Annotated in this window: 48 protein-coding genes, 2 pseudogenes and 1 riboswitch (1 of these 51 cut by a window edge); of the genes and pseudogenes, 24 read left to right on the top strand and 26 right to left on the bottom strand. The window is 71.0% G+C overall.

What is annotated here, in order from left to right:
- Nucleotides 1-257 precede the first annotated feature (257 nt).
- The 3 genes from ACZ60E_RS23110 to ACZ60E_RS23120 all read right to left on the bottom strand — a co-directional run bounded on the left by ACZ60E_RS23110 (nt 258) and on the right by ACZ60E_RS23120 (nt 3978).
- Entirely contained in the window at nt 258-1712 is a 1455-nt protein-coding gene (locus ACZ60E_RS23110) for a hypothetical protein (RefSeq protein ID WP_384814705.1), read from the bottom strand.
- A gap of 156 nt (nt 1713-1868) precedes the next feature.
- Entirely contained in the window at nt 1869-3005 is a 1137-nt protein-coding gene (locus ACZ60E_RS23115; protein WP_469442761.1) for an alpha/beta hydrolase, read from the bottom strand.
- Nucleotides 3006-3270: 265 nt separating this feature from the next.
- Complete coding sequence (locus ACZ60E_RS23120; RefSeq protein ID WP_469442764.1) at nt 3271-3978, bottom strand: class II aldolase/adducin family protein; 708 nt, start codon at nt 3976-3978, stop codon at nt 3271-3273.
- A gap of 225 nt (nt 3979-4203) precedes the next feature.
- On the opposite strand from ACZ60E_RS23120, the gene ACZ60E_RS23125 reads away from it, so the two are divergent.
- From ACZ60E_RS23125 to ACZ60E_RS23160, 8 genes are all read left to right on the top strand, one after another.
- Nucleotides 4204-4947 carry a lysozyme gene (locus tag ACZ60E_RS23125; protein WP_469442765.1) on the top strand — a complete coding sequence of 248 codons (744 nt, stop codon included), beginning with the start codon at nt 4204-4206 and terminating at the stop codon, nt 4945-4947.
- Between the two features lie 197 nt (nt 4948-5144).
- On the top strand, nt 5145-6389 hold the full coding sequence (locus ACZ60E_RS23130; protein ID WP_469442767.1) for an inorganic phosphate transporter: 1245 nt from the start codon (nt 5145-5147) through the stop codon (nt 6387-6389).
- 12 nt (nt 6390-6401) lie between these two features.
- Nucleotides 6402-6623 carry a hypothetical protein gene (locus ACZ60E_RS23135; RefSeq protein ID WP_384814717.1) on the top strand — a complete coding sequence of 74 codons (222 nt, stop codon included), beginning with the start codon at nt 6402-6404 and terminating at the stop codon, nt 6621-6623.
- A gap of 123 nt (nt 6624-6746) precedes the next feature.
- A riboswitch (cobalamin riboswitch) is annotated at nt 6747-6887 on the top strand.
- A gap of 116 nt (nt 6888-7003) precedes the next feature.
- Nucleotides 7004-7966, top strand: coding sequence for a cobalamin biosynthesis protein (locus ACZ60E_RS23140; RefSeq protein ID WP_469442769.1), 963 nt, complete (start codon nt 7004-7006; stop codon nt 7964-7966).
- Entirely contained in the window at nt 7963-9507 is a 1545-nt protein-coding gene (locus ACZ60E_RS23145; protein ID WP_384814721.1) for a cobyric acid synthase, read from the top strand. The genes ACZ60E_RS23140 and ACZ60E_RS23145 overlap by 4 nt, the downstream gene beginning before the upstream one ends.
- Before the next feature lie 70 nt (nt 9508-9577).
- Nucleotides 9578-11713, top strand: a complete 2136-nt coding sequence (locus ACZ60E_RS23150) for a putative cobaltochelatase (RefSeq protein ID WP_469442771.1) — start codon at nt 9578-9580, stop codon at nt 11711-11713.
- Nucleotides 11713-12312 carry a cob(I)yrinic acid a,c-diamide adenosyltransferase gene (cobO, locus tag ACZ60E_RS23155; RefSeq protein WP_469442773.1) on the top strand — a complete coding sequence of 200 codons (600 nt, stop codon included), beginning with the start codon at nt 11713-11715 and terminating at the stop codon, nt 12310-12312. Before ACZ60E_RS23150 ends, cobO begins: the two co-directional genes overlap by 1 nt.
- On the top strand, nt 12312-13898 hold the full coding sequence (locus tag ACZ60E_RS23160) for a cobyrinate a,c-diamide synthase (protein ID WP_469442774.1): 1587 nt from the start codon (nt 12312-12314) through the stop codon (nt 13896-13898). The genes cobO and ACZ60E_RS23160 overlap by 1 nt, the downstream gene beginning before the upstream one ends.
- A gap of 38 nt (nt 13899-13936) precedes the next feature.
- Here ACZ60E_RS23160 and ACZ60E_RS23165 read toward each other — a convergent pair whose 3' ends face one another.
- Nucleotides 13937-14665, bottom strand: coding sequence for a ZIP family metal transporter (locus tag ACZ60E_RS23165; RefSeq protein ID WP_469442776.1), 729 nt, complete (start codon nt 14663-14665; stop codon nt 13937-13939).
- Nucleotides 14666-14749: 84 nt separating this feature from the next.
- On the opposite strand from ACZ60E_RS23165, the pseudogene ACZ60E_RS23170 reads away from it, so the two are divergent.
- From ACZ60E_RS23170 to cobC, 3 genes and pseudogenes are all read left to right on the top strand, one after another.
- Nucleotides 14750-15169: pseudogene (locus tag ACZ60E_RS23170) on the top strand (cobalamin biosynthesis protein); the annotation flags it as partial.
- A gap of 273 nt (nt 15170-15442) precedes the next feature.
- A complete protein-coding gene (locus tag ACZ60E_RS23175; RefSeq protein WP_469442778.1) occupies nt 15443-16282 on the top strand; it encodes a sirohydrochlorin chelatase in 840 nt (279 codons plus the stop codon).
- A complete protein-coding gene (gene cobC, locus ACZ60E_RS23180; RefSeq protein ID WP_469442780.1) occupies nt 16272-17417 on the top strand; it encodes an Rv2231c family pyridoxal phosphate-dependent protein CobC in 1146 nt (381 codons plus the stop codon). Before ACZ60E_RS23175 ends, cobC begins: the two co-directional genes overlap by 11 nt.
- 390 nt (nt 17418-17807) lie before the next feature.
- Here cobC and ACZ60E_RS23185 read toward each other — a convergent pair whose 3' ends face one another.
- From ACZ60E_RS23185 to ACZ60E_RS23205, 5 genes are all read right to left on the bottom strand, one after another.
- Nucleotides 17808-18689 (bottom strand): SCO1860 family LAETG-anchored protein, encoded by an 882-nt coding sequence (locus tag ACZ60E_RS23185; protein ID WP_469442782.1) that lies wholly within the window; start codon nt 18687-18689, stop codon nt 17808-17810.
- A gap of 305 nt (nt 18690-18994) precedes the next feature.
- On the bottom strand, nt 18995-20095 hold the full coding sequence (locus ACZ60E_RS23190; protein ID WP_469442784.1) for an amidohydrolase family protein: 1101 nt from the start codon (nt 20093-20095) through the stop codon (nt 18995-18997).
- A 247-nt stretch (nt 20096-20342) separates the two neighbouring features.
- Nucleotides 20343-21158 carry an amino acid ABC transporter ATP-binding protein gene (locus ACZ60E_RS23195; RefSeq protein WP_469442786.1) on the bottom strand — a complete coding sequence of 272 codons (816 nt, stop codon included), beginning with the start codon at nt 21156-21158 and terminating at the stop codon, nt 20343-20345.
- On the bottom strand, nt 21155-21994 hold the full coding sequence (locus ACZ60E_RS23200; RefSeq protein ID WP_453793512.1) for an amino acid ABC transporter permease: 840 nt from the start codon (nt 21992-21994) through the stop codon (nt 21155-21157). Before ACZ60E_RS23200 ends, ACZ60E_RS23195 begins: the two co-directional genes overlap by 4 nt.
- On the bottom strand, nt 21991-22839 hold the full coding sequence (locus tag ACZ60E_RS23205; RefSeq protein WP_453793513.1) for a transporter substrate-binding domain-containing protein: 849 nt from the start codon (nt 22837-22839) through the stop codon (nt 21991-21993). The genes ACZ60E_RS23200 and ACZ60E_RS23205 overlap by 4 nt, the downstream gene beginning before the upstream one ends.
- Nucleotides 22840-23049: 210 nt before the next feature.
- On the opposite strand from ACZ60E_RS23205, the gene ACZ60E_RS23210 reads away from it, so the two are divergent.
- The 5 genes from ACZ60E_RS23210 (at nt 23050) to ACZ60E_RS23230 (ending at nt 28130) form a co-directional block, all read left to right on the top strand.
- Nucleotides 23050-24096: a pyridoxal-phosphate-dependent aminotransferase family protein gene (locus ACZ60E_RS23210; RefSeq protein WP_453793577.1), complete on the top strand. Its 1047-nt coding sequence runs from the start codon at nt 23050-23052 to the stop codon at nt 24094-24096.
- Between the two features lie 428 nt (nt 24097-24524).
- The gene (locus ACZ60E_RS23215; protein WP_469442790.1) at nt 24525-25250 is read left to right on the top strand and encodes a DsbA family oxidoreductase; all 726 of its coding nucleotides are present in this window, start codon (nt 24525-24527) and stop codon (nt 25248-25250) included.
- A 95-nt stretch (nt 25251-25345) separates the two neighbouring features.
- On the top strand, nt 25346-26395 hold the full coding sequence (locus tag ACZ60E_RS23220; protein WP_469442793.1) for an aminotransferase class V-fold PLP-dependent enzyme: 1050 nt from the start codon (nt 25346-25348) through the stop codon (nt 26393-26395).
- 54 nt (nt 26396-26449) lie between these two features.
- Complete coding sequence (locus ACZ60E_RS23225) at nt 26450-27067, top strand: RNA polymerase sigma factor (protein WP_384811955.1); 618 nt, start codon at nt 26450-26452, stop codon at nt 27065-27067.
- A gap of 25 nt (nt 27068-27092) precedes the next feature.
- Nucleotides 27093-28130, top strand: coding sequence for a maleylpyruvate isomerase family mycothiol-dependent enzyme (locus tag ACZ60E_RS23230; protein WP_469442798.1), 1038 nt, complete (start codon nt 27093-27095; stop codon nt 28128-28130).
- 8 nt (nt 28131-28138) lie between these two features.
- On the opposite strand, the gene ACZ60E_RS23235 is transcribed toward ACZ60E_RS23230, so the two are convergent.
- The gene (locus ACZ60E_RS23235) at nt 28139-28669 is read right to left on the bottom strand and encodes a MarR family winged helix-turn-helix transcriptional regulator (RefSeq protein WP_469442801.1); all 531 of its coding nucleotides are present in this window, start codon (nt 28667-28669) and stop codon (nt 28139-28141) included.
- Between the two features lie 142 nt (nt 28670-28811).
- Here ACZ60E_RS23235 and ACZ60E_RS23240 point away from each other — a divergent pair, with 142 nt between their 5' ends.
- Nucleotides 28812-29873 carry an alkene reductase gene (locus tag ACZ60E_RS23240; RefSeq protein ID WP_469442802.1) on the top strand — a complete coding sequence of 354 codons (1062 nt, stop codon included), beginning with the start codon at nt 28812-28814 and terminating at the stop codon, nt 29871-29873.
- Between the two features lie 109 nt (nt 29874-29982).
- Here the strand turns inward: ACZ60E_RS23240 and thpD are convergent, their stop codons facing one another.
- The 6 genes from thpD to ACZ60E_RS23270 form a co-directional block, all read right to left on the bottom strand.
- Nucleotides 29983-30870 (bottom strand): ectoine hydroxylase, encoded by an 888-nt coding sequence (thpD, locus tag ACZ60E_RS23245; RefSeq protein ID WP_469442804.1) that lies wholly within the window; start codon nt 30868-30870, stop codon nt 29983-29985.
- A gap of 3 nt (nt 30871-30873) precedes the next feature.
- Entirely contained in the window at nt 30874-31278 is a 405-nt protein-coding gene (locus ACZ60E_RS23250) for an ectoine synthase (RefSeq protein ID WP_107017720.1), read from the bottom strand.
- A gap of 48 nt (nt 31279-31326) precedes the next feature.
- Nucleotides 31327-32598 carry a diaminobutyrate--2-oxoglutarate transaminase gene (gene ectB / locus ACZ60E_RS23255; protein WP_384811970.1) on the bottom strand — a complete coding sequence of 424 codons (1272 nt, stop codon included), beginning with the start codon at nt 32596-32598 and terminating at the stop codon, nt 31327-31329.
- 28 nt (nt 32599-32626) lie between these two features.
- Nucleotides 32627-33166, bottom strand: a complete 540-nt coding sequence (gene ectA, locus ACZ60E_RS23260) for a diaminobutyrate acetyltransferase (protein WP_469442807.1) — start codon at nt 33164-33166, stop codon at nt 32627-32629.
- Nucleotides 33167-33502: 336 nt separating this feature from the next.
- The gene (locus ACZ60E_RS23265; protein WP_469442808.1) at nt 33503-34111 is read right to left on the bottom strand and encodes a DUF1349 domain-containing protein; all 609 of its coding nucleotides are present in this window, start codon (nt 34109-34111) and stop codon (nt 33503-33505) included.
- A gap of 287 nt (nt 34112-34398) precedes the next feature.
- The gene (locus ACZ60E_RS23270; RefSeq protein ID WP_469442809.1) at nt 34399-35928 is read right to left on the bottom strand and encodes an aldehyde dehydrogenase (NADP(+)); all 1530 of its coding nucleotides are present in this window, start codon (nt 35926-35928) and stop codon (nt 34399-34401) included.
- Nucleotides 35929-36059: 131 nt separating this feature from the next.
- Here ACZ60E_RS23270 and ACZ60E_RS23275 point away from each other — a divergent pair, with 131 nt between their 5' ends.
- From ACZ60E_RS23275 to ACZ60E_RS23285, 3 genes are all read left to right on the top strand, one after another.
- On the top strand, nt 36060-36833 hold the full coding sequence (locus ACZ60E_RS23275) for an IclR family transcriptional regulator (protein ID WP_138048348.1): 774 nt from the start codon (nt 36060-36062) through the stop codon (nt 36831-36833).
- 1 nt (nt 36834) lies between these two features.
- Nucleotides 36835-37350, top strand: coding sequence for a GNAT family N-acetyltransferase (locus ACZ60E_RS23280; protein WP_469442811.1), 516 nt, complete (start codon nt 36835-36837; stop codon nt 37348-37350).
- A gap of 166 nt (nt 37351-37516) precedes the next feature.
- A complete protein-coding gene (locus ACZ60E_RS23285; RefSeq protein ID WP_469442813.1) occupies nt 37517-38968 on the top strand; it encodes a peptidoglycan D,D-transpeptidase FtsI family protein in 1452 nt (483 codons plus the stop codon).
- A 138-nt stretch (nt 38969-39106) separates the two neighbouring features.
- Here the strand turns inward: ACZ60E_RS23285 and ACZ60E_RS23290 are convergent, their stop codons facing one another.
- Nucleotides 39107-40558 carry an NCS2 family permease gene (locus tag ACZ60E_RS23290; RefSeq protein ID WP_453793532.1) on the bottom strand — a complete coding sequence of 484 codons (1452 nt, stop codon included), beginning with the start codon at nt 40556-40558 and terminating at the stop codon, nt 39107-39109.
- A 120-nt stretch (nt 40559-40678) separates the two neighbouring features.
- On the opposite strand from ACZ60E_RS23290, the gene ACZ60E_RS23295 reads away from it, so the two are divergent.
- From ACZ60E_RS23295 to ACZ60E_RS23310, 4 genes are all read left to right on the top strand, one after another.
- Nucleotides 40679-41257 (top strand): SigE family RNA polymerase sigma factor, encoded by a 579-nt coding sequence (locus ACZ60E_RS23295; protein WP_469442815.1) that lies wholly within the window; start codon nt 40679-40681, stop codon nt 41255-41257.
- The gene (locus tag ACZ60E_RS23300; RefSeq protein ID WP_469442818.1) at nt 41254-42111 is read left to right on the top strand and encodes a hypothetical protein; all 858 of its coding nucleotides are present in this window, start codon (nt 41254-41256) and stop codon (nt 42109-42111) included. The genes ACZ60E_RS23295 and ACZ60E_RS23300 overlap by 4 nt, the downstream gene beginning before the upstream one ends.
- A 116-nt stretch (nt 42112-42227) precedes the next feature.
- On the top strand, nt 42228-43055 hold the full coding sequence (locus ACZ60E_RS23305) for a pectate lyase (RefSeq protein WP_469442820.1): 828 nt from the start codon (nt 42228-42230) through the stop codon (nt 43053-43055).
- Nucleotides 43056-43290: 235 nt separating this feature from the next.
- The gene (locus ACZ60E_RS23310) at nt 43291-45510 is read left to right on the top strand and encodes a glycoside hydrolase family 43 protein (protein ID WP_469442822.1); all 2220 of its coding nucleotides are present in this window, start codon (nt 43291-43293) and stop codon (nt 45508-45510) included.
- Nucleotides 45511-45515: 5 nt separating this feature from the next.
- On the opposite strand, the gene ACZ60E_RS23315 is transcribed toward ACZ60E_RS23310, so the two are convergent.
- From ACZ60E_RS23315 to ACZ60E_RS23355, 9 genes and pseudogenes are all read right to left on the bottom strand, one after another.
- Nucleotides 45516-46625 carry a right-handed parallel beta-helix repeat-containing protein gene (locus ACZ60E_RS23315; RefSeq protein WP_469442824.1) on the bottom strand — a complete coding sequence of 370 codons (1110 nt, stop codon included), beginning with the start codon at nt 46623-46625 and terminating at the stop codon, nt 45516-45518.
- Nucleotides 46626-46706: 81 nt separating this feature from the next.
- Nucleotides 46707-47939 carry a dienelactone hydrolase family protein gene (locus tag ACZ60E_RS23320; RefSeq protein ID WP_469442825.1) on the bottom strand — a complete coding sequence of 411 codons (1233 nt, stop codon included), beginning with the start codon at nt 47937-47939 and terminating at the stop codon, nt 46707-46709.
- Nucleotides 47923-48963: a pectinesterase family protein gene (locus tag ACZ60E_RS23325; RefSeq protein ID WP_469442826.1), complete on the bottom strand. Its 1041-nt coding sequence runs from the start codon at nt 48961-48963 to the stop codon at nt 47923-47925. Before ACZ60E_RS23325 ends, ACZ60E_RS23320 begins: the two co-directional genes overlap by 17 nt.
- 1 nt (nt 48964) lies before the next feature.
- Complete coding sequence (locus tag ACZ60E_RS23330) at nt 48965-50086, bottom strand: pectinesterase family protein (protein WP_469442827.1); 1122 nt, start codon at nt 50084-50086, stop codon at nt 48965-48967.
- Between the two features lie 2 nt (nt 50087-50088).
- Nucleotides 50089-51417: a pectate lyase family protein gene (locus ACZ60E_RS23335; protein WP_469442829.1), complete on the bottom strand. Its 1329-nt coding sequence runs from the start codon at nt 51415-51417 to the stop codon at nt 50089-50091.
- Between the two features lie 125 nt (nt 51418-51542).
- Nucleotides 51543-52343, bottom strand: a complete 801-nt coding sequence (locus ACZ60E_RS23340) for a rhamnogalacturonan acetylesterase (RefSeq protein WP_469442830.1) — start codon at nt 52341-52343, stop codon at nt 51543-51545.
- A gap of 231 nt (nt 52344-52574) precedes the next feature.
- The gene (locus ACZ60E_RS23345; RefSeq protein WP_385836773.1) at nt 52575-53942 is read right to left on the bottom strand and encodes an ABC transporter substrate-binding protein; all 1368 of its coding nucleotides are present in this window, start codon (nt 53940-53942) and stop codon (nt 52575-52577) included.
- A 53-nt stretch (nt 53943-53995) separates the two neighbouring features.
- Nucleotides 53996-55138 (bottom strand): annotated as a pseudogene (locus ACZ60E_RS23350) (pectate lyase family protein); the annotation flags it as partial.
- 42 nt (nt 55139-55180) lie between these two features.
- Nucleotides 55181-56500, bottom strand: partial view of a glycoside hydrolase family 43 protein gene (locus ACZ60E_RS23355; RefSeq protein ID WP_469442834.1) — the 3' portion only. It continues 291 nt past the right edge of the window; only the last 1320 of its 1611 coding nucleotides appear in the window; its start codon lies beyond the right edge, outside the window; the stop codon is at nt 55181-55183.

Here is a 56500-nt window from a genome sequence, read left to right on the forward strand (position 1 = left end):
TCAGGGCGAGTTGATTGCGGACCTCGCTCGGTATGCGCATACCACACCAACGACGCAGAGACCGTGAAGCAACGTGTTGATTCTTTACGAGCCCTAAGGGCTGTCCCGTAACTCCCGGTGGATCAGCGCGCGGCGTCAGATGCGGTGCATCGCAAGGCGCCGGGTCGCCCTCATACCGGGTGCATTCGGGCGATCCGGCAACGCCGCGAGGTGCCGTAGCTGTCGTCGTGCGCCCGCCGGGAGTTACGGGACAGCCCTTAGTGCTCCCCGGTGTGCACCTGGAAGGCCGCGCGGCGCACAGCCTTCGCAAGCGCGGGGTCGGGGTGCGCGGCCGCGAGCGCGACCAGGACCTGCACGGTGCGGGGGTGGCCGACCGCGCGCACCTCGTCGAGGAGCGCGGGGACGGTCGGCTGCACCGCGGACTCCAGGTGCCGTACGAGGAGCGGGGCCTCGCCGTGGTCGGCGACGGCCGCGGCGGTGTCGACCCACAGCCAGGTGGCCTCCTCGCGGGTGAGCACCAGGTGGGCGTCCTCGGGGTCGTGTCCGTCGTGCTCGGCGAGCCACAGCAGGGCGTACGGGCGCAGGGGGGTCTCGTCGGCCACCGCGCGGACGTCCGGCTCGGCGGGGGCGCCGACCACGCGCAGGGCCTCGAAGGCCAGTCCGCGCGACAGGGCGTCCTCACCGCGGGCGGCGGCGAGGAGTTCGGTGACGGCGCTGCCGACGGGGCGGGCGGCGAGCCAGGCGCGGTACTCGGCGCGGGCCGCGTTGGGTCTGAGCTGGGCGCAGCCGCGGAGCATGTCCTCGGCGCCCTGCTCGATGTTCCCGGCGGGGCTCTGCGCGGCCACGCAGATCTGCTCCAGCTTGACCCACACGGCCCAGCTGCCGAGCGGGGTGAGCGTGGCCTGGCCGTCGGCGCAGGTGAGGGCGCCGACGCCGGCGAGGGCGTGCAGCGCCCAGTCGAGAAGGGGGTCGAGCGGGGTGTCCTCGGCCGGGCTCTCCGAGCTGTCGACGGGGCCGGGCTGCGGGCCGTAGGGGATCTCGCAGCGTTCGGTGCGCAGTTCCGTGACGCGCTGCTCCAGCAGGTCGAGGAGTTGCGGGACGGGCACGGGGCCCGCGGACAGCTGGAGGAAGGAGAGGACCTGCGGCATCGCGGAGACGACCTCGGCGACGGTGGAGGGCTCGCGTCCGTCGGGGCCGGGGTGGGCGATCGACCAGGCGTCGAAGAAGGCGACCCAGCCGCGCAGTACGGCGCTGTCGTCGCGGTTCCAGGCGCGCAGGCGCCAGCCGGGGCGCGCGGTGTCGCCGTGCACCTCGATCAGGCCGGCGAGCCGTGCGATGTCCCAGTCGGCCCGTACTTGATCCGGGGTCAGGGACAGACTGGTCGCGGCCTGTTGCGCGATCGCGTCGGAAAGGGTGCCTTTCCCTCCGGAGCTGTCGTTGTCCGCGGAGCCACTGTCGGAGGCCGTGGCGTCACGGTCCCGGCGGGGACCGGGGGCCGGGCCCAGGGTGGCGTCGGCCCAGCGGGCGACCCGGGCCGCGCCGGCGAGCACGGCGCGCGCCATGCGGGCGAGTTCCGCCGGTGCCGGTGTGCCCTCCGGTGGGCGGGGGGCAGGTCGGCGGGCGGGCCTCTGGGTCATCGCTCGGGGGGCGGCGGCCAGGGTTCGCGGGCGGACGAGTCGGAGCCTGGAGTCGCGCGGGATACGGGACGTCACGGGGGCAGTCTTCCGGTTGACGGTCCGAAAACCCAAACGGAATGCCACAGGAGGCCACGGAGGCGGTCCGCGCACCGGGCCCGGCAGGGGGTGCGAGCGGATTTCGGCCACTGGTAGACGATTAAACGGAAGCTTCGCGGCCGGGCGTGGAGGGGGCTACATCAGTGGGGTGAGAAAGCGGCGGAGGGCCTCTTCGTAACCGGCCGGGTCGGCGTTCCACATGGCGCCGTGCGGGGCGTCGTGGACCGTGTGGAGGGTGACGAGGTCGGGGCGGCGGTCCGCGAGGCGGCGCGAGAGTCCCCAGGGGGCGACGGTGTCGTCGGGGCCGTGCAGAACGAGGGTGGGCACCTTGAGCCGTACGGGGTCGGCGGCGCCCTCGACGCGGCCGCTGCCGAGGCCCGTACGGCCCTGGGCGGCGCGGACGGCCAGCGGCAGCAGGGCGCCGGGGGTGCGGCGGGCCCTGGCGAGGGCACGCAGGGTGGCCTCCCAGTCGAGGACCGGCGAGTCCAGGACGAGCCCGGAGATCCGCTCGCGCAGCGCGGAGTGCTCGGCGGCGCGCAGCGCCATGGTGGCGCCGGTCGACCAGCCGTGCAGGACGACGCGTTCGGCGCCGTACCGCACGGCGAAGCGGATGGCGGCGTCCAGGTCGCGCCACTCGGTCTCGCCGAGGTGGTTCAGGCCGTCCGGCGGCCGTGGTGCGCCGGCGTCCCCGCGGTAGGCGAGGCCGAGGACGGGGAACTGCTGGCGGTGCAGGAACTCCATGAGGTTCATGGGGTGTTCGCGGGTGGCGCCGAGGCCGTGCACGGTGATCACCCAGGTGTCACGGGCGGCGGGCACGAACCAGGCGGGCAGGGTGCCCAGCTCACCGGGGATGTCCACGTCGGTGAACGGCAGGCCGAGGGCGGTGCCCGGGTCGCCGACGTGCACGCCGGGTGTGAACCGCACCTTGTCGCCGGGTTCCAGCGTGCCGTGGGTGACGCGCTCCAGACGGCGTACCACCGTGTCGGCGGAGTGCGCGGCCCCGGCCAGGAGCGGGCCGACGACGGCGTGGCTGCCGTCGCCGCCGAGGCCGTACACGCCCGGGCGCCGGGAGGCGAGGGCGCGGGTCAGGGCGATCTGGCCCGCGGCCGTGGCGTGCACGGTCAGCCGGGGTTCGGTGGGCAGTGGGCGGCCCGGCGCCGCCTTCAGGGCGGCGTCGCTGGCGAAGCGGCCGGCGGCGATACCGGCCGCGCCGGCCACGGCCACGGTGAGGGCGGTGGTGAGGGCTGCCGTCGTCGGCTTCACGGTGCGCACGGGTCCAGTCTCCTGATCGAGCCCGCTGTCGGCCAGTGGACGGGCGACACGGGTGACTCCGGCGCCCGCCGCGAGGGTGGGCCGGGTCCGCGGTCGGCGGGGCCTTCTGTTCGCAGCCGCGTACGGTCCGGCGGGCCGAGGACCGCCCCGTCCGGCCGGGCCTGCCCATGTGTCCCGTCCGGCCGGGGCCGTACGTACCGCCGTGGACGGCCGGGCACGTGCGGACGGCCGCGGACGGTCGCGGACGGTCGCGGACGGCCCGGTGTCACGGCTGGCCGTAGCCCCTCAGCCGCTCGCCCGCCTGTGCCACCTGGTCCTCGGTCAGCAGGGTGGGGGCGAGGCCCGGGACGGATGACGCGGTGAGCCACACGCGGCACATCCATTCGAGCTGGGCGGTGCGGTCGTAGGCCTGGTCGAGGGTGGCGCCGTGGGCGAGGGTGCCGTGGTTCTGCAGGAGGCAGGCCGTGCGGTCCCGCAGGGCCCGGAGCATGTTCTCGGCCAACTTGTCGGTGCCGTAGGTGGCGTACGGCGCGACGCGGACGGGCCCGCCGAGGGCGGCGGACATGTAGTGGACGAGGGGCAGCTCGGTGACGAGGGTCGAGACGGCCGTGGCGTGCACGGCGTGGGTGTGCACGACGGCGCGCGCGTCCGTGGAGCGGTAGACGGCGAGGTGCATGGGCAGTTCGCTGGTCGGAACGAGTGAACCGAGCACGCGCCGGCCGTCCAGCGACACCCCGCAGACGTCCTCGGGCGTCAGCCGGTCGTACGGGACCCCGGTCGGCGTGACCAGGACGGTGTCGCCCACGCGCACGGAGACGTTGCCCGACGTACCGACGACCAGCCCGTCGGACACCGTGCGGCGGGCCGTGGCCACGAGGTCGTCCCACGCCCGCTCCAGCGCCTCCCCCGGCCGGGACGCGCCCGTCTCCCCGAAGCCTCGTCCGTCTCCTGCGTCCCGCCGCTGCTCAGCCATGCCGCGATCCTGCCAGCCGCCCGTGCCCGCTCGGCCCGGCTCGGCCCTGCTCTCCCCTTGCTCCGTTCGGGCGAGGGCACTGTAGGGCGGAACCCGAACGTCCGAAAGGTAATACAAGGTATTAATCGACCGCCGGAGCGAATGACCGGCGCGCGACGGACCGTGAGGGATCTTCCAGTAGCCTCTGGAAGATTTTTCACTTACGTCGCCATTCCGGGGGAAAACATGGCCAGTGATCGTAAATCGTCCCGTCAGCGCGCCCGTCTCGTCGCCGCCTCCGTGGCGACGCTGGCGCTCGGCGGCACCGCACTCGTCGAGGTGCCGGCCTCGGCCGCCGGCAAGCCCAAGGGGCACGACGTGTCCTCGCACCAGAAGAACGTGAACTGGTCGAGCGCGAGGAGCAAGGGCGCGACCTTCGTCTACGTGAAGGCCACCGAGTCGCGCACGTACCGCAACCCGTACTTCGCCCAGCAGTACGACGGCGCGCGCAACGCGGGCATCATCCGCGGCGCGTACCACTTCGCGCTGCCGGACAAGTCGTCGGGCACCGAGCAGGCCGCCTACTTCGTGCGCAACGGCGGCGCCTGGCGGGCGGACGGCTGGACGCTGCCGCCCGCGCTGGACATCGAGTACAACCCGTACGACAAGAAGAAGAAGTGCTACGGGCTGAGCAAGAGCGGCATGGTCGGCTGGATCAGGGCCTTCAGCGACGAGGTGAGGCGGCAGACCGGCCGCCGGCCCGTCATCTACACCAACTACACCTGGTGGAAGACGTGCACGGGCAACAGCGCCGCGTTCGCCTCGAACCATCCGCTGTGGCTGGCCCACTACGACGCGACCTCGGGGTCGCTGCCCTCGGGCTGGAACTTCTGGACGTTCTGGCAGTACGACAACAGCGGCAGCCTGCCGGGTGACCAGAATCTCTTCAACGGGTCGCTGTCCCAGCTGAAGGCCTTCGCGAGGGGGTGAGCCGGGTAGCGGACCCCTGGGTTCCGCCTCTGTTCGAGGATTTTCCGGGACTTTCGAGAGCCGTCGCCGCCACTTCGACACAAGCGGAATGACGGCACCTCGATTGGGTCACCCCACCGCCCGACTCAGTTCATCTTCCGTTCACCCAGGTTGCTTACGTTCCCCGTGCCACTGTCGTCCAACAGAAGCCTGGGTAAATGGAACACATCACGCTCCTCCTCGGAATCGTGATCGTTACCGCTCTCGTGTTCGATTTCACGAACGGTTTCCACGACACTGCCAACGCGATGGCGACGACCATCTCGACCGGCGCTCTCAAGCCCAAGACGGCGGTGGCCATGTCCGCCGTACTGAACCTCGTCGGTGCGTTCCTCTCCGTGGAGGTCGCCAAGACGATCTCCGGCGGCCTCATCAACGAAGCGGGCATCCGCACCGAAGTGATCTTCGCGGCGCTCGTCGGCGCCATCCTGTGGAATCTGCTGACCTGGCTGCTGGGTCTGCCCTCCAGTTCGTCCCACGCCCTCTTTGGCGGCCTGATCGGCGCCGCGGTGATGTCGGCGGGCTGGTCCTCGGTGAACGGCTCGACCGTGATCACCAAGGTCCTCCTCCCCGCGATCGCCGCACCCGTGGTGGCCGGACTCGCCGCGATGCTCGCCACCCGGCTGACGTACCGGATCAGCAGGGAGGCCGGTGAGAAGGCGACCTCCAAGGGCTACCGCGCGGGTCAGATCACCTCCGCGGGCCTCGTCTCGCTGGCCCACGGCACGAACGACGCACAGAAGACCATGGGCATCATCACCCTGGCCCTGGTCACCGGCGGGGTGCTCGCGCCCGGCTCGAACCCTCCCCTGTGGGTCATCGTCTCGGCCGGTATCGCCATCGCGCTCGGCACCTACCTGGGCGGCTGGCGCATCATCCGCACCATGGGCAAGGGCCTCACCGACCTCGCGCCGCCGCAGGGCTTCGCCGCCCAGACCAGCGCCGCGACGGTCATCCTGGCCTCCTCGCACCTCGGCTTCTCCCTCTCGACCACGCAGTCCTGCTCCGGCGCCGTGATGGGTTCGGGTCTGGGCCGCAAGGGCGGTGTCGTCCGCTGGTCGACCGCGACCCGCATGTTCGTCGCCTGGGGCCTCACGCTCCCGGCCGCCGGTCTGGTCGGCGCGGGCGCCGAGTTCCTGACCAAGCAGGGCACCTGGGGCATCATCCTCACCGGCGCGCTGCTGATCGCCGGCTCCGCGGTCATCTGGACGCTCTCCCGCCGCCAGCCGGTCACCGTCGACAACGTCAACGACGACCACGAGCCGGCGGGCGTCGTGACCACCGCGATCGCCGCCGTCACCCCGCCTCCCGCGGGTCCGGTCACCCCGGCCCCGGCCGCGAGCGACCTCAAGACCACCATCCCGGGCCCGGACGCCGAGCCCGCCCGTCCGGCCACGGTGTAAGGAACGAACCGCATGAAGATCGACTGGGCAGCCCTCGGCTCCGTGTTCGGAGTCAGCCTCATCGCCACCGTCGCCCTCGTGGGCCTCTTCACCCTCGGCATCGTCGGCCTCACCAAGCGCGAGACGGCCGCGGAGCAGGGTGGCTCCGCGACCCTCGCGGTCACCGGCGCGTACGCCTGCTTCGCCGCGTGTGCGGCGGCAGTGGCGTACGGGATCTATCTGATCGTCGCCTGACCCTCGCGGCACGTCCGTTCCGTACGGGACCGCCCCGTCGACCACCTGGTCGGCGGGGCCTTCTCGTGTCCGTGTGTGGGCCTCGGCACACTCTCCCGTCGCAGGTCAACAGCAAGTTGACGGGTGTTCGCGGACCGTGGTGGACTGCCGAGGCCATGTACGTCGGCAGAAGAGGAAGCCGGTGCGAATCCGGCGCGGTCCCGCCACTGTTACCGGGGAGTCGAACCCCCGGGAGCCAGGAACTCTCGCCGTCGGTCTCGTCGAACCAGGGCGTGGACACCCTGAGTGAGGACATATCGCCATGCGCGCCCACCTGTTGTGGACCAGTGTGCCCGGGCCAGGTACCAGGCTTTCGCCTCAACCAGCGGCGGGCTGAACCGATGCGAGCCGAGCGCGTCTTCGCGTACGGTGCCGCCGCCGGCCTCCTCGGTGACCTGCTGCTCGGCGATCCCCGCCGAGGGCATCCGGTCGCCGCGTTCGGGCGGGCCGCGGGAGCCGTCGAGCGCGCCCTGTGGCGCGACCACCGGGGCTGGGGGGCGCTGCACACCGCCGTGTGCGCGGGCGGCGCCGTCTGTCTCGCCGTGGCCGCCGAGCGTTCCCTGCGCACCTCCCCCGTCGCCTCCGTCGCGCTGACCGCCGCCGCCACCTGGGCCGTCGTGGGCGGGACCTCGCTCGGCCGTGAGGCGCGGGCCGTCGGCGGGGCGCTGGCCGCCGGGGACATCGAGGTGGCCAGGGAGCGGCTGCCGCATCTGTGCGGGCGCGACCCGCAGGCGCTGGACGCCGACGGGATCGCCCGCGCGGTCGTCGAGTCGGTCGCCGAGAACACCTCCGACGCCGTCGTGGGCGCCCTGGTGTGGGGCGCGGTCGCGGGCGTGCCAGGACTGGTCGGGTTCCGGGCCGTCAACACGCTGGACGCCATGGTCGGGCACAAGTCGGCCCGTCACCGGCGGTACGGGTGGGCGTCCGCCCGGCTCGACGACGTGGTGGGGTGGCCCGGGGCCCGGCTGACCGCGGTCCTCGCCGCCGTCGCCGGGGGGAATCCGCGCGGGGCCGTCACCGCCTGGCGCGCCGACGCCGCCAGGCATCCGAGTCCCAACGCCGGGCCCGTGGAGGCCTCGTTCGCGGGGGCGCTCGGGGTACGGCTCGGCGGCACGCTCTCGTACGCGGGACGGGTCGAGCACCGGCCCGTGCTCAACGGTCCGGGGCGGGCCGTGGAGGTCGGGGACATCGAGCGGGCCGTCCGGCTCTCGCGCCGCGTGGGCCTGCTCGCGCTGGGCGCGAGTGTCGCCGGGCGGCTGCTCGCCACGTCGTTGGTGCCGAAGGCGAAGGGGCGTACGTCATGAGCGCGGGAACGGGCGGGAGAACGGGTGGCGGACCGGGTGGCGGACTGCTCGTCGCCGGGACGACCTCCGACGCGGGCAAGAGCGTCGTGACCGCCGGGATCTGCCGGTGGCTGGTGCGGCGGGGTGTGAAGGTGGCGCCCTTCAAGGCGCAGAACATGTCCTTGAACTCGTTCGTCACCCGCGAGGGCGCCGAGATCGGCCGGGCGCAGGCGATGCAGGCGCAGGCCGCCCGGGTGGAGCCCTCCGTGCTCATGAACCCCGTCCTGCTGAAGCCGGGCAGTGACCGCAGCAGCCAGGTCGTCCTGATGGGCAGGCCCGTGGGCGAGCTGAGCGCGCGCGGCTATCACGGCGGACGCCAGGAGGCGTTGCTCGGGACCGTGCTGGACTGTCTGGCCGAGTTGCGGGGCACGTATGACGCGGTGATCTGTGAGGGGGCGGGCAGTCCCGCCGAGATCAACCTGCGGCGCACCGACATCGTGAACATGGGCATCGCGCGCAACGCGCGGCTGCCCGTCCTCGTGGTGGGGGACATCGACCGCGGCGGTGTCTTCGCCTCGTTCTTCGGGACGGTGGCGCTGCTGTCGCGCGAGGACCAGGAGCTGGTCGCAGGGTTCCTCGTCAACAAGTTCCGCGGGGACGTCTCTCTGCTGGAACCCGGCGTCGACATGCTGCGCGGGCTCACCGGGCGGCACACCTACGGCATCCTGCCCTTCCGGCACGGCCTCGGCATCGACGAGGAGGACGGGCTCAGGGTGTCCCTGCGGGGGTCGGTGCGCGAGTCCGAGGTCTCCTCCCCCGTCGGCGAGGACATCCTGCGGGTCGCCGTCTGCGCGATCCCCCTGATGTCCAACTTCACGGACCTGGACGCCCTCGCCGCCGAACCGGGCGTCGTCGTGCGGTTCGTGGACCGCGCCGAGGAACTGGTCGACGCGGACCTCGTCGTCGTACCCGGCACCCGGGGCACGGTCAAGGCCCTGGAGTGGCTGCGGCGGCGCGGCCTCGCGGACGCCCTGGTGCGCAGGGCCGCCGAAGGACGCCCCGTGCTGGGCATCTGCGGCGGCTTCCAGCTGCTCGGCGAACACATCGAGGACGAGGTCGAGTCGAGGGCCGGTGCCGTCGACGGCCTCGGACTCCTCCCCGTACGGGTGCGGTTCGCGCGCGAGAAGACCCTGACCCGGCCCGTCGGCGAAGCACTCGGCGAACCCGTCCAGGGGTACGAGATCCATCACGGGATCGCCCAGGTCAATGGCGGCGAACCCTTCCTGGACGGCTGCCGGGTCGGCCAGGTCTGGGGGACGCACTGGCACGGCTCACTGGAGTCGGACGGCTTCCGGCGTGCCTTCCTGCGCGAGGTGGCGGCAGCGGCCGGGCGGCGCTTCGTACCGGCCGCGGACACCTCGTTCGAGGGGCTGCGCGAGGAGCAGCTCGACCGGCTGGGCGATCTGATCGAGGAACACGCGGACACGGACGCGCTGTGGCGGCTCATCGAGTCCGGCGCACCGGCCGGACTGCCATTCATCCCACCGGGAGCGCCCGTATGAGCCCGCTCGAAGGCCACTTGGGCCGCCTGGCACATCTGGCACATCTGGGCTATTTGGAGGACGACAACCAGTGAGTACCCCGTTTCCGTTCACGGCCGTGGTCGGTCAGGACGACCTGCGACTGGCACTGCTGCTGAACGCCGTCTCCCCCGCGGTCGGCGGTGTGCTCGTCCGCGGCGAGAAGGGCACCGCCAAGTCCACGGCCGTGCGCGCGCTGTCGGCGCTCATGCCGCAGGTCGACGTCGTCCCCGGCTGCCGTTTCTCCTGTGCGCCGGACGCTCCCGATCCGGCCTGCCCGGACGGCCCCCACGAGGTGGGCCCCGGCGTGCCGCGGCCCGCACGGATGGTCGAACTGCCCGTCGGCGCCTCCGAGGACCGTCTCGTCGGCGCGCTCGACATCGAACGGGCGCTCTCGGAGGGCGTGAAGGCCTTCGAGCCCGGCCTGCTGGCCGACGCCCACCGCGGACTCCTGTACGTGGACGAGGTCAACCTCCTCCACGACCACCTGGTCGACCTGCTGCTCGACGCGGCGGCGATGGGTGCCTCGTACGTGGAGCGCGAGGGCGTCTCCGTACGGCATGCGGCGCGGTTCCTGCTCGTGGGGACCATGAACCCCGAAGAGGGCGAGCTGCGGCCGCAGTTGCTCGACCGGTTCGGGCTGACCGTCGAGGTGGCGGCCTCGCGCGAGCCCGACCAGCGGGTGGAGGTCGTACGGCGGCGGCTCGCGTACGACGACGACCCGGAGGGGTTCGCGACGCGCTGGGCCGACGAGGAGTCCGACGTACGGGCGCGGATCGTGGCCGCGCGGGAGCTGCTGCCGTCGGTGCGGCTCGGTGACGGCGCGCTGCGGCAGATCGCGGCGACCTGCGCGGCGTTCGAGGTGGACGGTATGCGGGCCGACATCGTGATGGCCAGGACCGCCACCGCGCTGGCCGCCTGGGCGGGGCGGTCCGACGTGCTCGCCGAGGACGTACGGCAGGCCGCGCTCCTCGCGCTGCCGCACCGGCGCCGGCGCAATCCCTTCGACGCGCCCGGCCTCGACGAGGACAAGCTCGACGAGACGCTGGAGGAGTTCGCGAGCGACGAGGACGGCCTGGGGGACTCCGACGACCCCGGTAACCCCGGTGACTCCGGTGACTCCGGTGACTCCGGTGATGAGGACCCGGATCCGGACGGGCCCGGTGGCGGTGGCGGGCGGCCCCCGCAGGACGGGCCCGACGACGGCGGCGGCAGTGACAGCGGCGACGACGGCGACGGTGAGGTACCCGCGCAGGGCGAGGCCCCCGCGAACGAGTCCGAGAACGGAGGGGCGCCGTCGCCCGGCGCGGGCGAGCAGTCCCCCGTACGGGCCGCCGAGCCGTTCCGTACGAAGGTGCTGAGCGTGCCCGGTCTGGGCGAAGGGGCCGCCGGGCGGCGGTCGCGGGCCCGGACCGAGCACGGGCGCACCACCGGGGCGCGCCGGCCGCGCGGGGCGCTCACCAAGCTGCATCTGGCCGCGACCGTCCAGGCCGCGGCGCCGCATCAGCGGGCGCGCGGGCGGTCCGGGCCCGGTCTCGTCGTTCGGCGGGACGATCTGCGGCAGGCCACCCGGGAGGGCCGCGAGGGCAACCTCGTGCTGTTCGTCGTGGACGCGTCCGGGTCGATGGCGGCCCGGCAGCGGATGAGCGCCGTGAAGGGTGCGGTGCTGTCCCTGCTCCTCGACGCCTACCAGCGGCGGGACAAGGTGGGGCTCGTGACCTTCCGCGGCTCCGCGGCCGAGGTGGCGCTGCCGCCCACGTCGTCGGTCGACGCGGCAGCGGTGCGGCTGGAGTCGCTGCCCACCGGCGGGCGTACGCCGCTCGCCGCCGGGCTGCTGCGGGCCCACGACGTGCTGCGGGTGGAGCGGTTGCGGGATCCGGCCCGGCGCGCGCTGGTCGTCCTGGTGACCGACGGGCGGGCGACCGGCGGACCGGAACCGGTCGCGCTCGCCGGGCTGGCCGCCCGGCTGTTCGCCGCCGACAAGGTCGCGTCCGTCGTCGTCGACTGCGAGTCGGGCCTCGTACGGCTCGGGCTCGCGGCGCAGCTCGCGGGTGACCTCGGCGGGACGGCCGTGACGCTCGACGAGCTGCGGGCCGACTCGATCGCCGGGCTGGTCAGGGACGTACAGGGCAAGGGCCAAGACGGCAGTCGGGGCAGGAGCCAGGGCAACAGCAGGAGGGCCGCGTAATGCCTCAGGGACAGCCGAGTGTCGTACCGGACGACGGACTGACGACTCGTCAGCGACGGAACCGGGCGCTCGTCATGGTGCACACCGGGATGGGCAAGGGAAAGTCCACCGCCGCCTTCGGGCTCGCGCTGCGCGCCTGGAACCAGGGGTGGCCGATCGGGGTGTTCCAGTTCGTCAAGTCCGCGAAGTGGAAGGTCGGCGAGGAGAACGCGCTGCGCGTCCTCGGCGCCAGCGGTGAGGGCGGGTCCGTCGACTGGCACAAGATGGGCGAGGGCTGGTCGTGGGTGCAGCGCGACTCCCAGCAGGACAACGAGGAGAAGGCCCGCGAGGGCTGGGAGCAGGTCAAGCGGGACCTCGCCGCCGAGACGTACAAGCTGTACGTGCTCGACGAGTTCGCCTATCCGATGCACTGGGGCTGGGTCGACGTCGACGAGGTCGTGGAGGTGCTGCGGGGCCGGACCGGGACCCAGCACGTCGTCATCACCGGGCGCAACGCTCCTGGGAAGCTGGTCGAGTTCGCCGATCTGGTGACCGACATGTCCAAGGTGAAGCATCCGATGGACGCCGGTCAGAAGGGACAGAGGGGCATCGAGTGGTGATGTCCCTCGGTTCTGCCTCGGGAGCCTCCGGTTCCGGGTCCGGTTCCGGGTCCGGTTCTGGGTCTGGGTCCGGCTTCGGGTCCGGGTCCGGGTCGGGGTCCGTTCCTCGGCTGGTCGTCGCCGCGCCCGCCTCCGGGAGCGGCAAGACCACCGTGGCCACGGGGCTGATGGCCGCGTTCGCCTCGCGGGGGCTCGCCGTGTCCCCGCACAAGGTGGGGCCGGACTACATCGATCCCGGGTACCACTCGCTCGCCAGCGGGCGGGTCGGGCGCAATCTCGACTCCTACATGTGCGGGCCGGACCTGATCGCCCCGCTGTTCGCCCATGGCGCGCGCGGCTGCGATCTCGCCGTGGTCGAGGGGGTGATGGGGCTGTTCGACGGGGCTTCCGGGGAAGGGGAGCTGGCCTCCACCGCCCATGTGGCGAAGTTGCTGCGGGCGCCCGTCGTGCTGGTCGTGGACGCGTCCTCGCAGTCCCGGTCCGTGGCCGCGCTCGTGCACGGGTTCGCCTCCTGGGATGCCGGGGTGCGGATCGGTGGCGTGATTCTCAACAAGGTCGCGTCCGATCGGCACGAGGCGTTGTTGCGGGAGGCGATGGATCAGTCCGGGGTGCCGGTGCTGGGCGCTCTGCGGCGGGCCGAGGAAGTGGGGACGCCGTCCCGGCATCTGGGGCTGGTGCCGGTTGCCGAGCGGCGGGCCGAGGCGGTTGCCGCTGTCGCGGCGATGGGCGCGCGGGTGCGGGACGGGTGCGATCTGGAGGCGCTGTTCGCGCTGGCGCGCAGTGCGGGGGATTTGGGGGGTGGGGCTTGGGACGCGGGTGAGGTGCTGGCTTCCTCGCCCCCGCCGCCCCTTCTCGTCCCGACCCTCGGGGGCTCCGCCCCCGAACCCCCGGATCGGCCTGAACGGCCTCGTCCTCAAACGCCGGACAGGCTGAAGAACGCGCCGGTCGTCGCGGTCGCCGGGGGGTCTGCCTTCACCTTTTCCTATGCCGAGCAGGCCGAGTTGCTGGCCGCCGCCGGGGCCGAGGTCGTCACGTTCGATCCGCTGCGGGACGAGCAGTTGCCGGACGGGACCCGTGGGCTGGTCCTCGGGGGCGGGTTTCCCGAGGTGTTCGGGCCTGAGCTGTCCGCCAACGAGCCGCTGCGCAAGGCCGTCGCCGCGCTCGCCGAGAGCGGGGCGCCGATCGCGGCCGAGTGCGCGGGGCTGCTCTATCTCTCCCGTGAACTCGACGGGCTGCCGATGTGCGGGGTCATCGACGCCGAGGCCCGGATGGACGCGCGGCTGACGCTCGGGTACCGCGATGCCGTCGCGGTGTCCGACAGTTCGCTGGCCGAGGCGGGCACCCGGATGCGGGGGCACGAGTTCCACCGGACCGTCGTCGAGCCGGGGGCGGGGTCTGCCGCCGCCTGGGGGATGCGCACTCCGGTACGGCGGCTGGAGGGCTTCGTACAGCAGGGTGTGCACGCGAGTTATCTGCACACGCACTGGGCGGGCTCACCCGGGGTCGCCCGGCGGTTCGTGGACAGGTGTGCGGAGGGTTCCGGGAGTGACAGGGGTGGCGGGAGTGCCGGAGGATCCGGGGGATGAGAGCGGCGCCCGGCCTTCGGGGAGCGGTCTGCCGGGGCTCACTCCGCGATGCCGACGACCAGCCAGATGAAGGTCACTCCGGCGAGCGTGCACAGCAGGGTGGAACGGGCCGGGTGTTCGTGATGGGCCTCGGGGAGGATCTCCGCGGCGGAGAGGTAGAGGAGCGCGCCGCCGAAGAAGCCGAGGTATCCGCCGAGGAGATGCCCGGGAATGGTGAACAGCATCGTCGAGGCGGCACCGATCACCGGGGCCGCCGCGTCCGCGACGAGCATCGCGACCGCCTTGCGCCGGGCGTTCCCGTACAGGGTCGTGATCGTGTACGTGTTGAAGCCGTCCGCGAAGTCATGGGCGATCACCGCGACCGCCACGGCCGCCCCCATCCCGCCGCCCACCTGGAAGGCCGCGCCGATCGCCACGCCGTCCATGGCGCTGTGGCCGACCATCGCGGCGGCGGCGGTCAGGCCCACCTGGGGCGTCCGCCCGTCGTGTTCCCCGCCGCCGTGCGAGGCCTGGCGCACGGCCAGCAGCCGTTCCACCATGTGGGCCCCGAGGAAGCCGGCCACGAACAGCAGCAGCGCGGCCGGGACGCCGAAGATCTCCTCGCCCGCCGCGTCGAGTGCCTCCGGCAGCAGATCGAGGCCGACGACACCCAGCATCAGGCCGCCGGCCAGGCCGAGTACGAGGTGGCGGCGGTCGGTGACGCGTTGCGCCGTCCAGCCGCCGGCCAGCGTCATGAGGAACGCGCCGAGCGCGACGAACACCGCCATACGCCCTTGCTATCCGATCAACCCGCTTTCACGCACGTTCGCCGCACTCCGGATGCCGCCCGGCTTGCACGGCTTCCGGAAGGACCGCCGTCCCTCGTCGTCGGCGTGGGTGCCTCCAGGGGCGTGACGACCGGCGAAATACTCGGGCTCGTCGAGGACGCCCTGCGGGACGCCGGGCTGTCCGCGCGGTCCGTCGTCGAACTCGCGACCGTCGACACGAAGGCCGGTGAGCCGGGGATTCTCGGTGCGGCCGAGCGGCTCGGGGTGCCCGTGGTGACGTACAGCGCCGAGGAACTGGCACAGGTCGACGTGCCGAACCCCTCGGCCGCGCCGCTCGCCGCCGTCGGTACGCCCTCGGTCGCCGAGGCCGCCGCCCTCGCCGGTGGCGGCGACCTTCTCGTCCCCAAGCGCACGTCGTCCGCGCGACCGGCGAGGGCGACCTGCGCGGTCGTACGCCGGACCGGGCACGGGCGGCTCCCGGCGGCCGGGGCCGGTGCGGACGCCGGAGCCGGGACCGAGCGGCCGGGGTGCCCGAGATGAGTGGGGGCGGGACGGCGACCTGCGGGGCCTGCGGTCGTAGGGTGGCGCAGCGCGGCCACCGTCGGCAGGAGGAGCCCAAGTGAGCCACCACACCCGTCGGGCACGTCGGGCGCCCCGGGCACGTCAGGCGCCTCCGGGACGTCAGGCACTCGTCGGCCCCTGCGCCGCCCGCGGTCGGCGCCCGCCCTGTCGGCCCTCCTTCTCCCCCCACCCCGTTCCGTATCCCCAGGAGACCTCGTGACCACCCCCGCCCCCGCTCCAGCCCTGCTCCTCGCCGGCCATGGCACCCGGGACGACGCCGGAGCCGAGGCGTTCCGCGACTTCGTACGGGAGCTGGGCCGGCGCAACCCCGGCCTGCCTGTGGCGGGCGGATTCATCGGGCTCTCCCCGCCGCCGCTCGGCGACGCGGTGGCCGAGCTGGCCGCGCAGGGCGTACGCCGGTTCGCCGCGGTCCCGCTGATGCTCGTGTCCACGGGCCCCGCCGAGGGCGACCTCCCGACCGCGCTCGCCCGTGAGCAGGCACGGTTTCCGGGGACCTCGTACGCGTACGGGCGTCCGCTGGGCCCGCACCCCGCGCTGCTCGCCGTGCTGGAGCGGCGGCTCGACGAGGCACTGGGCGGGTCGGTGCGCACGCCCCAGGACCGGGCCCAGGTGACCGTGCTGCTCGTCGGCCGCGGCTCGACCGACCCGGCGGCCAACGCGGAGGTGCACAAGGCGGCGCGACTGCTGTGGGAGGGGCGCGGTTACGCGGGTGTGGAGACGGCGTTCGTGTCGCTGGCCGCGCCGGACGTGCCGTCGGGCCTCGACCGCTGTGTGAGGCTCGGCGCGCGGCGGATCGTCGTGCTCCCCTACTTCCTGTTCAACGGCACGCTCCCGGAGCGGATCCGGCAGCAGAGCGAGGGGTGGGCGACGGCTCATCCGGAGGTCGAGGTGGTCCCCGCCGACGTCATCGGGCCGGAGCCCGAACTGCTCGACCTGGTGATGCAGCGCTACCGGGAGACGCGGCCGGGCGTCGACGGCCACGGACACCACGACGGCGGCCTCCACCGCGACCACGCCTCGTCTCATGCGTACTGACAGCGACGGCAGAGGTGACTCCTCGTCCCGGGGCACAGGCGGTCAGGGCCGGGGGGACGGACACGATCTGCGGCATCACGGGGACGCCGAGGTGCGCGACGACGGCTCGGCGCTCGTCGACCTCGCCGTGAACGTCCGCGCCGGTACTCCCCCGGACTGGCTGCGCGGCCGTATCGCCGAGTCGCTCGCCGGGCTGGCCGCCTACCCGGACGGGCGGGCCGCGCGGGCCGCGGTGGCGGCGCGGCACGGACTGCCCGAGGAACGGGTGCTGCTCACGGCCGGGGCCGCCGAGGCCTTCGTGCTGCTCGCGCGTTCGCTGAAGGTCCGTCACCCTGTCGTCGTGCACCCGCAGTTCACCGAGCCGGAGGCGGCGTTGCGGGACGCGGGGCACACGGTCGACCGGGTGCTGCTCCGTCCCGAGGAGGGGTTCCGGCTCGACCCGGCGGCCGTTCCCGAGGACGCGGACCTGGTCGTGATCGGCAACCCGACGAATCCCACGTCCGTACTCCATCCGGCCGGGCTGATCGCCGAACTCGCCTGCCCTGGGCGGACGTTGGTGGTCGACGAGGCGTTCATGGACGCGGTGCCGGACGAACGGGAGGCGCTCGCGGAGCGGACGGACATACCGGGGCTCGTGGTGCTGCGCAGCCTCACGAAGACGTGGGGGCTGGCGGGGTTGCGGATCGGGTACGTGCTCGCGGCGCCCGAGACGATCTGTGAGCTCGAACGGGGGCAGCCGTTGTGGCCGGTGTCCACGCCCGCGCTGGCCGCGGCCGAGGCCTGTATGACTCCGGAGGCGCTCGCCGAGCAGGCGGAGGCGGCGCTGCGGGTGGCCACGGATCGGGCGCATCTGGTGGCGGGGCTCAAGGAGTTCGCGTCCGACGGGGTGCGGGTGGCCGAGCCGGCGGAGGGGCCGTTCGTCCTGGTCTCCCTGCCTGGTGCGGGGGCTGTGCGGGAGCGGTTGCGGCGGCTGGGGTTCGCTGTGCGGCGGGGGGATACGTTTCCTGGCCTTGACGGGACGTGGCTGCGGCTGGCGGTACGCGACCGTCCGACGGTCAACCGGTTCTTGCAAGCCCTGGACCAGGCGCTGAGCCTGGCCGGCGGGGCGGGGTGGTCGGACTCGGACTCGGACTGACCCGCACGTGCGGGTCGGCGGGGCTGATTGCGCCGTTCCCCGCGCCCCTGAGGGGGAGGGTGGGGCTGACCGGCCGTGGGCGTGGTGCGGCCCGGTGGGGGTTGCCCGCGCAGTTCCCCGCGCCCCTAAAGGGGGGCGCGGGGCAGGGCGGAAGGCCCCCCCCCGGCCCCCGCCGGGCCCCGGGCGCCCCCCCACGTCCCCCGCGCCCGTGGGGGGGTGGGTGGGGCTGCCGGGCCGGGGGCGGGGGGCGCCCGGGGGGGGGTTGCCCGCGCAGTCCCCCGCGCCCCTAAAGGGGCGCGGGGAACTGCGCGAACGGCCCCCGCCGGGCCGCAGCGGGCACTCGGCCTCACGCCATCCTCCCCCTCGGGGGCGAGGGGAACTGCGCGGGCGTCAGGCTCGGCGGCGGCGGGTCAGGGTTACCGCTGTGGCGCCTGCGGCCAGTAGCGCGAGCGCCCCCGCAGCTACGTACCGCGTCGCCGAACTGCCGCCGGTCTCCGCAAGCCCCGGCGACTCCGCGGCAGCGCCCTGCGGCGACACCCCCGGCGCGGGCTCCGCCGGGGACTCGCAGGTCGCCTCCGCCAGAGTGACCGTTCCTTCAACTTCCGCCACGTTCAGCTTCAGCGGGTTCACCGACACCTTGAGCCGCAGCGCGGTCGCCGCCGCCGTACGGGACGTGGTCCGTGTGGACGACAGGTCCAGGCGGACCTCACCGACCCCCGGCACCTTCACCTCCGTCACCCCGCCGGCGCTCACCGTGGTCCTCTTGCCGAGCACCGTCACCGCACCCAGTGGATTCGCCGAGGCGACCGGCTTCTCCCCCGCCGCACAGACCGCCTTCGCGGTGACCTGGTCGACCTCGATGAGGGACAGCAGCGGCAGTCCAGGAATGTGCACCTTGGCGTGGGCGAGGTGCACCGCCCCCTCGGCCTTCTCCGCGGACACGGTCGCACCCGCTCTGGCGACCTCCGCGCCGAGCACGGTGAACGGCTGTCCGCCGTCGACCCCGTCCAGCTTCGCCGTGAGCGTGGTCTTCTCGGCGCTCCGCGGCGCCTGTACTTCGTTGAGCGAGACCGCGAGCGGGACGTTCACGGTCTTGTTGAGCAGGGACACGTCGAGCCCGGTGCGGAGCACGACGGCGCCGGCGCGACCGTGGCCGTCGGTCGCGTGGGCGGGACCCGCGCCGGCCAGGACCGCGGGACCCGCGGCCAGGGAGACGGCGGCCGCGGTGGCGGCCAGCCTGCGTGCGGGCATACGGAAAGCGTTGCTGTGCATGGTGGTGGGACCCCCACAGGAGACAGAACCGGAGACGCGACGCCGCAGGACGCTCCGCTCGCAGGGACATGCGGGGAGCGTCCGGCGGCGTCGATGACGGGAATCCTTACGCACGGAGAGTGAACAGTCAGCAAGCTGACGGGAGTTCACCCATACGTGGACTTTCCGCGCACCTCTTCGATTCATCCTGCACGTACGTTCCTCAAGGCCACCCAGATCACTGAACTCCACAGAACTGGCTGGAAAGCGCCGGAGCGTGGGAGGGAGTGCGCGCCGCAGGGAACGGGCCCGGCGGTCACTCTCCGTCAGCTGACGACCCTGCCGTCCAGCACCACCCGCCGCGGCGCCGCCAGGACCCGTACGTCCGCCCGCGGGTCCTGCTCGAACACGACGAGGTCGGCCGGAGCCCCTTCCTCCAGGCCTGGTCGGCCCAACCACGCACGGGCGCCCCACGTGGTGGCCGAAAGCGCCTGGAGGGGCGGGATGCCGGCCTTCACCAGCTCGGCGACCTCCCCCGCCACCAGGCCGTGCGGCAGCGTGCCGCCCGCGTCGGTGCCGACGAACACCGGGATCCCGGCGTCGTACGCGGCGCGCACGGTGTCGTAACGGCGCTCGTACAGTCGCCGCATGTGCGCGGACCACTGGGGGAACCTGGCCTCGCCCCCGTCCGCGAGGTGCGGGAACGTGGCGATGTTCACGAGGGTCGGGACGATCGCGACGCCGCGTTCGGCGAAGAGCGGGATCGTGTCCTCGGTCAGGCCGGTGGCGTGTTCGATGCAGTCGATGCCCGCCTCTACCAGGTCCCGCAGGGAGTCCTCGGCGAAGCAGTGCGCGGTGACGCGGGCGCCGAGGCGGTGGGCCTCGGTGATCGCCGCCTCCACGGCGTCGCGCGGCCAGCACGCGCCGAGGTCGCCGGTGCCGCGGTCGATCCAGTCGCCCACGAGCTTGACCCAGCCGTCGCCGCGTCGGGCCTCCCGGGCCACGTACGCGACGAGGTCCGGCGGCTCGATCTCGTGCGCGAAGCCGCGGATGTAGCGGCGGGTACGGGCGATGTGGCGGCCCGCCCTGATGATCTTCGGGAGGTCGTCGCGGTCGTCGACCCAGCGGGTGTCCGCGGGTGAGCCGGCGTCGCGGAGGAGGAGGGTGCCGGCCTCCCGGTCGGCCAGGGCCTGCTTCTCCGACTCGTCGTCGGGGACGGCTCCGTGGGGGCCGAGGCCCACGTGGCAGTGGGCGTCGACCAGTCCTGGCAGGGTCCAGCCGTCGATCGTGCGGACGTCTTGTGCGGCCTCGCCGCGGGGGCGGTCGTAGGTGACCTTGCCGTCGACGACCCAGAGTTCGTCCCGGGCGTCGTCGGGGGCGACGAGTACGCGGCCCGTCACGTGCAGTACCGGCGGCTGATCGCTCATGGCGGCAGCCTAGTTCTTTGACGGAGTACGTCGTCCGCGGGCGGGTGGGGGCGGGCCTCAAGGATTGCGCAGTTCCCCGCGCCCCTACAAGCCAAAAGATTGCGCCGTTCCCCGCGCCCCTGGGTGGGACGGGGCGCAGCCCCTCCCCGAGGGGCGCGGGGAACGGCGCGAGCAACCCCCACCGGACCCGCAGGCTCAGGGGCGCGGGGAACGGCGCAATCGTTTCGTCCTTGAGGGGGCGGAGCCCTTAGGGGCGCGGGGAACTGCGCGGGGCGTCCTCTACCTCCGCCATCGCCGGGTCCAGGAGGCGGGAGAGGAAGTGGCGGGTGCGGGCGTGGGTCGGGGAGCCGATCACCTGGGCCGGCGGCCCCTGCTCCACGATGACCCCGCCGTCCATGAAGACCACCCGGTCGGCCACCTCGCGCGCGAAGGACATCTCGTGCGTGACGACCATCATCGTCATGCCCTCGTCCGCGAGCATCCGCATCACGGCGAGGACGTCCCCGACCAGTTCCGGGTCGAGCGCCGAGGTCGGCTCGTCGAAGAGCATCACCTGGGGCCCCATGGCGAGCGCCCGGGCGATGGCGACGCGCTGCTGCTGGCCGCCGGAGAGGGAGCCCGGGTAGGCCGTCGCCTTCTCGGAGAGCCCGACCCGCCGCAGGTTCTCGGCGGCGACCTCCGCCGCCTCCGCCTTGTCGCGGCCCAGCACCCGCCGCTGCGGCAGCGTCAGGTTGTCGGTCACGGTCAGGTGCGGGAAGAGGTTGAACTGCTGGAAGACCATGCCGATCCGACGGCGTACGGCATCGATGTCGACGTCCGGGTCGGTCACCTCGGTACCCCCGACGAAGACCTGCCCCTTCGTGGGCTCTTCGAGGAGGTTCACACAGCGCAGCAGGGTCGACTTGCCGGAGCCGGAGGGGCCGATGACGCACACGACCTCGCCGGAACCGACCTCCAGGTCGATGCCCCGCAGCACCTCGTTGTCGCCGAACGACTTGTGCAGCCCGCGGACCTGGATCTCCGGCGTGCCGCTCTTGTCGTCGACACTGTTCTCGGTGCTCACTTGGTGGCCTCCCCGGCCTTCGCCTCAAGGCGGCGTACGACGAACCCGAGCGGGATCGTGACCAGCAGATAGCACAGGCCCGCCACCAGGATCGGTGTCGAGTTGGCGGTCTCGCTGGCCAGGTCGCGGCCGAACTTGGACAGTTCGCGCTCCTCCAGCGTGACCCCGAGGAACAGCACCAGCGAGGAGTCCTTGAAGAGGAGGACCAACTCGTTGGTGAGCGGCGGGATCACGATCCGGAAGGCCTGCGGAATGATGATGGAGACCATGGCCCGCGCGTGCGAGAAGCCCAGCGAACGGGCCGCCTCCATCTGCCCCTTGGGAACGGCCTGGATGCCCGCGCGGATCGTCTCCGCCATGTACGCGGCGGCCACCAGCCCGAGCGCGAGCGCGACCTTGCCGTACGTGCCGCCGGGGATCTCCGTGCCGGGGAACGCGAGCGGCACGGCGACGCCCACGAAGATGAAGATCAGCAGGGCGGGCAGCCCGCGGAAGATCTCGATGTAGATACCGGCCAGCCAGCGGTACGGGCCGACCGAGGAGAGCCGCATCAGGGCGACGACCACGCCGAGGGCGAGGCCGAAGACGAAGCCGGACATCGTGTAGAGGACGGTGTTCTTCAGCGCCAGCGTGATGATGTCCGGGAACATCCGCTCGGCCAGGTCGACCTGGGCGAACTGGTTCCGCAACTGTCCCCAGTCGGCCGTGAACCCGAGGGCGACCAGCGCGGCGACGAACACCGCGTACTGGACGCCCCGGGACACGGTCCGCTTCTGGCTCCTGGTCAGACCCCGCCGGCGGGGCTGGACCTTGGTGTCGATGTCGGTCTCGGTCATGAGGAGGCGGCGGGCGAAGCGGAGGCGGCGTTCTCGTCGTACGGGCCGATCCACTTCTCGTACAGCTTCTTGTACGTGCCGTCGGACTTGGCGTCCGCCAGCGCCTTGTTGACGGCTTCGAGGAGCTTGGTGTTGCCCTTCTTCATGGTGAAGCCGTACTCCTCACCGGTGTTGATGTTGTCGGCGACCTCGAAGGCGGCGGCGTTGGCCTTGTCCTTCAACCAGCCCTGGAGGACCGGGTAGTCGATGACGATGGCCTTGACCTGGCCAGTGCGCAGACCGTTGAGGAGGGCGTCCGAGGACTCGAAGGAGACCGGGTTGAGGCCCTTGCTCTTCGCGAACTCCTCGCCGGTGGTCTGCGCCTGCGCGCCGACCTTCTTGCCCTTGAGGTCCGCGAGGGAGGAGATGCCGCTCTTCTTGCCGGCCAGGATGCCCTGGGTGGCCTCGAAGTACGGGTCGGAGAAGTCGACGTTCTTCTTGCGCTCGTCGGTGATCGTCATACCGGCCGCGGCGAGGTCGCACTGGCCGGAGTTGAGGGATCCGCCGGTCTTGAAGTTCTCGAAGGGCTGGTCGAGGATCTCCTGCTTCACGCCCAGGTTCTTGGCGACCAGGTCGACCAGCGACACGTCGAAGCCCTGGACCTTGCCGTCGATCTCCGACTGGAACGGCGGGTACGGCAGGTGCGTGCAGGTGGTGAGCTGTCCGCCCTTGACGAGCTCGACCCCGTTGGCGGTGGTCTTCTTGCCCCCGTCGTCGTCCGAGGAGCAGCCGGACACGAGCAGCAGCCCGGCCGTCGCGGTGGTGGCGGCCAGAATGCGGGTTCGGCGCCCGGGGACCATCTTCACGGGGGAGACCTCCTGTGGGGAAACTGTGACTGCTGATTATAAGGATTCGTTTGAGGCTCTCAAACCAATCCCATGGCCGCTGGGCTGTCCGGCCTCGGAAGTCGCCGGTGGGCGACTGCGGGGACGGCGGTTACGCTCGTTGCTGCCTACCCAGTGAGTGACGAGAGCAACGTGAGCGTCCAGAGCAACGTGAGTGAAGAGAGCAACGCCGTGACCCATCCCTTCCTGGACCTGGCGCCGCTGAGCGCCGCGCGTTTCGCGGCGATCGAGGACCGCGTGGCGCGGCTGCTCTCCACCGAGCAGGACGTCGTGATCATGCAGGGCGAGGCGCTGCTCCCCCTGGAAGGGGCGATCCGCGGCGCGGCCGGTCCCGGCACGACGGCTCTCAACGTGATCACCGGCCCGTACGGGCAGACGTTCGGCGACTGGCTGAGGGACTGCGGCGCGACCGTGCACGACCTGGCCGTGCCCTTCCACACGGCGGTCACGGCCGGGCAGATCCGCGACGCTCTCACCGAGCACCCGGAGATCGACTTCGTCTCCCTGGTGCACGCGGAGGCCGCCACCGGGAACACGAACCCGGTCGCGGAGATCGGCGAGGTCGTACGGGCCCACGGCGCCCTCTTCTACCTGGACGCGGTGGCCTCGGTCGGCGCCGAGCCGGTGCTGCCGGACGCGTGGGGCGTGGACCTGTGCGTGATCGGGGCGCAGAAGGCGATGGGCGGGCCCGCGGGGGTCTCTGCGGTGTCGGTGAGCGAGCGGGCGTGGGCGCGGATGGCCGCGAACCCGCACGCGCCCCGGCGCTCCTACCTCTCCCTCCTGGACTGGAAGGAGCGGTGGGTCGACGCCGGGCGCAAGGTCCTCCTCCACGCTCCGGCGCAGCTGGAGATGCTGGCGCTGGAGGCGTGCGTGGAGCGCATCGAGTCGGAGGGGCTGGAGACCGTGATGGCGCGGCACGCTTCGGCTGCGGCGGCCACGCGGGCGGGTGCGCTCGCGCTGGGCGGGGGGCTTGAGCCGTACGTGTACGAGGCCTCCGATGCGGCGCCGGTCGCGACGACGTTGCGGACGCCTGCGGGGGTGGACGCGTCGGTGGTGGTGGCGGCTGCGCTGGCCGTCGATCCTTCCCTTCCGCTGGCGGCGGGGGGTGGGGTGCTGGCCAAGGAGATGATCCGGGTCAACCACTACGGGCCTGCGGCCGGCTCCGCGACGGTGGACGCATGCCTCACCGCGCTGCGCGCGGCGCTGGCCACCGCCTGAGCGCCGCCGCCTGCGGCCCCGGTGGGGGCTGGCCGCGCAGTCCCCCGCGCCCCTGAAAGCTCGGGGCTGGGCGCCGCGTCCCCTGTGCGGCTCAAAGACGAAAAGACTGCGCAGTTCCCCGCGCCCCTGAGTGGGACGGGGCACAGCCCCTCCCCAAGGGGCGCGGGGAACGGCGCGAGCAACCCCCACCGAACCCGCACGCCAAGGGGCGCGGGGAACGGCGCAATCTTTTCGTCTTTCGGGGGCGGAGCCCCCTAGGGGCGCGGGGAACTGCGCGGCCAACCCCCACCGGCCCGCACATTCAGGGGCGCGGGGAACTGCGCAATCGTTTGGGCCCACCCCCACCCAGCCTCAGGGAATACGCAGGCGGTTCTTGAATGTTCATGTTTTAGCGAAGCTGATCGGTTGAGTGAGGGAGAGTTCGAGACATGCGCGTCGAGATCTGGAGCGACATCGCCTGCCCATGGTGCTACGTGGGCAAAGCCCGCTTCGAGAAGGCCCTCACAGCCTTCCCGCACCGCGATGACGTCGAGGTCGTACACCGCTCCTTCGAGCTCGACCCGAACCGCGCCAAGGACGACATCCAGCCCGTCATCCCCATGCTCACCAAGAAGTACGGCATGAGCGAGGCCCAGGCCCAGGCCGGTGAGGAGAACCTCGGCACCCAGGCCGCCGCCGAGGGCCTGGCGTACCGCACGAAGGACCGCGACCACGGCAGCACCTTCGACATGCACCGGCTCCTGCACCTCGCCAAGGAGCGGGGCCGCCAGGACGAGCTGATCCAGAACCTCTACAAGGCGAACTTCGCCGAGGAGCGTTCCGTCTTCGGCGACGACGAACGCCTCGTGGAGCTGGCGGTCGACGCCGGACTCGACGCGGACGAGACCCGCAAGGTGCTCGCCGACCCGGCCGCGTACGCCGACGAGGTCCGCGCCGACGAGCGCGAGGCCGCCGAGCTGGGCGCGAACGGCGTGCCGTTCTTCGTCCTGGACCGCAAGTACGGCGTCTCCGGCGCCCAGCCCGCCGAGGTCTTCGCCCAGGCCCTGGAGCAGGCGTGGGCCAGTCACTCCCCGCTCAAGCTGATCCAGCAGGACGGTCAGGGCGGCGCCGAGGCGTGCGGCCCGGACGGCTGCGCGGTCCCCCACCAGCACTGACATGCGGCGCTGACCTGGACATATAAGCGTTCCTTCGCGGAACCACTTAAAAGAACGCAATGGACGGGGAGTTCTCCGCGCCGCAGAGTGGTGCCATGGAGACCTTCGAGAGCCTCGTCCGGGCCGAGTTCGCGCCGAAGAACACCTATCTGAACACCGCCAGTACCGGGCTGCTCCCGGCCCGCGCGGTGGCGGCCATGCGGGCCGGCATCGAGTCCGTGGCGGACGGCCTGCCGCAGGACATGTTCGCCGACGTGGAGGCGGCCCGCGCCTCCTTCGCGCGGCTCGTCGGCGTCCCGGACAGCCGGGTCGCGGCCGGGGCCTCGGTGGCCGTCTACACCGGCCTGATCGCCGCCTCGCTGCCCGAGGGCGCCGAAGTCCTCACCGCCGAGGGCGACTTCACCTCCGTGGTGAACCCCTTCCATGTGCGCCGCGGGCTGAAGGTGCGCACGGTGCCGCTGGAGCGGATCGCCGAGTCGGTGCGCCCCGGCACCGCGCTCGTCGCGGTGAGCGCCGCACAGTCCGCGGACGGCCGGATCGCGGACCTGCCCGCGCTGCGCGAGGCCGCCCGTACCCACGGCACCCGTACGTACATCGACGCATCCCAGGCCGCCGGATGGCTGTCGGTCGACGCGGACGCGTACGACTATGTGTCCTCCGTCGCCTTCAAGTGGCTCGTCTGCCCGCGGGGCGTGGCCTTCCTCGTCGTTCCGGAGGACTTCGGGGGGCTCGATCCCGTCTTCGCGGGCTGGGTGGCGGGAGAGAATCCCTGGGACAGCTGCTACGGGCCGGTCGAGGAACTCGCCCACTCCGCGCGGCGGTTCGACGAGAGTCCCAGCCTCTTCTCGTACGCAGGCGCCCGGCACTCCCTCCAAGTGGTCGAGGAGCTGGGCGTGGAGGCCATCCGCGCCCATGACCTCGGCCTCGCCGACCGTTTCCGGGCGGGCCTCGCCTCGCTGGGACACGAGCCGGTCCCGGCCCCGGGATCGGCGATCGTCTCCGTGCCGGGGCTCGGTCACCGGCAGCCGGAGCTGAGCCGGGCGGGGATCGAGGTCTCCGACCGCGCCGGAAACCTGAGGGCCGCCTTCCACATGTACACCTCGCCCGCGGACGTCGACCGCCTGCTGGATGTCCTGTCCGGATGATGTCGCGCCCCACTGGCGCGCGGCCCACGAGAACGCTAGGAAGGGCATCACGAGGTGGTGGTGCCGGTGGAGCCAACTCTCCACACGTCCGAACGGCCGTCCGCGGATGCGGAGTTGCACCGGCGGCTGGTGTATGGCGACGAGACCGCGCTGGCCGAGGCGTACGCGGCGTACGGCGGCCTGGTCCGGCGCGTCGCGGTGCGGGTCACGCGCAGCGCGGCGGCCGCCGAGGACGTGGCGCAGGAGGTCTTCGCCCAGCTGTGGAGCAGGCCGTACGCGTTCGACCCGGACCGTGGCTCGATGCGCACCTGGCTGTCCCTGCTCGCACACCGGCGGGCCGTGGACTGGGTGCGCAGCGAGGCCAGGCACCGCAAGGACACGCGCGCGGACGACTCGGCGCTGCACTCCATCCCGGACACCGGCCCGGGGCCCGACGAGGCGGTCGTCGACCGCGAACGCTCGCTCCTGTTGCACTCCGCGCTCGCCGAACTCCCCCAGCCTCAGCGGGAGGTGGTCCACCTCGCCTATTTCGCCGGCCGCACCTACCGCCAGGCGGCCGTCGAGCTGGGTATCCCGGAGGGCACCGCCAAGACCCGATTACGGTCCGCGTTGCGCAAGTTGGCCGTGTCGTTGGGCGACCCGTCGGATCCGGCGTGGGAAAGGGGCGCATGATGGCGACAGGGAAAGGAGGCCTCCGGTGAGCGACGACCACGACGGCGTGCCCGAACTGCTGGCCGCCTGGGCCTTCGGCGCGCTGCAGCCCGCGGACGAGAAGGCCGTGCCGCTGCATCTGGCCGGCTGCGAGAGCTGTGCCGCGGAGGCGGAGCGGCTCCGTGAGACGGTACGGCTGCTGGACGGGCCACCCGGAATACCGGAGCAGGCCGCCATGAACAACGGTTCCGCCCTGCCGGAAGGCGTGCTCGCCGCCGCGCTGCGGGCGCGGCCCACCGCGCCGCGCGTCGCCGCGCACGCGGCCCCGTACGCGGCCGCGGTGATCGGGCTCACCGCGCTGCTGCGCGAGGTGGACGGCCACCGGCCGTGGGGCACCCCCGTCGTGCACGACTGGGACGTCCGGGACACGGTCGGCCACCTCATCGCCGCCGACGAGGAGTTGGCCCGGCTCCTCGGGGTCGCGGCGCACGCTCCGGCCGCGCGGAGCACGGCGGAGATGCCGTGGGAGGAGGCCTGGGAGGCCAGGACCGCCGACACGATCGCGTACGAGCGGACGCGCTCCCCCGAGGAGACGGTGGCCGCGTGGTCCGCGCAGAGCTCGGCGCTGCTGGCGACGCCCGAGGCCCTGGATCCCGAGCGGGCCTCGCACGCCACGACGATGCTGGGCGTACGGCTGCCCGTGGCCGACCATTTCCTGGGGCGGGCCTTCGAGACCTGGATCCACACGGTGGACATCGGCCGCGCGCTCGGGCTCGCCGTGCCGCCGCCCGTCGAGGCCCATCTGGGGCAGATGGTCCGGCTGGCCGTCCGGATGCTCGGTCTGGCGCTGGGGCCGACGGCGCCGCCGGTGCTGTTCGCCGTGACGGGCGTCGAGGGCGATCCCCAGTGGGTGCTCGGCTCCGAGGGCGAGCCGGTCCGGGGTGAACTCGCCCTGCAGGCCGTGGACTTCTGCCTGCTGGTGGGCGGACGGCACACACCCTCGTCGGTGCCCCGCGGGATGGTGGGCGACGAGGAAGCCGTACACGACGTGCTGGAGCGGGCGGCCTCACTGGCCTGGCTCTAGCGTCACCGTCAGGGCCGGTCCGCCCCGGGCGGGAACGTGCAGTCGCCTGCCTCCGTGCACAGGTTCGCCTCGACGCGCGCGAGGAGTCCGGAGAGCTGTGCGCGCTCGTCGGCGCTCAGCCCGGCGAGGCTGTGCTCCTCCAGGCCGGTCCAGGCCCGGGTGACCTCGTCGTGCAGGCCGCAGCTGCCCTCCGTCGCCTCGACGAGGACCGCGCGGCCGTCCCTGGGGTCGGGGCGGCGGCGGACGTGTCCCGCCTGCTCCAGCCGCTGGAGCATCTTCGTGACCGTCGACGGATCGAGTTCGACCGCCTTGATCAGCTCCGACTGGCGCACCGCGCCCGCGTCCCACAGGTGCATCATCACGAACTCCTGGCCGGGGTAGAGGCCGGACCCGCGCAGCAGCCTGCCCGCCGCGGCCCGGTGCATCCGGGCCACCCGGGAGATGGCGTAGCTGACCTGGCCGCCGCAGGCCGCCGAGGGGGTCTCGTCGGTACAGGCGGGGTCGGCCTGAGAGGCCGCGACCTCGTGGGTGGCACTCATCCTGGCTCCCGGTTCCGCGCACGTTCGTGGCGGCCAGCTTTTCACGGACAATAACTTGGCCGACCAAGGAATGCTTTACGGTGGCCCCTTGTTCCAATCATTGGCCGACCACATACATTCCCCGTCCTCCCCAGGAGCAGCCGTGACCACCGCTTACGACCCCATCGACCTGTCCGGCACCCCGCTCGCGAACCGCATCGTCATGGCGCCGATGACCCGCAGCAGGACCGGCGACGGCGGAGCGCCGACCGATCTCAACGTCGAGTACTACGCCCAGCGGGCCTCCGCCGGCCTGATCGTCACCGAGGGCGTCCAGCCGTCCGTGGTGGGCCAGGGCTACCCGGACACCCCGGGGCTGCACAGCGCCGAGCAGATCGCGGCCTGGCGCAAGGTGACCGACGCCGTGCACGCCGCGGGCGGCCGGATCTTCGCGCAGCTCATGCACGCGGGCCGCATCGGCCACCCCAGCCTGCTGCCCGACGGACTCGTCAATGTCGGCGCCTCGCCCGTACGGGCCGAGGGGCAGGTCTACACCCACGAGGGCCCCCTCGACTTCGTCACCCCGCGCGAGCTGACCGGCGACGAGGTACGCGCCACCATCGGCGAGTTCGTGAGCGCCGCCCGGGGCGCGGTCGAGGCCGGCTTCGACGGTGTCGAGCTGCACGGCGCCAACGGCTATCTGATCCACCAGTTCCTCGCGCCGGGTTCCAACCACCGCACCGACGAGTGGGGCGGCCCGGTCGAGAACCGCATCCGCTTCGCGGTCGAGGCGGTCAAGGCCGTCGCCGCGGAGATCGGCGCCGGGCGCACGGGCATCCGCCTCTCGCCCGGCAACCCGTACAACGACATCCAGGAGCCCGAGCCGGAGGCGGCGTACACCGCGCTGGTCGACGCGCTGGAGCCGCTGGGTCTCGCCTATCTGCACATCACCGAGGTGGGCGAGATCCGTGAGCTGACGCTCGCGCTGCGCAAGCGGTTCAGCGGGACGTTCATCCTGAACCCGGCGACCGAGGGGCCGACAGGCCCCGAGTCCCTGACGCTCGTCGAGGACGGCGTCGCCGACCTGGTCGCCTACGGCCAGCTGTTCCTCGCCAACCCCGACCTGCCCGCCCGGCTGAAGGCGGGCGGCCCGTTCAACGAGGGCGACCCGGCGACGTACTTCGGCGGGGACGCGAAGGGCTACACGGACTACCCGGCGCTGTAACCAACCCCGGTAAGGCAGTTGGCCCGGTGCCCGACTCGCACGAGTCGGGCACCGGGCCGATCACCTTCAGGCGTACGTCACTTCAGGCGTACGTCGCTTCACCCGCAGGTCACTTCACAGGGGTGAAGTCCGTCGACCCGATGAACTCCGGTCGGCGTACCGGCGCGGCGAAGGGCTCCACCGCCGCGTTCTCCACGCTGTTGAACACGATGAAGACGTTCGAGCGCGGGAACGGCGTGATGTTGTCGCCCGAACCGTGCATGCAGTTGCAGTCGAACCAGGTCGCCGATCCGGCCCGGCCCGTGAAGAGCTTGATGCCGTGCTGGGAGGCGTACTTGGTCAGCGCCTCGTCGGAGGGCGTGCCCGCGTCCTGCATCTGCAGCGACTTCTTGTAGTTGTCCTTCGGCGTGGCTCCGGAGCAGCCGAGGAACGTGTGGTGCGACCCCGGCATGATCATGAGGCCGCCGTTGGTGTCGTGGTTCTCGGTCAGCGCGATCGAGACGGACACCGTCCGCATGTTCGGCAGACCATCCTCGGCGTGCCAGGTCTCGAAGTCCGAGTGCCAGTAGAAGCCGCTCGCGCCGAAGCCGGGCTTCACGTTGATCCGCGACTGGTGCACGTACACGTCGGAGCCGAGGATCTGCCGGGCGCGGCCCACCACGCGCTCGTCGCGCACCAGTTGGGCGAAGATCTCACTCGTCTTGTGGACCTCGAAGACCGAGCGGATCTCCTGCGACTGCGGCTCGATGATCGAGCGCTCGTCGGCGCGGACCGCCGGGTCGGTGACCATGCGCTCCAGCTCGGCGCGGTAGAGCGCGACCTCGTCGTCGTCGATGAGCTGCTCGACGGCGAGGAAACCGTCCCGCTCGTAACCCTGGAGGTCGGCCGCCGGAATCGGGCCCGGCGCGCCCGGTTCGCTCCACACGACCGGGTCCTGCCGGGGCACGGACACCTCACTGGTGCCGCGGCTGGGATACAGGTCGGTGATGGTCGTCATCGTTCAGACCTCCTCGGGCTCGGTCAGCAGGGGGTAGACACCGTTCTCGTCGTGGTCCTCCCGTCCGGTCACCGGCGGATTGAAGACACAGATGCAGCGGAAGTCTTCCTTGATCCGCATCGTGTGCCTCTCGTGGCCGTCGAGGAGGTAGGTGGTGCCCGGCGTGATCGTGTACTTCTTGCCGGTCTCGTCGTCGGTGAGTTCGGCCTCGCCCTCCACGCAGACGACGGCCTCGATGTGGTTCGCGTACCACATCGACGTCTCCGTACCCGCGTACAGGATCGTCTCGTGCACCGAGAAGCCGACCCGCTCCTTCGCGAGGACGACGCGCTTGCTCTCCCAGGTGCCCGACGCCGATTTCACGTGTCGGTCAGTGCCTTCGATCTCCTTGAACGAACGGACTATCACGGTGGTACGAAGCCTCCTTCAGGCTGGTGTGCAGGGGGGTGTGCTGGTTCAGGCCGTCTCGCGGACGGCCCGGGCGAGGGTACGAAGGCCCTCGTCCAGCTCGTCGGGTGTGATGGTGAGCGCGGGGAGGAGTTTCACGACCTCGCTCTCCGGGCCCGACGTCTCGATGAGCAGGCCGAGCTCGAAGGCGCGGTGCGCCACGCGGCCCGCACGGGCCTTGTCGTGGAACTCCATGCCCCAGACGAGACCCCGGCCGCGGTACTCCTTCACGTCGGCGAGGTTCTCCTCGGTGATGGAGATCAGCGCCTGCTCGACCTGCTCCCCGCGGGTGCGGGTCTGCTTCTCCATGGCGGGTCCGTCGGACCAGTACGTCTGGAGGGCGGCGGCGGCCGTCACGAACGCGGGGTTGTTGCCGCGGAACGTGCCGTTGTGCTCGCCCGGCTCCCAGATGTCCAGCTCGGGCTTGAACAGGCACAGGGACATGGGCAGGCCGTACCCGCTGATGGATTTGGAGACGGTCACGATGTCGGGCACGATCCCCGCCTCCTCGAAGGAGAAGAAGGCGCCCGTACGGCCGCAGCCCATCTGGATGTCGTCGACGATCAGCAGCATGTCCTGGCGCTCGCACAGCTCGGCGAGGGCGCGCAGCCACTCGACGCGGGCGACATTGATGCCACCCTCGCCCTGCACGGACTCGACGATCACGGCGGCGGGCTTGTTCAGGCCGGAGCCCTGGTCCTCGAGGAGCCGCTCGAACCAGAGGAAGTCCGGGACCTGGCCGTCGAAGTAGTTGTCGAACGGCATCGGCGTGCCGTGCACGAGCGGGATGCCGGCGCCGGCGCGCTTGAAGGCGTTGCCGGTCACGGCGAGCGAGCCGAGCGACATGCCGTGGAAGGCGTTGGTGAAGGAGACGATGGACTCCCGGCCCTTGACCTTCCGGGCCAGCTTCAGCGCGGACTCGACGGCGTTGGTGCCCGTCGGGCCGGGGAACATGACCTTGTACGGCAGGTCCCGCGGGCGCAGCACCAGGTTCTGGAACGACTCCAGGAAGCTGCGCTTCGCGGTCGTCGACATGTCCAGACCGTGCGTGACGCCGTCGCGTTCCAGGTAGTCGATCAGGGCCCGTTTCAGTACCGGGTTGTTGTGTCCGTAGTTGAGTGAGCCGGCACCCGCGAAGAAGTCGAGGTACTCGTGGCCGTCCTCGTCGTACATGCGGCTGCCCTGCGCGCGGTCGAAGACGGTGGGCCAGTTGCGGCAGTAGCTGCGGACCTCCGACTCCAGGGTCTCGAAGACGCTCAGGTCGGGCTGGGTGATGGTCACAGGTGTTCTCCTCGGGCGTGGGGGCTGTTCAGAACGACAGGGGGCCGATGCGGTACAGCACTTCTGGGTCGTGCGGGCCGTCGGGGAACTGCCCTGTGTCGAACAGGACCTCACGCTCGACGCTCGCGCCGTGACGCGCCGCGTACGAGGTGAACAGCCGCTCGGAGGCGGTGTTGCCCGGGGAGATCGTGGTCTCCAAGGAAGTCAGCTCGTGCCGGCCGGCGACCTGACGGGTCAGCCCGTCCAGGAGCGCGGCGGCGAGGCCTCGGCCCCGCTGCGCCGCGTCGACGGCGACCTGCCACACGAGAAGCGTGTGCGGGCGCTCCGGCCGGATGTAACCGGTGACGAAGGCGACGGGTTCGCCGTCGGCCGTACGCGCCACCGCGGAGGTACCGGAGAAGTCACGGCACCACAGCAGGTAGCTGTAGGAGGAGTTCAGGTCGAGGGTCCCGGAGTCCTTGGCAATGCGCCAGAGTGCGGCTCCGTCGTCCACGTGCGGACGGTCGGCCCGCAGCCCTTCTGGCATTTCCAGGAATTCCGCTTGCAGGTCTGCTTGTGCGGCGGTCATGTCTATTGAATTTACCCAGCAAAAATCGAAATCGCATCGCCGAGTGGGGTTACACAAGCAGAGTGCATGTGTTATCACGCGGGCGCGGGCCGCGCGCCGAGCCGATCGAAAGCGCCGCTTTGTCCGGGTAATACCGGACAAAGCGGCGCGGTTGTGTATTGCGTCACAAGGGCTTAACCATCGCGAGACCTGCCCGAATTACGAGATCGATCTTCGCAAAACTTTGTTGTTTAGGTTCCAGGAAATCGGGCAGAAGCTAATGGAAAACCCTAGGCGAATAAAAGCAGAATTGGGACCGCATTCAAAGTGGACCCGGAAATGGGGAGAGCCCCGAAATCAGTGACCGTCCCTCAGGTCGGCAGGCCAGTCCGGGCGGAACTCGATGTGGTCGTACGTGACCACGCAGCCCTCGCCCATGGGCGACTGGGTCATGAATCCGACGAGGGCGGCCCCGGTCTCCTTCTCCTCGCCCAGGGTGAAGAGGCGGACGAAGGTCCAGCGCTCGCCGTCCCTGGAGGCGTGGAAGGCGAAGGCGCGGCCGGTGCGGCTGATCCGGAGCCAGACGGAGCTGCCGTCGACCGTGAAGGAGTTCGCGTCGTCGGAGTGCCCGCGGGTGACGACCGTGCAGACGGTGGGCACGTCCGGGGAGTTCTCCAGGCAGAGCTTGGCCCAGGCCCGCTCGCCCACGTGCGCGTAGAGGACACCGGCGTCGAAGGCCCCGGCGAAGCCGACCGTCACGCGGGCGATGAGCTGGAAGTCCCCCTCGGGCGCCCCCAGCAGCCGGGGCGCGTCGGACGCGGGGTCCAGCCCCTCGTCGGTGGGCGGCACGAACCGGTCCTGCCGGGCCCCGGCCCATCCGGTGAGCACCCCGCCCTCGTACGACCAGTGCCCGTCGGGCCCGTACGACCGAAGCGAAAAGGGAAGTTCAGGAATTCTCACGTCCATCCACAGAGTCTGCCAGCTCCACGGGAACCGCAGCCCCTTTCGGGGCCGGGGGCCCTTCAGGGGCGCGGGCAACCACAGCGGACCGGCACCCGACAAACCGCCCACGACCCCAACGGCGCCCCTGAGGGGCGCGGGGAACTGCGCGGGCAACCACAGCGGACCAGCACCCGACAAACCGCCCACGACCCCAACGGCGCCCTTCAGGGGCGCGGGGAACTGCGCGGGCAACCACAGCGGGCCCGCACCCGACACACCGGCCACGGGCCCGAGGGCGCGAAAAGGAGCGGTTACCTCTCAAGCCGCCCGTTGTAGCGCCGAGGCAGCTCCAACGGGTTGGAATCCCGCAGCTCAGCCGGCAGCAGCCCCTCCGCGGCGTTCTGGTACGCAACAGGCCGCAGCCACCGCTCGATCGCGGTCCCGCCCACAGACGTGGACGTGGACGTCGTGGCCGGGTACGGCCCGCCGTGCTGCTGGGCAGGAGCCACCGCGACCCCGGTCGGCCACGCGTTCACGACGACCCGCCCAGCGAGCGGCGTGAGCTCCGCGAGGATCTCCGCGCCACGCCCCTCACCGGCCTCCTCCTCCGTGGAGAGATGCACCGTCGCGGTGAGGTTCCCGGGCAGCCGCGCGAGCACCGCGTTCGCCTCGGCCTCGTCCTCGTAGCGCGCGACCACGGTCACCGGCCCGAAGCACTCTTCGAGCAGCAGGTCGTACTCGCCCTCGGCGGCCAGCTTCTGCGCGGAGACCGTCAGGAAGCCGGCGCTCACCGTGTGCTCACCGCCCGCACCCGGCGTCACCGGCGCGTCCACGCCGGGCAGCCCCGCACGCTCGGCGACCCCCGCGACGAAGTTGTCGCGCATGCGGTGGTCGAGGAGGACCCCCGCCTCGGTGTCGCTCACGGCGTCCGTGAGGGACTTCAGCAGGCGGTCGCCCGCCGCACCGGCCGGCGCCAGCACCAGGCCCGGCTTCACACAGAACTGGCCGACGCCCAGCGTCATGGAGCCCGCGAGCCCCGTACCGATCGCCTCGGCGCGCTCGGCGGCGGCGGCCTCGGTGATCACGACCGGGTTGAGCGATCCCAGCTCGCCGTGGAACGGGATCGGCGCGGGCCGCGCCGCCGCCGCGTCGAAGAGGGCGCGTCCGCCGCGTACCGAACCGGTGAATCCGGCGGCCGACACCAGCGGGTGCTTGACCAGCTCGACGCCCGCCTCGAAGCCGTGCACGAGGCCGAGGACGCCGTCCGGGATGTCGTGCTGGGCCGCGGCCCGGCGCACGACGGAGGCGACCAGCTCGGACAGCCCGGGGTGGTCCGGGTGCGCCTTGACGACGACCGGGCAGCCCGCGGCGAGCGCGCTCGCGGTGTCACCGCCGGCCACCGAGAAGGCGAAGGGGAAGTTCGAGGCCGAGTAGACGGCGACGACACCCAGCGGCACCTTGTAGCGGCGCAGGTCCGGGATCGGCGGCGTCGCGGTGGCGTCGGGGTGGTTGATCACGACGCCGAGGAACTCGCCCTCGTCGACGATGTCCGCGAAGGCCCGCAGCTGATAGCAGGTGCGGGCGAGTTCGCCGGTGAGCCGGACCGGGCCGAGCGCGGTCTCCGCGTCGGCCGCCTCCACGAGGTGCTCCTTGGCGCCTTCGAGCAGGTCGGCCGCGGTACGCAGGAAGGCCGCGCGGACCGTGCGGTCGGCGAGAGCCCCTCGGGCGGCGTGCGCGGCGCGGACGTCGTCGTCCACCTCCTGGGCTGTGGCTTCCACCGCAACCTGCTCGCGCTGCTTCCCGGTTCGGGGGTCGACACTCCAGACTGGTGCTGCTGCCACCGCGGGTCCCTCCAGATGTAATGCCGAAGTACATGTGCCACTCACCAGGGGCGTTCGATATGCTGAACGCTGTCTCTGATGGTGAATATGCTGTCGAGACTATTTCCCGGCGAACTAGGGGGTCAAGGCCGATGTCGGCAGGCGAGACGGGCGGCGGAGCACAGGTCAAGTCCGCGGTGCGGACGGTTGAATTGCTTGAGTACTTCGCCGGACGCCCCGGTATGCACTCCCTGGCCGCCGTACAGGAGGCCGTCGGGTATCCCAAGTCCAGTCTCTACATGCTGCTGCGCACGCTGGTCGAGCTCGGCTGGGTCGAGACCGACGCGACGGGCACGCGGTACGGCATCGGCGTACGGGCGCTGCTCGTCGGTACGTCGTACATCGACGGTGACGAGGTCGTCGCGGCGGCGCGGCCGACGCTGGACCGGCTCTCCGACGACACGACGGAGACGATCCACCTGGCCCGCCTCGACGGCACGAACGTCGTCTACCTCGCGACCCGCCAGTCCCAGCACTATCTGCGCCCCTTCACGCGCGTGGGGCGCCGACTGCCCGCCCACTCCACGTCCCTCGGCAAGGCGCTCCTCGCGACCCACACCGACGAGCAGGTACGCAAGCTGCTGCCGGAGACGCTGCCCGCGCTGACCGAGCACACGATCACCGACCGGGAGAAGCTCATCGAGGAGCTGCACCAGGTACGGGAGCAGGGGTTCGCGGTGGACCGCGAGGAGAACACGCTGGGGCTGCGCTGCTTCGGCGTGGCGATCCCGTACCGGACGCCCGCGCGGGACGCGATCAGCTGCTCGGTGCCGGTGGCGCGGCTGACGCCGGCGCACGAACAGATGGTGAAGGACGCGCTGTTCGACGCGCGCGACCGGCTGACGCTCGCGACCCGGAGGCTCTGACATGTCCGACCTGTCCCGCCTGTCCGGGCCGTCAGTCCCGTCTCCCGTCGAGGTCGAGCTCCGCGAGATCCACGACAGTGATCTGCCGGTGTTCTTCCGGCAGACGAACGATCCCGAGTCCGTGCAGATGGCGGCGTTCACCGCGAAGGATCCGACCGACCGGGACGCGTTCGACGCCCACTGGAAGCGGGTGCGGGCCTCGTCCGCCGTGAACCGCACGATCCTCGTCGACGGGGATGTCGTCGGGAACGCGGCGGTGTACGGGGAGCCGGGCGAGCGCGAGGTGACGTACTGGATCGATCGCGCGTACTGGGGGCGGGGGATCGCCACGGCCGCGTTGCGGGCGCTGCTCGTCGTCGTGCCCGAGCGGCCGTTGTACGGGCGGGCTTCGGCGGACAACGCGGGGTCCCTGCGGGTGCTGGAGAAGTGTGGGTTCGTCGTGACCGGGCGGGACCGGGGGTTCGCGAACGCGCGGGGGGCCGAGATCGACGAGGTTGTGCTTGTGCTCCGGACGTGACGTGCGGGCCCGGTGGGGGCTGGTCGCGCAGTTCCCCGCGCCCCTTAAAGACAAAAGACTGCGCCGTTCCCCGCGCCCCTGGGAGGGGCTGCGGTTGATGAACTGTCCATGAGAAACGTGGGCGAAGGGAACGTTCGGGGGGTTCTTGCTCGTCCTTCTGGGCGGGATGAACAAAACGATCAGGCGCGCCTCCGTCTTCACTCTGCTGCTCGTGTTCGCTCTGCTCGTCAGAGCGACCTGGGTGCAGTTCTACGAGGGGCAGGCGCTCGCAGAGGACAAGGACAACCGTCGGAACGCGATCGAGCAGTACGCGTACCCGCTCGGGAACATCATCGTGGGCGGCGACGCGGTCACCGGTTCCGCGCAGACGAAAGGCAGCGACCTCAAGTACAAGCGCACGTACACCGACGGGAACCTCTACGCGGCCGTCACCGGGTTCAGCTCGCAGGTGTTCGGGGCCACGCAGCTGGAGGGTGTCTACCAGCAGCTTCTCGACGGCACGGACAACCGTCTGAAGAACCCCCTCGACACGGTCACCGGCAAGCGGTCCGATCCGGGCGATGTGATCACCACCATCGACCCGGACGTGCAGAAGGCGGCCTACAAGGCGCTCGGTGACAAAAAGGGCGCGGCCGTGGCCATGGACCCGAAGACCGGCAGGATCCTCGGTGTCGTCTCCACCCCGTCCTACGACCCCTCGGTGCTCAGCGGGGGCGACTCCGACGCCTGGAAGAAGCTGACCAAGGACTCCGAGAAGCCCATGACGAACCGGGCGCTGCGCCAGCCGCTGCCGCCGGGCTCGACGTTCAAGCTGGTCGTCGCGGCCGCCGCGCTGGAGGACGGCCTCTACTCCTCGGTGGACGAGAAGACGAAGAGCGAGAACCCGTACACGCTGCCGGGCACGACGCAGGTCCTGGCGAACGAGAGCAGGTCGGCGCCCTGCGAGAACGCGTCGATCCGGGTCGCGCTCCAGTACTCGTGCAACAACGTCTTCGCGAAGATGGCCGTCGACCTCGGTCAGGACAAGGTCAAGGCGATGGCCGAGAAGTTCGGCTTCAACGACGAGTCCCAGGACGTGCCCGTGCGCGCCTACACGAGCGTGTACCCGTCGGACATGGAGAAGTCGTCCACCGCGCTGACGGGTATCGGGCAGTTCGACGTGACCGCGACGCCGTTGCAGATGGCCATGGTGTCGGCCGCCATCGCCAACGGCGGGAAGCTGGTTTCGCCGCGCATGGTGTCGCAGATCAGCGACGCGAACGGGGATGTGCTGGAGAACTACGGCGACGACACGGAGAGCAAGGAGATCGTCAGCTCGTCCACGGCCGAGCAGTTGCAGTCGGCGATGCAGACGGTCGTCGAGGAGGGTACGGGGACGAACGCGCGGATCCCCGGGGCGACGGTGGGGGGTAAGACCGGTACGGCTCAGCACGGCGAGAACAACAGCAAGACGCCGTATGCGTGGTTCACGTCGTACGCGAAGTCCGACTCCTCCGACAAGGAGGTCGCTGTCGCCGTGGTGGTGGAGCAGTCGGATGCGGCGCGGTCGGAAGTGAGCGGGAACGGTTTGGCTGCGCCTGTGGCCGAGGCCGTGATGCGGGCCGCCCTCGCGGGCTGAGCCATCGGTCATCTGCGTCCGCCCGGTGGGGGCCGAGCCAAAAGATTGCGCAGTTCCCCGCGCCCCTGATGGGGGCGCGGGGAACTGCGCGGGTGACCCCCACCGGGGCCGCGGGCGAATGGATCGTGGCGGTCGTGGCTACTTCACGTTCAGGAGTTGTTCGATCGGGTCTATCGCGAAGTAGATCAGGAACAGCGCCGACGCCCCCCAGAGCAGCCAGTGCACCTCCTTCGCCCGGCCCAGCACCGTCTTGATGAGGACGTAAGACACGAACCCCGCCCCGATCCCGTTCGTGATCGAGTACGTGAACGGCATCACGGCGATCGTCAGGAACGCCGGGATGGCGATCTCGTACTTGTCCCAGTCGATGTGCTTGACCTGCGTCATCATCAGGAACCCGACCGCCACGAGCGCCGGCGCCGCCGCCTGCATCGGCACGATCGTCAGCAGCGGCGTCAGGAAGAGCGCACAGGCGAACAGCCCGCCCGTGACGAGGTTCGCGAACCCCGTACGGGCCCCCTCGCCGACCCCCGCCGCCGACTCGATGTACGACGTGGCGGAGGACGCGGACGACGCGCCGCCGGCGACCGCGGCGGCGCCGTCGATGAGCAGGACCCGGCCGAGGTTGGGCACCTTGCCCTCCTCGTCCAGCAGCCCCGCCTCGGCGCTGATGCCGACGACCGTGCCCATGGTGTCGAAGAAGTCCGACAGGATCAGAGTGAACACCAGCAGCACGACGGTGATCACACTGACCTCGCCGAACGCGCCGAACAGGCTGAAGTCGCCGAGCAGTCCGAAGTCGGGCGAGGCCACCACGTCGTCGGGCACCTGGGGCGTGGTCAGGCCCCAGCTCTTGACGTCCGCGATCTCGTTGATGACGATCGCGACGACCGTCATGGTCACGATGCTGATCAGGATCGCGCCCCTGACCTTGCGGGCGAGCAGTCCGATGGTCAGCAGGACACCGAGGCAGAACACCAGGATCGGCCAGCCGGTCAGCGCGCCCGTGGCCCCCAGCTGCACCGGCACGGTGGTGTTGGCGGCATCCGGTATGCGGCTGACGAACCCGGCGTCGACGAAGCCGATGAACGCGATGAACAGCCCGATGCCGACGCTGATCGCCTGCTTGAGCGGCTGCGGGATCGCGTACATGACGGCCTCGCGCAGTCCCGTCACCACCAGGACGCAGATCAGCAGGCCTTCGAGGACGATGAGGCCCATCGCGTCGTCCCAGCTCATCAGCGGGGCGATCTGGAAGGCGACGACGGCGTTGAGGCCGAGCCCCGCGGCGAGCGCGAGCGGCAGGTTGCCGCCGACACCCATCACGATCGTCATCACGGCGGCCACCAGGGCGGTGGCGGTGACCAGTTGGACGCTGTCGAGCTGGTCGCCGAACTTGTCCTTCGCGCTGCTGAGGATGATGGGATTCAGGACAAGGATGTAGGCCATCGTGAAGAACGTGGCGAATCCGCCGCGCACTTCCCGGCCGACGGTGGAGCCCCGGGCGGAGATCTTGAAGAACCGGTCGACACTGTTGGCCTGGGGCGGTCCGGCGCCTGGCCGGTCCTCCACCTGCTGCGTTTCGGACATGGCGGATGCTCCTCGTTGCCTGCGTGCCTGGTGAGCGGATGCTGGCTGGATTGTTCCCGCGTTGAACCAGTTTCAGGTTTTCATCGTGTTACAGAATGAACCGACAGGGAGAGGTCGCCCGTGGGCACTGTCGTCGACGACGCCGCCTCCGTGGAGTTCCACGACTTCTTCGAGCGGCACTACTCCGAACTGGCCCGCCTGGCCCATCTGTTCACCGGCGAGTCGGACGCCGCCGACGACCTCGCGGCGGACGCGCTGCTCGCACTGTGGCACCGCTGGGACCGCGTGCGCGCCGCGGACCACCCGGTGGCGTACGCACGCGGTGTGGTCGCCAACATGGCGCGCAGCCGGATCCGCAGCGCGGTGCGCGAACGACGGCGGATCACCCTGTTCTGGTCGCAGCGCGAGGACAGGACCGAGAACCCCGACGTGCCCGGCATGGTGGACGTCCAGGAGGCGCTGCGCAGACTGCCGTTCCGCAAGCGGGCGTGTGTGGTCCTGCGCCACTCCTTCGACCTCTCGGAGAAGGACACCGCGCTCGCCCTCGGTATCTCGGTGGGTACGGTGAAGAGCCAGACGTCGAAGGGGATGGCGGAGCTCCAGCGGCTGCTGGGGTCGCGGGACGCTCCGCGGCGGATGCACGCGGCGGCGCTGCGTGCCGGTGGCACCGGGGGGATCACCGGGGGGAGGGGCCGATGAAGGACGTGCACGACGAACCGCATGGCGGACTCCACGACGAGTCGCGCGACGAACTGCGGGCCCGGCTGCGGGACTCGGCGGAGTCGTACGAGCCCGATCGCGCCCGCATCCTGGCCCGCGTCGAACGCGGTATGGCAGGTGGGGAGAGCGCGCCGGGTCCCGCCCCGCGGCCGACCGCGCTCGGCTGGTTCCGTGTCGTCGGTGCCACGGCCGCGGTCGCGGGCGTGCTCGCGGTCGGCGGCTACGCCGTGGCGTCGGCGCTGAAGGCCGAGGCGCCGGACGACCAGACGGTGGCGGTCAGCCCCAGTCCGGCTCCCTCGCCCGAGCAGGAGGCGTCGAGCCGTGCCCCGCTCCCACCGGACCCGGCCGGTTCGTCGGCCCCGCCGAAGCGTTCGAGCCCTCCGGCCTCCCCCACCGCCGGTGGCGGCACCGGTGCCGCTGCCGAGGACGGCCCGTTGTGGTCGGACGGATCGGTCGACCCGCACAGCAACGCGTTCTGGGCGCAGAGCAATGTGACGGTGAAGACCGAGAAGCAACTCACGGCGCTGACCGTCGTGTTGAAGGTCAGGCAGACCGGCGGAGTCACCTCGACGGGTTCCTGGCGCTCCGCCCCCGAGGACGACTTCACCACGTCCGTCGCCGAGAGGGACGGCTTCCTCACCTACACATGGACGCTCAGGCCGGGCCGTACGGTGTGGCCGGGCGAGTGGGTGTTCGCGGGCCAGTACGACCACGACCGCGGTGGCCGCGACGCCGGGGACGACACGTATACGGCCGACGCCCAAGCCGGCGGCCGAGTACTGGCCGTGGCGGGCGACTTCGCCCGCACCGGCTCCGGCGACGGCGACCCGTAGGACCGGGCGCGCCCCGCAGGACCGAGGGTCGAAAAGAATCGGCGCACGCGGCAACCCATGCCGTCCGGGTGGCGACCAGGAGAGGCAAGATCTCTCCCCACCTGAAGGAACGGGACATGACCTCACGCGTGGAACCCCGTGCACGTCACCGCCGCAGGACCGACCGCAAGCGTGCCCTCCTCGGTGGCGTGTCCGCGCTCGCCCTGACGGGAGCCGCGATGTTCACCAGCACGATGATGTCGACGGCGAGCGCCGCCACCACCTGGCCGACCGCCACCGGCAGCGAGGCCGTCTCGTCGACCATCGCCGTCTCGGGCACCCGGGACGGGGGCTACAAGCGCTACTACGGCAGCGGCGATCTGGCCGGTGACGGTCAGGAGGAGGGCCAGGACCCGATCTTCCAGCTCGCGGACGGAGCGACGCTGAAGAACGTCATCATCGGCACGCCCGGGGCCGACGGCGTGCACTGCCAGGGCAGTTGCACCCTGCAGAACGTCTGGTGGGAGGACGTCGGCGAGGACGCAGCGACCTTCAAGGGCGGCAACTCCGCCGTCTACACCGTGTACGGCGGCGGGGCGAAGAAGGCCGCGGACAAGGTGTTCCAGCACAACGGCGGCGGCAAGCTCGTCGTCTCGAAGTTCGCGGTCCAGGACTTCAAGACGCTGTACCGCTCCTGCGGCAACTGCTCGACGCAGTACAAGCGCACCTCGATCTTCAACACCGTCGAGGTGACCGCGCCGGGTTCGCGGCTGGTCGGCATCAACACCAACTACGGCGACACCGCGGCCCTGCGGAACATCACGGTCGTCGGCGACAGCAGCAAGAAGATCGTGCCGTGCCAGAAGTACATCGGCAACAGCACGGGCGCCGAGCCGACGACAAACGGTTCGGGCCCGGACGGAACCTATTGCAACTACACGGCATCTGACATCACGTACCAGTGACCACAGGGTCGTTGGACGCCACAGATCTGCTGGCCTGAGCCCCCCTCGGCCAGTCAGGGCGACGCCCCTCGCCGGTGACGACCGCGAGGGGCGTTCGCATGCCTCCCTGCGAAACGCACCGAAACTTTCGCTCGCTCCGGCCGGGCTTCCACCGATTGACGCACCGTCCGCCACTGGTGACACTCCGAGGGCGATCCATCCCAACAGAATCCACCAGACCCCCACAGGATGTGTCATGCGCCCCCGCCCAGCCCGAGCACTCCTGATCCCGATTCTCGCCCTGTTCACCCTCCTCCTGAGCGGCGTGACCGACGTGAGCAACGCAAGCGACTCGAGCAACGCGACCGACACGGCCCGACAGAAGTACGCCGGCTATCTCTTCGCCTACTTCACCGGTGAGGGCACGGCGGACGGCGAGCAGATCCGTTACGCCCTCAGCCGCGGCAACGACCCCCTGCACTGGGAGGAGTTGAACGCCGGTAAGCCGGTCCTCACCTCGACGACCGGCGAGAAGGGCCTGCGCGACCCGTTCGTGATCCGCTCCCCCGAGGGCGACAAGTCCTACATGATCGCGACCGATCTGCGGATGTACCGCAATTCCAGCGGCAGTTGGGACCACGTCCAGCGGCACGGCAGCAAGTCGGTGATGGTCTGGGAGTCCACCGACCTGGTCCACTGGACCGACCGGCGCCTGGTGAAGGTCGCCCCCGACAACGCGGGCAACACCTGGGCGCCGGAGGCGTATTGGGACGACAGCCTCGGTGAGTTCGTCGTCTTCTGGGCGTCCAAGCTGTACGCCGACGACGACCCGGACCACACCGGCTCGACGTACAACAAGATGCTGTACGCGACGACGAAGGACTTCCGTGCCTTCAGTGAGCCGAAGGTCTGGGACGACCCCGGCTACTCGGTCATCGACTCGACCGTCGTGAAGCACAAGGGCACCTACCACCGCTTCACGAAGGACGAGCGCGACCCGAGTTCCTCCAGTCCCTGCTCGAAGTTCATCACCGCGGAGAAGTCCACCTCGCTCACGGACACCTCGTACGACTTCGTGGCGGACTGCGTCGGCAGCGGGTCGATCGATCGCGGTGAGGGGCCGACGGTCTTCAAGTCGAACACCGAGGACAAGTGGTACCTGTTCGACGAGTACGGCGGGCGCGGCTATGTGCCCTTCGAGACGACCGATCTCGACTCGGGCCGGTGGACGCCGTCGGAGAACTACCAGCTGCCCGCGAGTCCCCGGCACGGCACGGTCATGCCGGTGACGCGGGCGGAGTACGACCGGCTGCTCGCCGCGTATCCCGAGAACGGCACCTCGGTCGTGGACGCCACGGCGAAGGGCCAGAAGGGGTACGCGGTCGTCACCGAGGCCGCCTCCAAGGTCGTCCTGCCGATGGAGCCGGGCGAGGACCTGTCGAGGCTCGCGCCGAAGCTGTGGATCGGTGAGGGTGCCAGGGTCAGCCCCGCCTCCGGGACGCGGCGCGACTTCCGCACACCGCAGAAGTACAGGGTGACGGCCGCCGACGGCACGACCCGCACCTGGACGTTCGAGGCCGTGTCCACCCGCAGCCCGGTCCTGCCGGGGCTGTACGCCGACCCCGACATCCAGTACCTGGACGGCCGTTACTGGATCTATCCGACGACGGACGGCTTCCCCGGCTGGAGCGGCACGAAGTTCAAGGCGTTCTCGTCGAAGGATCTGGTCCACTGGAAGGACCACGGCGAGATCCTCGACCTGGGCCCCGACGTGTCCTGGGCCGACAAGAACGCGTGGGCGCCCGCGATCGCCGAGCGCGACGGCACGTACTACTTCTACTTCTGCGCCGAGCAGCAGATAGGCGTGGCGGTGGCCGACTCCCCCGCGGGTCCCTTCGAGGACGCCCTCGGTAAACCCCTGGTGGCGAAGGGCGGTTCGTTCCAGGGCCAGATGATCGACCCGGCGGTCTTCACGGACACCGACGGCCAGGCGTACCTGTACTGGGGCAACGGCCATGCCTATGTGGTCCCGCTGAACGACGACATGGTGTCGTTCGACGCGTCCGAGGTCCGCGACATCACCCCGGCCGACTTCCGTGAGGGTTCCTTCGTGGTCGAGCGCGGGGGCACGTACTACTTCATGTGGTCCGAGGACGACACCCGCAGCGAGAACTACCACGTGGCGTACGCGACCGGCCCCTCCCCGCTCGGCCCGTGGACCGAGCGGGGCACGATCCTGTCCAAGCGCCCGGAGTACGGCATCAAGGGCACCGGTCACCACTCGGTGGTGAACACCCCCGGCACGGACGACTGGTACATCGTCTACCACCGGTTCGGCCTGAACGGGCCCGGCCGGGCCGGCGGGGACGGCACCCACCGGGAGACGACCGTCGACCGTATGACCTTCGCGGCCGACGGCACGATCGACCCGGTGGTACCGACCCTGGAGTCGGTCCGGCCGGCACGGAAGGGCTGACGCCCTCAGTCCATCGTCGCGCCGATCGTCGTGCTGCCCGTGGTCAGGAACGTGGTCACGGGCAGCGAACCGTTCGACTGACGGGAGTTGTACGTCGTCGAGGCGTCCGTGGAGCGGAACGAGGGCGTCGAGATGCCGGAGTCCCAGTTGTTGCCGGCCGAGACGACCGAACCGCCCTTGCTGACCGAACTCCCGTTGCTCACGGCCAGGTTCTTGCCGAGCCTGGCCGCGCCGGTGGCGAAGTAGTAGCCGTACTTGACGTTGGCGTACGCGGTGGTGCGGTTGATGACGATGGCACCCGTGTTGCTGTTCTCGGTGAAGCCGCTGCCCGCGTTGTCCCAGGCCGCCGAGTTGTTGACGACGTGGGCCACCACCTCCCCGTCGCCGCCGAGTTTGTAGCCGTTGCCGTCGCCCGCGAACGCCGAGTCCGACCAGCGGTTCTTGCCGTTGCCCATGGCCCAGGTGTGCTCGACGGTGACGGGGGACGAGAACGACCAGAAGTCGATTCCGTCATCCGAGTTGTTGTACAGGCGGGCCCCGGTGATCAGGTTGCCGCTGCCGGAGCCGAACTTCACGGCGATGCCGTCCGCGTTCTCCCCGTGGGTGGCGGCGTCGTAGTGACCGTACGAGTCGATGTTGCGGACCGTGTTGTTGGTGGTGCTGTCGCCGGTGAGCGTGAAACCGGAGTCGCCGCCGTTGATCGTCTTGATGTTCTCCCAGACCGTCGAGGCGCACGACTGGCAGACGACCGCGCTGTCCGGCGAGTTCTGGAAGGTGATGCCGGAGACGGTCCAGTAGTCGGCGGTGAGCTTGAAGATCCAGTCCCCGTCGGGGAGGTTCGAGCCGTCGATCTTCACGGTCTCGGAGCCGTAGGGCTGTAGGTAGATGCGGCTGGAGGAACTGCCGTTGGTGGTCGACTGGAGGGTCGCCGTCGGGTAGTAGGTGCCTGCGCGCACCTGGATGACCGTACCGGCGGTGGCGTTCTTGATGGCGTTGGTCAGGTCGGTGGTGGTGCTGACGACCACGGTGGCGGCCTGCGCCTGGGTGGGGATCACGGCGAGTCCGGCGCCGAGGGCGAGGACTGCGCCCAAGGAGAGAGCGGTACGACGGGACATGGTGGGGGGACCTTTCGTCGTTCGGCGGGTGGTGTTGTTCTCAGGTGCTGTGGAGCTGTGAAGCTGTGGGGGGTGCGTCGGTCACAGGACGGCGTCGAGCCAGGTGAAGACCTCGTCCTGCTGGGGTGCGGTGAACACATGGCCCAGGTCGGGCCAGACCTTGGTGCGCAGGTGCTCCCCGGCATGACGTGAGCGCCAGACCGCGTGCAGCTTCTCGTGGGCGACCCGGACACCCTCCGCGGGGAACAGGGTGTCCTGGGCGCCGTGGAAGAAGAGCGACGGCTTGGGCGCGGCGATGCTCGCCACATCGGGGAAGTCGAGGTGCCGGGCGAGCCCGGGGTGGAGCATGCAGTACGAGGACTGGCCGCGCAGGATGTTGTTGCCGGGCACCATGACCTCCTTCAGCCCGGTCATCCAGCACACGCTCGCGGCGGCTGCGATGTCGTCGCTGAGGGCGGCCGTCTGCCAGGCGCGGAAGGCGCCCATGGAGAAGCCGACGGCCGCGACCCGCCGCCGGTCCACCCGGTCGAGACCGGCCAGGAAACCGGCGGCGCGCACGTCCTCGCGGGCCATCAGGCCGGCGAGCGAGGACCCCAGATTGAAGAAGTTGCTCGCCAGGGCCTGCTGCTGCTCGTACGTGACCGGGCCGCGGTCGCCCCAGCCGAGCGCGTCCAGGGCGAGGACCACGTACCCGCGCCGGGCCAGTTCGTCGCCGACGAACCGTCCGCTGAAGCAGCGGTCCGCCCAGGCCTGTGCCGAGGCCAGCCGTGTGTCGTCGTTCCAGGGCCTGACCAGCTTCTCCTTCCCGATGTCGAACTTGGCGCCGTGGTCGTGGAGCAGGAGGACGGCGGGGAAGGGGCCGGTGCCGTGCGGGGTGAGCAGGGAGCCGCGGACGCGCTCGTACCGGGTGAGAGAGAGGGTCACCGACTCGCGCGTGTACGCGTCGGCCTCGACGCGATCACCCTCGTCGAACACCGGCTCGTACGGGGTGTGGTCCCGCTCGACGAGCAGGTGCTCCTCGACCTTCGAGCGGGCCGCCCGCCGCCAGGCCCGGAAGTCCCGGACCGGGGAGGTGCCCCAGGCGAGCGGGAAGCGCAGTTCGTCCTTGAGGAGGGGGTGGAAGTCGGGGAGGTTGCCCTCCACGATGCCCGTCACTTGTGCGGCGGGGGCGGTGGCCTGTGCCGCAGGGGCGGTGGCTTGGGCGGCTTGGGCCGTGGACGCTCCTGCTCCCGCCACGCCCAGCAGCGCCGCCGCCCCGGCACCCGCCACGAACGACCGCCGGCCCAGGGGCGCGGGTTCAGTACCGCTGTTCATACGGCCTCCAGTCCCCGAGATACGTTCCGCGGGTGTGTTCCGCGGCTTCCGCGACCGTGAGCTGCGGCCGGTTGTCCGGCACGGAAATGGCCGCCCCCGGACCGGAGTTGGCGTACTCGCGAAAGCGCATGGTCTGCCAGGGGTACGCCTCGCGCATGTCGATGTACGGCGCCACCGCGTCGACGCCCGGCCCGAGCCAGGTGTCCCGCACGACGAGTGAGGGCCGGGCGGTCGTCTCGTACGACGGCACCCACGGCCGGGCGATCTTGTACGCGCCGTCCTCGGCACCCGAGGTGACACGGCACCGCACGGCGAGGAAACCGTACGGATTCGCGCGGGCCGTGGCGGGGGCGAACACCATGCCCTCCGGCCTGAAGGTCACGTCCCGGTCGAGCGTGTGGAGGTGGCAGCCGTCGAAGACCGCCCGCCCCCGCCCGAAGACGAAGTCCACGTCTCCTTCGACGTAGCAGTCCCGGTAGTACTGCCGGTCGAAGGAGTCCAGTGCGGTGGTGTCCGCGAACAGGGTGTCCTGGTGGGCGAGGAACCGGACCCGTTCGAAGCGCGACCGGTCCCCCGTGACGTACGCGGCCACCGCCTGGGTCCCCGTGATCTCCGGGTGGTCGGCGCGCAGCCAGTCGTTGGCGATCGTCAGCCCCCGCACGGTCAGTCCGGGCGCCGCCGAGGTGAAGGTGGCGGAGCCCGCGGTGCCGTAGGTGCCCGTGCCGTCCGGCTTCTGCGTGCCGTTGGCGTTGTCGTACACGACGACCGTGTCCCGGGGGGCGCGGGAGGCCCCGAGGAGCGTCAAGTCCCGCACGTCTGCGGGGATGTTGACGGTCTCGCGATAGGTGCCCGGGTGCACGACGATCGTCCGGCCGGGGCCGTCGACCGCGTCGACGGCTGCCTGGACGGCGTCGCCGGGGCGGACGTGCAGCACCCGGCGGCGCGGGTCCTCGGCGGCGGCCGGTGAGGCACCGGCCGCCGCGAGCACGCCGACGGCCTCGGTGATCAGGGTCCGCCGCCGCATGTCAGCACCCCTCCCGGGACCAGGGGGCCCAGTCGCCGAGGTAGGTCCGCCGGGTGTGCGAGGCGGCCTCGGCGCGGGTGAGCTGGGGCCGGTTCGCGGGGACGGTGATCTCGGCGCCCGGACCGCTGTTGCGGTACTCGGCGAACCGCTGGCTCTGCCACGGATAGCCGGCCGACATGTTGGTGTACGGCTCCACGGCGTCGATCCCGGCACCGAGGCGGGTCTCGCGCACGGTCAGCATGGGCCGAGCGGTGGTGTCGGAGCCGGGCACCCAGGGCCGGGCCAACTTGTAGTAGGCGTCCGGGGCTTCGCTCGTCACCCGGCTGTCCGACACCAGATAGCCGCGCGGGTTGGCGACCGCGGTCGAGGGCGCGAAGACGAACCCGTACGGGGCCCCGGCGAGGTCCGTGCGCGCCAATGTGCGGAAGTGGCAGTGCTCGAACACGGCGGTGGCCCGCCCGAACACGAAGTCCACGTCCCCTTCGACATAGCAGTGCGCGAAGTACTGCCGGGCGAAGGCGGTGAGCGCGATGGAGTCGGCGTACAGCGTGTCCTGATGGCCGAGGAAACGGCAGTGGAGGAACGCCGAGCGGTCGCCCTGCACCTTGATGGCGACGGCCTGGGTGCCGGTGATCTCGGGGTGGTCGGCGCGCAGCCAGTCGTTGGCGAAGGTGATGTCGCGGGCGGTGAACCCGTCGGCCTGCACGGTCGTGGTGGCCGAGCCGGTCGTGCCGTAGGGGCCGGAGCCGTCCGGCTTCTGCGTCCCGTTGGCGTTGTCGTAGACGATCACGACGTCACGCGCGTCCTCGGAGGCCCCGAGCCAGGTCAGCTCCGTACGGGCGGCGCTGACGGCGACCGTCTCGCGGTACGTTCCCGGGGCGACGACCAGCGTGTATCCGGTTCCGCTCGCGGCGGTCACGGCGGCCTGGACCGTGGTGTGGTCGCCGAGGCCGCCGGGGTGGACGTACAGGGTCCGCTCGTCGAGCCGGGCCGTCGGCGAACCGTACCGGCCGAAGGGGGACCGGCCGCGCGCGTGGGCGGTCCCTCCGGCGCCCAGCGCGAGGGCGGCCCCGACGCTCGCGACGACGAAGGACCGTCTGCTCGCCCTTGTCGGCAGGGTCATGGTCAGCAGACCTTTCCGGCGCCCGCGCGGCCGTCGACGATGCCGGGCACGGCACGCGGCGAGTCGACCCTGGTCCGCAGGGTGGGTGTCCAGCCGGCGCCGGACTGGAGGGTCTCGGCGGGGATCTCCGCGTTGTGGACGGCGATGAGGTCGGTCTTGCGGCCGTTGACGTAGTTGTTCTCGGCGGTGAGCGGCGCCTCGCTCCACTTCTTCAGGGTCTTGGCGGCGCTGACACCGGAGGGCAGCGAGAACGCGTTGTCGGAGGCGTACAGCTGCGAGGAGATCCCGACGCCGAAGGTGTAGCCGTACGACTGGCCCTCGCTCACCACGAAGTGGTTGTTGTACGAGTCGACCTGCCCGAAGCGGACCCGCGGCGCCCGCTCGACGATGCCCTCGAACCTGTTGTGGTGCAGGGTCACTTTGAGCTTGCCGGTGTCGGTCGCTCCGGCGCTGTCGCTGTTGCCGATGAGCATGGTCTTGTCGTGGTCCTCGACCGCGTTCCAGGACACCGTCACGTAGTTGGCGCCGCGCACGATGTCGAGCAGGCCGTCGTGCTGCTGGTAGATCTGGCCGAAGTACGTGGGCAGGGTGCTGTCCGGGTAACGGCCGTCGGTCAGGGTGTTGTGGGCGACCCACACATGGGTGGAGCCGTACACGACGACCGCGTCGTACTCGGAGTTCCAGGCACCGGTGGCCGTGTCGGTCGGGTCCCACTGCGGGAAGCAGTCCAGTGGGGCCTCGATGGTGAGGTTGCGCAGGATGACGTTGTCGACGCCCTTGATCTGCAGGCTGCCACCTCTGATGCCGGCGCCCTTGCCGACGCCGACGATGGTGGTGTTGGCGGGCACGTTCACCTTGATGGCGGCGTCCTGACCTGCGGCGGAGGCGGCCCGCAGCCCCTCGGGACTGTCGGCGGGCTCCCCGGACAGATCGGTGTCCAGGCCCCAGTTCTCGGGCGAGTACTTCTCCAGATAGGCGTCGAAGTCGTACCCGGGGGCGGCGAAGGAGGCACACCCCTCGGCGACCGGGTCGATGACGCCCTTGACCTTGACGATCTTGGGCGCGTCCCCGCCGGCCTTCAGCGCGGCCTTGAACGCGTCCCAGGTGGTGACGGTGTAGACGTGCGCGGCGTCGGCGGCCGAACCTCCGGTGGTCCCGGCCCCCTCGGCCCCCCACCCGTCCCCGACGGCAAGGGTCTCCCGCCCGAGATCACGAACTTGGGAGACCTGCCCGGCCTGGGCGTGGGCGACGGTCCCACTCACGGCGAGTACGAGAGCGGTGCAGCCGACGAGAGGGGTAATGACATGTGCATGCCACATACGAGTACGCATGGATGCGGGTTTCCTTTCGGTTTTCAGGGGCGCGGGGAACGGCGCAGTCTTTTGTCTTCAGGGGCGCGGGGAACTGCGCGACCAGCCACGACGGACCGGCACGTACGAACGAGCCAACCGCCGGCTCAGGCCGCAGGCCAGGTGATCCACGATTCAGGGATCACCTCGCCGAGCCGCCGAACATCCCGCGGCAAAAGCACCCTTCGCCGCACCGACTCCCCCGCAACCATCCGGGCCACGGCAATCGCCCCGGGCGGATTGAAATGCGTGTTGTCCTGCTCGGCATCGGTCCAGTTGAAGTACTTCTTCGTCTCCTCGACCCCCAACTCCTGCCAGAGGGCGATCGACAGCGCCTGGATGTCGAGCAGAGCCACGCCCTCCTCCGAGGCGAGAGCCCGCACGGCCGCCGGATAGTCGCCGTGGGTCGCCACGGCATTCCCGTCGGCGTCGAACTTCCGCCGCTCCACGGATGTGGCGAGCACGGGCCGCACTCCCCGCGCCCGCGCCCCGTCGACGTACTGCCGGAGATAGTCCTGATACGTCGTCCACGGCTCGGTGTACCGCGTGGGATCGGCGACCTTGGAGTCGTTGTGCCCGAACTGGACGAGGAGAAGATCACCGGGCCGAACAGCGGCAAGAACGACGTCAAGCCGCCCTTCATCGATGAAGCTCTTCGAACTCCGCCCATTCACCGCGTGATTGGCGACCGCGACCCCCACCCGCAGAAAGAACGGCAGAGCCATCCCCCACCCGGTCTCGGGCGCGGCATCGGCGTACTTCTGGGCAGCGGTGGAGTCACCGGCGATGAAGAGCGTGCGCCCACGGGACCGCCCCGGCGAGGCACCGACGGCGGGCCCGGTCCCGGCAACGGCGAGCGGTACGGCGGCGAGCGCGGCGCCGGCGACCTGTCTACGACTGAGACTCACGTCAGGATGCCTTTCATCTCTTGGGGGCGCGGGGAACGGCGCAGTCTTTTGCCTTCGGTGTTCATGGGGCGCGGGCAACAGCGCAATCGCTTGCCTTCGGTGTTCCAGGGGCGCGGGGAACGGCGCAATCGTTTGCCTTTGGCTTTTCAGGGGCGCGGGGAACTGCGCGACCAGCCACGACGGCCCCGCAGTCACCCCACAACCCCAACCAGCAAGCCGACCCGGCCAGGGTTAACCCTTTTGCTCGTTCCACTCCGTCTGCGCCGTGTTGAGCTGATCCGCCAACGTGTCCAGGAACTCCTTCTCACTCAACGACCCGTTCAGCACCTTCTGGAAGGCCGGCTCGTTGTCGGTCTTCGAGATGGTGTTCCAGTCGGGCAGGTAGTACGGCAGCTGAACGATGGTCGTGGAACCGTCGGTCAACGCCTCGGCCGCCAGCTTCGTCGGCTCGGCCTCGGAGACCCACGCGTCCTTCGCGGCGTCGTTGTTCGACGGCACCTGCCCCGCGGACTCGTTGAACTTGGAGTTCTGCGCCTTCTCCGTGGCGAACTCGATGAACTTCCAGGCCGCGTCCTTGTTCTTGGAGGTCTTGAAGATGCCGAGACCGTCCACGGGGTTGGAGACCTGGACACGCTTTCCGCCGGGCCCGATCGGCTGCGGAATACCGCGGAACTTGTCGGCTCCCAGCGCCTTCACGTGGTCCTGGTAGGAGCCAAGGTTGTGGTTGAGCATGCCGATCGTGCCGGAGTCCCACTGCGCGACCATCTTGGTGAAGTCGTTGTTGAGGTCGGCGGCGGGGGTGACCTTCTTGAAGAGGCCCGTGTACTTCTCCAGGGCCGCCACGTTCTTCGGGTCGTTGACCGTGGTCTTCTCGTTGCCGGTGTCCCAGAACGAGGTGATGCCGGACTGCCCGTACATCGCGTCCAGCGCCTGGGCGATGGAACCGGCGCCACCGCGGATGGTGTAACCGAAGGCGTTCTTGTCCTTGTCGGTGAGCTTGTCGGCGGAGTCGTAGAACTTGTCCCAGGTGGTCGGCGCGTCCAGGCCGGCCGACGTGAACAGGTCGGTGCGGTAGTACAGGACGCCGTTGTTGGCGGAGGTCGGGACCGAGTACAGCGTGCTGTCGTCGGCGCCGCCGCCACCCGCGGCCTTCAGCGACTTGACCATGTCCTCGTTGAGCTTGCCGTTCAGGGAGGACTTGCCGAGGCGGTCGTCCAGCGGCTCCAGCGCGTTCTGCGCGGCGAAGCCCGCGAGCATCGCCGCGCCGACACCGCCGACGTCCGGCAGCCCCTTGGCCTGGATGGAGGTGTCGACCTTCGACTGGTACTCGGTGGCGGCGATCGGGACGTACTTGACGTCGATGTCCGGGTTCGCCTTCTCGAAGTCGGCGATGATCTCCTTCCAGATGTCGGTGCGGACACCGCCGTTGTTGTCCCAGAAGGTGATCTCGCCCTTGCCACTGCCCTCGGCGCCCTTGTCGCCCGACGAACCGCTGCCGTCGTCACCGCAGGCGGTGGCGGTCAGCGCGAGGACGGCGCTCACGGCGACGGCGGCTGCGGAGCGGCGCGCTCCTCTGCTGCTGCGAATGCTGCTCTTCATGATCGGCTCTCTTCTTCTGGATCCAACGAGGGTTGTGTCGCTGTGAAGTGGTGACCGAGCCGCTGCTGCGGCCCGGAGAATCGGGACACGAGCGCGGGTACGGCCGCCGCGGGGTCGAGCCGGTAGTCGTAGAAGTCCCGCGGCTCGAAGGCCGCGCCCCACGCGTCGTGCCGCCCGGTGGTGTTCCTGAGGATCGATCCGCGCTGCACCAACTCGGCGGTGGCATCGGCCTGGTAGGGGTGCTGGACGCCGTCGTAGTAGCTGTTCTCGATGACCATCCTGGTGGCGCCGCGGGACCAGTTGCCGTACGTCCACACCGGGTCGCCGGGGTCCGCCTGCGCGGTCATGTAGTTGTTGTAGAGGTGGGCGTAGGCGCAGTTGTCGGCGGACGGATTGCGCTGCTTCGTGCCGCGGAACCAGTTGTGGTCGATGGTGATCTGCGTCTTCACGTTCGGCGTCCAGCCGATGCCGAAGGTCTTGTTGTTGTCCTCGAAGCGGTTGGAGGAGACGGTGACGTACTCGCTGTCCTTGCGGATGTCGAGCTGTCCGTCGCAGATCCGCGAGAAGCGGTTGTGGTCGATCCAGACGTGGTGGACGGTGTCCATCTGGATGCCGTCGAAGTCGGTGTCCTTGCAGTCCCAGTCGCCCTCGACGTACGAGTCACGGATCGTCAGGTTGCGGACGATCACGTTGTGGGTGCCGGGGGCCAGGTGCAGTTCGCCCTGGACGAGTTCTCCCGTCGTGCCGACGCCGATGATCGTCTTGTCCGGGGCCACGGCGATGTTCGCGCCGAACGGCTCCGCCGTGATCGCCCCGGCCACCCGGATGACGTACGGCTCCTCGGCCGCCGCGTAGCGCTCCAGGTCGGCCTGGGTGGTCACGGTGACGACCTCGCCGCCGGCGCCTCCCGTCGTACCGCCTTCGAGCGAGGCGAAGCCGTGCGCGGTGTCGGCGGACCCCGTCGGGTACCCCCCGGACACCGCCTCGGAAGTTCCCTCGGAGATCGTCCCGGAGGCCGCCTCGGCCGGGGTCAGGGCCCCCAGCCCCAGCGCCGCCACCAGCGCGGCGACCGTGACCAGGACCCGTCCCGCGCCGGGACCCGACCCGGCACCCGGCCTCGGTCCCGACCCGGGCCCCGACCTCGGTGCCGACCTGGGCCCCGGTCTCGGCAAGCGCTTGCTCCGGAAGTGCGTCATTGCGGCTCCCCACAGGCTTACAACGGTGATGACGTGGTGCGGTCAGACAGGTGACGCGGTGGTGCGGCCGGTGCCACGACCGGTGTCCCGGCCGGTGCCGTCACCGGTCTCGCGGGCGGTGACGCGGAACCGCGTGAACGTGGCCGCTCCGGCGTGTCCCCCGCCGGACGGCGCGACCCCGAAGAGGCCGAGCAGGGCGCCGACCCAGCGCCAGGGCGTGGCGGCGAAGACCTGTCCCGAGGACTCCCAGCCGCCGCCGAGGTCGTACGAGAAGCGGCAGCGCGCGCCCGCGCCCACCTCGATCCGCAGCCGGGCCCGTCCCTCGGGTGCCATCCGCGGATGCGCGGCGTCGCGCTCGCGCTCGGCGACCGGGTCGCCGAACCGGTGCACGAGGTGGACCGTCCCGTCGGCCCCCCGTTCGAGCCCGATCCAGCTGAACGCGTCGCCCAGTACGGTCAGTCCGGCCCGTGCGCCGGGCTCCTCGGCGTCGAGCCGCAGCTCGACCTCGACGGTGCACGGGGTGCCGGGCAGCCGCTGGGTGAGCACGTTCGCCAGCTTGCGCGGATCGTCCGCGTCCGCCGAGCGCACACAGCTCAGCCGCAGCCCGTCGCCGGTGTGCTGGGTCGCCCAGCCGTCCTGCGGGTTGGCGGTCCACTGCCACTGCCGTCCGAACCGCCCGCCGGGGAAGTCGTCGTCGGTGGCGGGCGCGGAGAGCGGCTGCGGCGGCAGGTCGGGCTTGCGGTGCACGGTCACGGGGGTGCCCTCGTCGCCGATGACCGGCCAGCCGTCCCGGCCCCAGCGCATCGGCTGGAGGTGGACGACCCTCCCGTACGCGCCCTTCTGCTGGAAGTGGGCGAACCAGTGCTCGCCGGACGGGGTGGTCACCCAGCCGCCCTGGTGGGGGCCGTTGACGTCGGTGTCGCCCTGCTCCAGGACGACCCTCTCCTCGTACGGGCCGAAGAAGCCGCGTGAGCGGAAGGCGCCCTGCCAGCCGGTCTCGACGCCGCCCGCGGGGGCGAAGATCCAGAACCAGCCGTCGTGCCGGTACAGCTTCGGCCCTTCGAGGGTGAACCAGCCGGGGATGCGGTCGCCGTCCACGATCAGCTTGCCCTCGTCGAGCAGGCCGGTGCCGTCGGGCCGCATCCGGTGTCCGGTGAGCCGGTTCTTGATGCCGGAGCGGGATCTGGCCCAGCCGTGCACGAGGTACGCCTCGCCGCTGTCCTCGTCCCACAGGGGGCACGCGTCGATGAGCCCCTTGCCCGCCTTGATGAGGTGCGGACGGGTCCAAGGGCCGCGGATCTCGGGCGCGTTGACCTGGAAGACACCGTGATCGGGGTCGCCCCAGAAGATCCAGAAGCGGTC

This window comes from Streptomyces sp. NPDC102514 (assembly GCF_055584525.1).

Bases quoted from the DNA above. Each gene is read 5' to 3' on its own strand.
- ACZ60E_RS23165 (WP_469442776.1), bottom strand. From the start codon at position 14,665: ATGGCGGTGTTCGTCGCGCTCGGCGCGTTCCTCATGACGCTGGCCGGC.
- ACZ60E_RS23285 (WP_469442813.1), top strand. From the start codon at position 37,517: ATGAACAAAACGATCAGGCGCGCCTCCGTCTTCACTCTGCTGCTCGTG.
- ACZ60E_RS23140 (WP_469442769.1), top strand. From the start codon at position 7,004: ATGCGAGCCGAGCGCGTCTTCGCGTACGGTGCCGCCGCCGGCCTCCTC.
- ACZ60E_RS23305 (WP_469442820.1), top strand. From the start codon at position 42,228: ATGACCTCACGCGTGGAACCCCGTGCACGTCACCGCCGCAGGACCGAC.
- ectA (WP_469442807.1), bottom strand. From the start codon at position 33,166: ATGACCGCCGCACAAGCAGACCTGCAAGCGGAATTCCTGGAAATGCCA.
- ACZ60E_RS23130 (WP_469442767.1), top strand. From the start codon at position 5,145: ATGGAACACATCACGCTCCTCCTCGGAATCGTGATCGTTACCGCTCTC.
- ACZ60E_RS23275 (WP_138048348.1), top strand. From the start codon at position 36,060: ATGTCGGCAGGCGAGACGGGCGGCGGAGCACAGGTCAAGTCCGCGGTG.
- cobC (WP_469442780.1), top strand. From the start codon at position 16,272: ATGCGTACTGACAGCGACGGCAGAGGTGACTCCTCGTCCCGGGGCACA.
- ACZ60E_RS23290 (WP_453793532.1), bottom strand. From the start codon at position 40,558: ATGTCCGAAACGCAGCAGGTGGAGGACCGGCCAGGCGCCGGACCGCCC.
- cobO (WP_469442773.1), top strand. From the start codon at position 11,713: ATGCCTCAGGGACAGCCGAGTGTCGTACCGGACGACGGACTGACGACT.
- ACZ60E_RS23125 (WP_469442765.1), top strand. From the start codon at position 4,204: ATGGCCAGTGATCGTAAATCGTCCCGTCAGCGCGCCCGTCTCGTCGCC.
- thpD (WP_469442804.1), bottom strand. From the start codon at position 30,870: ATGACGACCATCACCGACCTGTATCCCAGCCGCGGCACCAGTGAGGTG.
- ACZ60E_RS23185 (WP_469442782.1), bottom strand. From the start codon at position 18,689: ATGCACAGCAACGCTTTCCGTATGCCCGCACGCAGGCTGGCCGCCACC.
- ACZ60E_RS23200 (WP_453793512.1), bottom strand. From the start codon at position 21,994: ATGACCGAGACCGACATCGACACCAAGGTCCAGCCCCGCCGGCGGGGT.
- ACZ60E_RS23145 (WP_384814721.1), top strand. From the start codon at position 7,963: ATGAGCGCGGGAACGGGCGGGAGAACGGGTGGCGGACCGGGTGGCGGA.
- ACZ60E_RS23160 (WP_469442774.1), top strand. From the start codon at position 12,312: ATGTCCCTCGGTTCTGCCTCGGGAGCCTCCGGTTCCGGGTCCGGTTCC.
- ACZ60E_RS23330 (WP_469442827.1), bottom strand. From the start codon at position 50,086: ATGACCCTGCCGACAAGGGCGAGCAGACGGTCCTTCGTCGTCGCGAGC.
- ACZ60E_RS23315 (WP_469442824.1), bottom strand. From the start codon at position 46,625: ATGTCCCGTCGTACCGCTCTCTCCTTGGGCGCAGTCCTCGCCCTCGGC.
- ACZ60E_RS23345 (WP_385836773.1), bottom strand. From the start codon at position 53,942: ATGAAGAGCAGCATTCGCAGCAGCAGAGGAGCGCGCCGCTCCGCAGCC.
- ACZ60E_RS23280 (WP_469442811.1), top strand. From the start codon at position 36,835: ATGTCCGACCTGTCCCGCCTGTCCGGGCCGTCAGTCCCGTCTCCCGTC.
- ACZ60E_RS23190 (WP_469442784.1), bottom strand. From the start codon at position 20,095: ATGAGCGATCAGCCGCCGGTACTGCACGTGACGGGCCGCGTACTCGTC.
- ACZ60E_RS23135 (WP_384814717.1), top strand. From the start codon at position 6,402: ATGAAGATCGACTGGGCAGCCCTCGGCTCCGTGTTCGGAGTCAGCCTC.
- ACZ60E_RS23220 (WP_469442793.1), top strand. From the start codon at position 25,346: ATGGAGACCTTCGAGAGCCTCGTCCGGGCCGAGTTCGCGCCGAAGAAC.
- ACZ60E_RS23335 (WP_469442829.1), bottom strand. From the start codon at position 51,417: ATGCGTACTCGTATGTGGCATGCACATGTCATTACCCCTCTCGTCGGC.
- ACZ60E_RS23310 (WP_469442822.1), top strand. From the start codon at position 43,291: ATGCGCCCCCGCCCAGCCCGAGCACTCCTGATCCCGATTCTCGCCCTG.
- ACZ60E_RS23325 (WP_469442826.1), bottom strand. From the start codon at position 48,963: ATGCGGCGGCGGACCCTGATCACCGAGGCCGTCGGCGTGCTCGCGGCG.
- ACZ60E_RS23120 (WP_469442764.1), bottom strand. From the start codon at position 3,978: ATGGCTGAGCAGCGGCGGGACGCAGGAGACGGACGAGGCTTCGGGGAG.
- ACZ60E_RS23265 (WP_469442808.1), bottom strand. From the start codon at position 34,111: ATGGACGTGAGAATTCCTGAACTTCCCTTTTCGCTTCGGTCGTACGGG.
- ACZ60E_RS23235 (WP_469442801.1), bottom strand. From the start codon at position 28,669: ATGAGTGCCACCCACGAGGTCGCGGCCTCTCAGGCCGACCCCGCCTGT.
- ACZ60E_RS23320 (WP_469442825.1), bottom strand. From the start codon at position 47,939: ATGAACAGCGGTACTGAACCCGCGCCCCTGGGCCGGCGGTCGTTCGTG.
- ACZ60E_RS23215 (WP_469442790.1), top strand. From the start codon at position 24,525: ATGCGCGTCGAGATCTGGAGCGACATCGCCTGCCCATGGTGCTACGTG.
- ACZ60E_RS23300 (WP_469442818.1), top strand. From the start codon at position 41,254: ATGAAGGACGTGCACGACGAACCGCATGGCGGACTCCACGACGAGTCG.